The organism is uncultured Paracoccus sp., from assembly GCF_947496875.1.
Classification (GTDB): Bacteria; Pseudomonadota; Alphaproteobacteria; order Rhodobacterales; family Rhodobacteraceae; genus Paracoccus.
On sequence record NZ_CANMEH010000001.1, the window covers coordinates 171177 to 227249 of the forward strand.

General features: G+C 69.6%; 55 protein-coding genes and 1 pseudogene (2 of these 56 running past the window's edge). 40 read left to right on the forward strand and 16 right to left on the reverse strand.

Annotated features, from left to right (window positions below):
- The 14 genes from Q0938_RS00790 to cysE form a co-directional block, all read left to right on the forward strand.
- On the forward strand, positions 1-765 hold the 3' portion of the coding sequence (locus Q0938_RS00790) for a phage major capsid protein (RefSeq protein ID WP_299358692.1). Its footprint begins 366 nt before the window's first position; 765 of the gene's 1131 nt are visible here — the last part of the coding sequence; its start codon lies off the left edge, out of view; its stop codon occupies positions 763-765.
- Positions 766-914: 149 nt separating this feature from the next.
- Positions 915-1523 carry a head-tail connector protein gene (locus tag Q0938_RS00795; RefSeq protein WP_299358138.1) on the forward strand — a complete coding sequence of 203 codons (609 nt, stop codon included), beginning with the start codon at positions 915-917 and terminating at the stop codon, positions 1521-1523.
- Positions 1520-1822 carry a head-tail adaptor protein gene (locus tag Q0938_RS00800; RefSeq protein ID WP_299358140.1) on the forward strand — a complete coding sequence of 101 codons (303 nt, stop codon included), beginning with the start codon at positions 1520-1522 and terminating at the stop codon, positions 1820-1822. Before Q0938_RS00795 ends, Q0938_RS00800 begins: the two co-directional genes overlap by 4 nt.
- A 32-nt stretch (positions 1823-1854) precedes the next feature.
- On the forward strand, positions 1855-2286 hold the full coding sequence (locus Q0938_RS00805) for a DUF3168 domain-containing protein (RefSeq protein ID WP_299358142.1): 432 nt from the start codon (positions 1855-1857) through the stop codon (positions 2284-2286).
- A 10-nt stretch (positions 2287-2296) separates the two neighbouring features.
- Entirely contained in the window at positions 2297-2710 is a 414-nt protein-coding gene (locus Q0938_RS00810; RefSeq protein WP_299358144.1) for a phage major tail protein, TP901-1 family, read from the forward strand.
- Positions 2710-3024 (forward strand): gene transfer agent family protein, encoded by a 315-nt coding sequence (locus Q0938_RS00815; RefSeq protein WP_299358146.1) that lies wholly within the window; start codon positions 2710-2712, stop codon positions 3022-3024. Before Q0938_RS00810 ends, Q0938_RS00815 begins: the two co-directional genes overlap by 1 nt.
- Positions 3025-3091: 67 nt before the next feature.
- Positions 3092-3277, forward strand: coding sequence for a rcc01693 family protein (locus tag Q0938_RS00820; protein ID WP_299358694.1), 186 nt, complete (start codon positions 3092-3094; stop codon positions 3275-3277).
- 66 nt (positions 3278-3343) lie between these two features.
- Positions 3344-3985: a phage tail tape measure protein gene (locus Q0938_RS00825; protein WP_299358148.1), complete on the forward strand. Its 642-nt coding sequence runs from the start codon at positions 3344-3346 to the stop codon at positions 3983-3985.
- Complete coding sequence (locus tag Q0938_RS00830) at positions 3985-4617, forward strand: DUF2460 domain-containing protein (RefSeq protein ID WP_299358150.1); 633 nt, start codon at positions 3985-3987, stop codon at positions 4615-4617. Before Q0938_RS00825 ends, Q0938_RS00830 begins: the two co-directional genes overlap by 1 nt.
- On the forward strand, positions 4614-5477 hold the full coding sequence (locus Q0938_RS00835; protein WP_299358153.1) for a DUF2163 domain-containing protein: 864 nt from the start codon (positions 4614-4616) through the stop codon (positions 5475-5477). The genes Q0938_RS00830 and Q0938_RS00835 overlap by 4 nt, the downstream gene beginning before the upstream one ends.
- Positions 5474-5902, forward strand: a complete 429-nt coding sequence (locus tag Q0938_RS00840) for an NlpC/P60 family protein (RefSeq protein ID WP_299358156.1) — start codon at positions 5474-5476, stop codon at positions 5900-5902. The genes Q0938_RS00835 and Q0938_RS00840 overlap by 4 nt, the downstream gene beginning before the upstream one ends.
- Before the next feature lie 45 nt (positions 5903-5947).
- Complete coding sequence (locus Q0938_RS00845) at positions 5948-9802, forward strand: glycoside hydrolase/phage tail family protein (protein ID WP_299358158.1); 3855 nt, start codon at positions 5948-5950, stop codon at positions 9800-9802.
- Positions 9795-10508: a DUF2793 domain-containing protein gene (locus Q0938_RS00850; RefSeq protein ID WP_299358160.1), complete on the forward strand. Its 714-nt coding sequence runs from the start codon at positions 9795-9797 to the stop codon at positions 10506-10508. The genes Q0938_RS00845 and Q0938_RS00850 overlap by 8 nt, the downstream gene beginning before the upstream one ends.
- Positions 10509-10660: 152 nt before the next feature.
- On the forward strand, positions 10661-11443 hold the full coding sequence (gene cysE / locus Q0938_RS00855; protein ID WP_299358696.1) for a serine O-acetyltransferase: 783 nt from the start codon (positions 10661-10663) through the stop codon (positions 11441-11443).
- 29 nt (positions 11444-11472) lie between these two features.
- On the opposite strand, the gene Q0938_RS00860 is transcribed toward cysE, so the two are convergent.
- The 7 genes from Q0938_RS00860 to gatC all read right to left on the reverse strand — a co-directional run bounded on the left by Q0938_RS00860 (position 11473) and on the right by gatC (position 17371).
- Positions 11473-12543: a quinone-dependent dihydroorotate dehydrogenase gene (locus Q0938_RS00860; protein WP_299358162.1), complete on the reverse strand. Its 1071-nt coding sequence runs from the start codon at positions 12541-12543 to the stop codon at positions 11473-11475.
- On the reverse strand, positions 12540-12875 hold the full coding sequence (locus Q0938_RS00865) for a DUF952 domain-containing protein (protein WP_299358164.1): 336 nt from the start codon (positions 12873-12875) through the stop codon (positions 12540-12542). Before Q0938_RS00865 ends, Q0938_RS00860 begins: the two co-directional genes overlap by 4 nt.
- Before the next feature lie 188 nt (positions 12876-13063).
- Positions 13064-14215, reverse strand: a complete 1152-nt coding sequence (locus tag Q0938_RS00870; protein ID WP_299358166.1) for a Hint domain-containing protein — start codon at positions 14213-14215, stop codon at positions 13064-13066.
- Between the two features lie 70 nt (positions 14216-14285).
- Entirely contained in the window at positions 14286-14876 is a 591-nt protein-coding gene (locus Q0938_RS00875) for an N-acetylmuramoyl-L-alanine amidase (RefSeq protein ID WP_299358698.1), read from the reverse strand.
- Between the two features lie 74 nt (positions 14877-14950).
- Positions 14951-15577 (reverse strand): hypothetical protein, encoded by a 627-nt coding sequence (locus tag Q0938_RS00880; RefSeq protein WP_299358168.1) that lies wholly within the window; start codon positions 15575-15577, stop codon positions 14951-14953.
- Between the two features lie 31 nt (positions 15578-15608).
- The gene (gene gatA / locus Q0938_RS00885) at positions 15609-17087 is read right to left on the reverse strand and encodes an Asp-tRNA(Asn)/Glu-tRNA(Gln) amidotransferase subunit GatA (RefSeq protein WP_299358170.1); all 1479 of its coding nucleotides are present in this window, start codon (positions 17085-17087) and stop codon (positions 15609-15611) included.
- Positions 17084-17371, reverse strand: coding sequence for an Asp-tRNA(Asn)/Glu-tRNA(Gln) amidotransferase subunit GatC (gatC, locus tag Q0938_RS00890; RefSeq protein WP_299358172.1), 288 nt, complete (start codon positions 17369-17371; stop codon positions 17084-17086). Before gatC ends, gatA begins: the two co-directional genes overlap by 4 nt.
- A 98-nt stretch (positions 17372-17469) precedes the next feature.
- Between gatC and Q0938_RS00895 the strand changes: the two genes are divergently transcribed.
- Together Q0938_RS00895 and Q0938_RS00900 are read left to right on the forward strand one after the other, a co-directional pair.
- On the forward strand, positions 17470-18345 hold the full coding sequence (locus tag Q0938_RS00895) for an alpha/beta hydrolase (protein WP_299358174.1): 876 nt from the start codon (positions 17470-17472) through the stop codon (positions 18343-18345).
- A gap of 80 nt (positions 18346-18425) precedes the next feature.
- The gene (locus Q0938_RS00900; RefSeq protein ID WP_299358176.1) at positions 18426-19133 is read left to right on the forward strand and encodes a metal-dependent hydrolase; all 708 of its coding nucleotides are present in this window, start codon (positions 18426-18428) and stop codon (positions 19131-19133) included.
- A 48-nt stretch (positions 19134-19181) separates the two neighbouring features.
- Here Q0938_RS00900 and rlmJ read toward each other — a convergent pair whose 3' ends face one another.
- Complete coding sequence (gene rlmJ / locus Q0938_RS00905; RefSeq protein WP_299358178.1) at positions 19182-19964, reverse strand: 23S rRNA (adenine(2030)-N(6))-methyltransferase RlmJ; 783 nt, start codon at positions 19962-19964, stop codon at positions 19182-19184.
- 396 nt (positions 19965-20360) lie between these two features.
- On the reverse strand, positions 20361-20585 hold the full coding sequence (locus Q0938_RS00910; protein WP_299358180.1) for a DUF1127 domain-containing protein: 225 nt from the start codon (positions 20583-20585) through the stop codon (positions 20361-20363).
- A 320-nt stretch (positions 20586-20905) separates the two neighbouring features.
- On the opposite strand from Q0938_RS00910, the gene Q0938_RS00915 reads away from it, so the two are divergent.
- The 16 genes and pseudogenes from Q0938_RS00915 (at position 20906) to Q0938_RS00990 (ending at position 37981) form a co-directional block, all read left to right on the forward strand.
- Positions 20906-22006: an Mrp/NBP35 family ATP-binding protein gene (locus Q0938_RS00915; protein ID WP_299358182.1), complete on the forward strand. Its 1101-nt coding sequence runs from the start codon at positions 20906-20908 to the stop codon at positions 22004-22006.
- Between the two features lie 641 nt (positions 22007-22647).
- A complete protein-coding gene (mraZ, locus tag Q0938_RS00920) occupies positions 22648-23178 on the forward strand; it encodes a division/cell wall cluster transcriptional repressor MraZ (RefSeq protein WP_299358184.1) in 531 nt (176 codons plus the stop codon).
- The gene (gene rsmH, locus Q0938_RS00925; protein ID WP_299358186.1) at positions 23178-24146 is read left to right on the forward strand and encodes a 16S rRNA (cytosine(1402)-N(4))-methyltransferase RsmH; all 969 of its coding nucleotides are present in this window, start codon (positions 23178-23180) and stop codon (positions 24144-24146) included. Before mraZ ends, rsmH begins: the two co-directional genes overlap by 1 nt.
- Positions 24146-24400 (forward strand): annotated as a pseudogene (locus tag Q0938_RS00930) (cell division protein FtsL); the annotation flags it as partial. The gene rsmH and the pseudogene Q0938_RS00930, both read left to right, overlap by 1 nt.
- Positions 24401-24642: 242 nt before the next feature.
- On the forward strand, positions 24643-26448 hold the full coding sequence (locus Q0938_RS00935) for a penicillin-binding protein 2 (protein WP_299358188.1): 1806 nt from the start codon (positions 24643-24645) through the stop codon (positions 26446-26448).
- Positions 26449-26478: 30 nt separating this feature from the next.
- Complete coding sequence (locus Q0938_RS00940; RefSeq protein ID WP_299358700.1) at positions 26479-27975, forward strand: UDP-N-acetylmuramoyl-L-alanyl-D-glutamate--2,6-diaminopimelate ligase; 1497 nt, start codon at positions 26479-26481, stop codon at positions 27973-27975.
- The gene (murF, locus tag Q0938_RS00945) at positions 27972-29357 is read left to right on the forward strand and encodes a UDP-N-acetylmuramoyl-tripeptide--D-alanyl-D-alanine ligase (protein ID WP_299358190.1); all 1386 of its coding nucleotides are present in this window, start codon (positions 27972-27974) and stop codon (positions 29355-29357) included. The genes Q0938_RS00940 and murF overlap by 4 nt, the downstream gene beginning before the upstream one ends.
- A 5-nt stretch (positions 29358-29362) precedes the next feature.
- Positions 29363-30445 carry a phospho-N-acetylmuramoyl-pentapeptide-transferase gene (gene mraY, locus Q0938_RS00950; RefSeq protein ID WP_299358192.1) on the forward strand — a complete coding sequence of 361 codons (1083 nt, stop codon included), beginning with the start codon at positions 29363-29365 and terminating at the stop codon, positions 30443-30445.
- Between the two features lie 42 nt (positions 30446-30487).
- The gene (gene murD, locus Q0938_RS00955) at positions 30488-31891 is read left to right on the forward strand and encodes a UDP-N-acetylmuramoyl-L-alanine--D-glutamate ligase (RefSeq protein WP_299358194.1); all 1404 of its coding nucleotides are present in this window, start codon (positions 30488-30490) and stop codon (positions 31889-31891) included.
- A 118-nt stretch (positions 31892-32009) separates the two neighbouring features.
- Entirely contained in the window at positions 32010-33176 is a 1167-nt protein-coding gene (locus Q0938_RS00960) for a putative peptidoglycan glycosyltransferase FtsW (RefSeq protein WP_299358196.1), read from the forward strand.
- Entirely contained in the window at positions 33173-34276 is a 1104-nt protein-coding gene (locus tag Q0938_RS00965; RefSeq protein ID WP_299358198.1) for a UDP-N-acetylglucosamine--N-acetylmuramyl-(pentapeptide) pyrophosphoryl-undecaprenol N-acetylglucosamine transferase, read from the forward strand. Before Q0938_RS00960 ends, Q0938_RS00965 begins: the two co-directional genes overlap by 4 nt.
- The gene (gene murC / locus Q0938_RS00970) at positions 34273-35697 is read left to right on the forward strand and encodes a UDP-N-acetylmuramate--L-alanine ligase (protein ID WP_299358200.1); all 1425 of its coding nucleotides are present in this window, start codon (positions 34273-34275) and stop codon (positions 35695-35697) included. The genes Q0938_RS00965 and murC overlap by 4 nt, the downstream gene beginning before the upstream one ends.
- Positions 35697-36044, forward strand: a complete 348-nt coding sequence (locus Q0938_RS00975; RefSeq protein WP_299358202.1) for a DUF2484 family protein — start codon at positions 35697-35699, stop codon at positions 36042-36044. The genes murC and Q0938_RS00975 overlap by 1 nt, the downstream gene beginning before the upstream one ends.
- On the forward strand, positions 36041-36322 hold the full coding sequence (locus Q0938_RS00980; protein ID WP_299358204.1) for a hypothetical protein: 282 nt from the start codon (positions 36041-36043) through the stop codon (positions 36320-36322). Before Q0938_RS00975 ends, Q0938_RS00980 begins: the two co-directional genes overlap by 4 nt.
- Positions 36323-36417: 95 nt before the next feature.
- The gene (gene murB / locus Q0938_RS00985) at positions 36418-37338 is read left to right on the forward strand and encodes a UDP-N-acetylmuramate dehydrogenase (RefSeq protein WP_299358206.1); all 921 of its coding nucleotides are present in this window, start codon (positions 36418-36420) and stop codon (positions 37336-37338) included.
- A 304-nt stretch (positions 37339-37642) separates the two neighbouring features.
- Entirely contained in the window at positions 37643-37981 is a 339-nt protein-coding gene (locus Q0938_RS00990; protein ID WP_299358208.1) for a hypothetical protein, read from the forward strand.
- Positions 37982-38116: 135 nt separating this feature from the next.
- Here Q0938_RS00990 and trpS read toward each other — a convergent pair whose 3' ends face one another.
- Complete coding sequence (trpS, locus tag Q0938_RS00995) at positions 38117-39133, reverse strand: tryptophan--tRNA ligase (RefSeq protein WP_299358210.1); 1017 nt, start codon at positions 39131-39133, stop codon at positions 38117-38119.
- Positions 39134-39222: 89 nt separating this feature from the next.
- Between trpS and Q0938_RS01000 the strand changes: the two genes are divergently transcribed.
- Positions 39223-39930 carry a rhomboid family intramembrane serine protease gene (locus tag Q0938_RS01000; RefSeq protein WP_299358212.1) on the forward strand — a complete coding sequence of 236 codons (708 nt, stop codon included), beginning with the start codon at positions 39223-39225 and terminating at the stop codon, positions 39928-39930.
- Between the two features lie 7 nt (positions 39931-39937).
- Here the strand turns inward: Q0938_RS01000 and murJ are convergent, their stop codons facing one another.
- The 4 genes from murJ to Q0938_RS01020 all read right to left on the reverse strand — a co-directional run bounded on the left by murJ (position 39938) and on the right by Q0938_RS01020 (position 46680).
- Positions 39938-41482, reverse strand: coding sequence for a murein biosynthesis integral membrane protein MurJ (gene murJ / locus Q0938_RS01005; RefSeq protein ID WP_299358214.1), 1545 nt, complete (start codon positions 41480-41482; stop codon positions 39938-39940).
- 162 nt (positions 41483-41644) lie between these two features.
- Positions 41645-42604: an endonuclease/exonuclease/phosphatase family protein gene (locus tag Q0938_RS01010; protein WP_299358216.1), complete on the reverse strand. Its 960-nt coding sequence runs from the start codon at positions 42602-42604 to the stop codon at positions 41645-41647.
- A gap of 81 nt (positions 42605-42685) precedes the next feature.
- Positions 42686-45472 carry a [protein-PII] uridylyltransferase gene (locus Q0938_RS01015; RefSeq protein WP_299358218.1) on the reverse strand — a complete coding sequence of 929 codons (2787 nt, stop codon included), beginning with the start codon at positions 45470-45472 and terminating at the stop codon, positions 42686-42688.
- A gap of 2 nt (positions 45473-45474) precedes the next feature.
- Complete coding sequence (locus tag Q0938_RS01020; RefSeq protein WP_299358220.1) at positions 45475-46680, reverse strand: penicillin-binding protein activator; 1206 nt, start codon at positions 46678-46680, stop codon at positions 45475-45477.
- A 106-nt stretch (positions 46681-46786) separates the two neighbouring features.
- Between Q0938_RS01020 and rsmI the strand changes: the two genes are divergently transcribed.
- From rsmI to gshB, 3 genes are all read left to right on the forward strand, one after another.
- Positions 46787-47722: a 16S rRNA (cytidine(1402)-2'-O)-methyltransferase gene (rsmI, locus tag Q0938_RS01025; protein ID WP_299358222.1), complete on the forward strand. Its 936-nt coding sequence runs from the start codon at positions 46787-46789 to the stop codon at positions 47720-47722.
- Positions 47723-47757: 35 nt separating this feature from the next.
- Positions 47758-48162, forward strand: coding sequence for a YraN family protein (locus Q0938_RS01030; RefSeq protein WP_299358224.1), 405 nt, complete (start codon positions 47758-47760; stop codon positions 48160-48162).
- Between the two features lie 67 nt (positions 48163-48229).
- On the forward strand, positions 48230-49183 hold the full coding sequence (gene gshB / locus Q0938_RS01035; protein WP_299358226.1) for a glutathione synthase: 954 nt from the start codon (positions 48230-48232) through the stop codon (positions 49181-49183).
- Between the two features lie 67 nt (positions 49184-49250).
- Here gshB and tsf read toward each other — a convergent pair whose 3' ends face one another.
- On the reverse strand, positions 49251-50129 hold the full coding sequence (gene tsf, locus Q0938_RS01040; protein ID WP_299358228.1) for a translation elongation factor Ts: 879 nt from the start codon (positions 50127-50129) through the stop codon (positions 49251-49253).
- Between the two features lie 69 nt (positions 50130-50198).
- Complete coding sequence (gene rpsB, locus Q0938_RS01045; RefSeq protein WP_299358230.1) at positions 50199-50975, reverse strand: 30S ribosomal protein S2; 777 nt, start codon at positions 50973-50975, stop codon at positions 50199-50201.
- 399 nt (positions 50976-51374) lie between these two features.
- Between rpsB and alaS the strand changes: the two genes are divergently transcribed.
- The 4 genes from alaS to zwf form a co-directional block, all read left to right on the forward strand.
- Complete coding sequence (gene alaS / locus Q0938_RS01050) at positions 51375-54041, forward strand: alanine--tRNA ligase (protein WP_299358232.1); 2667 nt, start codon at positions 51375-51377, stop codon at positions 54039-54041.
- A 109-nt stretch (positions 54042-54150) separates the two neighbouring features.
- On the forward strand, positions 54151-55374 hold the full coding sequence (locus Q0938_RS01055; protein ID WP_299358234.1) for an RSP_2647 family RNA methyltransferase: 1224 nt from the start codon (positions 54151-54153) through the stop codon (positions 55372-55374).
- Complete coding sequence (locus Q0938_RS01060; RefSeq protein WP_299358236.1) at positions 55371-55919, forward strand: RSP_2648 family PIN domain-containing protein; 549 nt, start codon at positions 55371-55373, stop codon at positions 55917-55919. Before Q0938_RS01055 ends, Q0938_RS01060 begins: the two co-directional genes overlap by 4 nt.
- 60 nt (positions 55920-55979) lie before the next feature.
- Positions 55980-56073: the 5' portion of a glucose-6-phosphate dehydrogenase gene (gene zwf / locus Q0938_RS01065; protein ID WP_299358238.1), read on the forward strand. The gene runs 1358 nt beyond the window's last position; 94 of the gene's 1452 nt are visible here — the first part of the coding sequence; the start codon lies at positions 55980-55982; its stop codon lies off the right edge, out of view.

A 56073-nucleotide genomic window follows, 5' to 3' on the forward strand; every position in this document is an offset into this window, starting at 1 on the left:
GAGTCGTCGGCCTACGAGGTGCTGGTCGACAAGGGCGACATGACCACAGGCTGGGCGACCGAGACCTCGGTGGCCGAAACGGACGCGCCGCAGATTGAGCGGGTGACCATCCCGCTGCACGAACTGTCGGCGATGCCGAAGGCAAGCCAGCGTCTACTCGACGATGCCGCCTTCGACCTGGAGAACTGGCTGGCCAGCCGCATCGCGGAGCGTTTTGCCCGCGCCGAGGCCGCGGCCTTCATCAACGGTGACGGGATCGACAAGCCGCGCGGCATCCTGACCTATCCCACGGCGCCGAATGTCAGCGCTGGCGACAGCCTGATCGGCACCGTGCCCAGCGGGGCGCTGGCTGATTTCAGCGCCGAGCGGCCCGCAGACGGGCTGATCGACCTGGTCTATGCGTTGGGCGCCGAATACCGCGCCAATGCGAGTTTCGTCCTGAACTCGAAGACCGCCGGGGCGGTGCGCAAGATCCGTGACGCCGACGGGCGGTTCCTGTGGTCGGATTCGCTGGCGGCCGGCGAACCGGCACGCCTGCTTGGGTATCCGGTCGTCGTTTGCGAGGACATGCCCGATATCGACGCCGAAAGTGCGTCGATCATGTTTGGCGACTTTGCCGCCGCCTACACCATCGCCGAACGGCCCGACCTGCGCGTGTTGCGCGATCCGTTCTCGGCCAAGCCGCATGTGCTGTTCTATGCAACCAAGCGCGTCGGCGGCGGACTGACCGATGCGCGGGCGGTCAAGATCATGACCTTCGGCTGATCGCCAGCCGGAGCGGGGGGTGCGCGCAGGGGTGCCTGCTTCGGCGGCATCGCAGCTGTCCGCACGCGCTGTGGCAGGCGCGTCGGCGTGCCCCCCGACCTCCAGCAGTGACCGACGAACAATTGCGCAGGGAACGGGAGGTTGCGGGAATGATGCTGGTCGAGGAGGCGGCGCCCGATGCGGACGTCCTGCCCGTGGCGGCGTTGCGCGGATATCTGCGAATGGGTTCCGGCTTTGCGCTGGCCGAAGATGCCGCAGAGGACCTCGCGCTGGCCGGATTCCTGCGCGCGGCCATTGCCACGATCGAGGCGCGGACGGGAAAGGTGCTGTTGCGCCGCCTGTTCCGGATGCGGCTGGAAGAATGGCGCGATCGCTTGGCTCAGCCGCTTCCGCTGGCGCCGGTCAATTCGGTGGCGTCGATCGAGGTGACCGACGCGTCCGGACGGATCACCACCGTCGATCCCGGCCGCTGGCGGCTGTTGCCGGACATGCAGCGGCCGCTGATCCTGCCGGCGGGAACGCTGTTGCCGGCGGTACCTACCGGCGGGTTCATCACCATCCGCTTCTGTGCCGGGTTCGGGACGGCATGGAGCGAGGTACCTGCTGACCTGGCGCAGGCCGCGCTGATGCTGGCCGCGCGCTATTACGAGGACCGCAGCGATGATCAGGCCCGCGCGGCTTTGCCCTTTGCGGTCAGTTCGCTGCTGGACCGGTGGCGGCAGGTCCGCACCCTCGCCGGGCGGGGAAACCGAGCATGAGCGCGCCGCGTCCCAATGTGCCGCTGGTGCTGGAGACCGCCGCGCGTGAGGCGGATGGATCGGGCGGTTATGCGATCCGCTGGACGCCTGAGGGATCCCTGCATGCGGCGATGAAGGCGCGATCGGGGCGCACGGGGCTGGCCGAGGTCGGCCCGGAGAGCGTCGTCACGTGGGCGATCACCGTGCGGGGGGCGCCGGAGGGCGATCCGCGCCGGCCCCGGCCGGGGCAGCGGTTCCGCATGGGGACGCGCGTGTTCCAGATCGATTCGGCCGGCGAGACCGACTCCGCCGGGCGATAGCTGGTCTGTATGGCTAGAGAAGAGAGGCAGGCATGACTTATCCGGCATCGGCCGCGCTGCAGGGCGCGATCTATGAGGCGTTGCGCGCGGATCCCGTGCTGTGGGGAATGGTCGGCGACGCGATCTATGACGCGATGCCGGTAACGGCGCCAAGCGGAGTTTATGTGGCGCTGGGCCCCGAGGACGTTTCGGACGCGGGCGACATGACCGGATGTGCGACGCGGCATGACTTCGTCATCTCGGTCCTGTCCGGGGCAGAGGAGAGTGGAGGGTTCGCGGGTGTCAAGGCCGCGGCGGGTGCGGTGGCAGCTGCACTGGAAGGCGCGCCGCTGGCCCTGGATGCGGGGCAGGTCGCAGGGCTGTGGTTCCTGCGGTCGCGTGCCCGGCGCGTCGACGTGGGCAGGGGGCGGCGGGTGGACATGACGTTCCGCGCCACTGTCGACATGGGCTTGGAAGCGGTGTGAGGAGGCGAGAATGGCAGTGCAGAACGGACGCGATCTGCTGATCAAGATGGACATGGCCGGAGATGGCACGTTCCAGACCATTGCCGGCCTGCGCGCCTCGCGGCTGGGGTTCAACGCCCAGAGCATCGACGTGACGTCGCTCGAAAGTCAGGGCGGGTGGCGCGAACTGCTGGCCGGTGCAGGCGTCAGATCGGCGTCGATTTCCGGATCGGGCGTGTTCCGGGACGAGGCGACGGACGGGCGGGTGCGGCAGGTTTTCTTCGAGGGCGAACTGCCGCGGTTCCAGGTGGTGATTCCGGATTTCGGAATCGTCGAGGGCCCGTTCCAGATCACGGGCCTGGAATATGCCGGAAGCTACAATGGCGAGGCGACCTATGAGTTGACGATGGCGAGCGCCGGGGTGCTGCAGTTCGAGGCGCTGTGATGGCAAATCCTTATGCGGGTGAGGTCGCCGTCTGGATCGACGGGCGGCGCCATGTCGCCAAGCTGACCCTTGGCGCGCTAGCCGCCCTGGAGGCTGAGTTGCAGGCGGACAGCCTCGTGGGGCTGATCGAGCGGTTCGAGGCTGGCCGCTTTGCCACGCGTGACGTGATCGCGGTGCTGGTCGCCGGGCTGCGCGGCGGCGGGTGGAGGGGAGAGGCGGAGTCGCTGCTGAACGCCGATCTGCGCGGCGGTCCGGTCGAAGGTGCGCGGGCTGCCGCAGAATTGCTGGCGCGCGCGTTCCGGGCGGGTCCGTGACGGAGGATCGGCCTTGAGCGGTGCTGTGCATGAACATGGCGCCGCCGGTCCAGCGTGTCAGGATCGCGTGGAACCGGGCCTGGACTGGGCGGGGCTGATGCGCGCCGGCTTTTCGACGCTGCGCCTGACGCCCGCGCAGTTCTGGGCGCTGACTCCGGCCGAGCTGGCTTTGATGCTGGGCATCGAGCCGGACGGAAACGGCCGCATGACGCGGGACCGCCTGGCCGAACTGGCCGCCCGGTTCCCGGACTGAACCACATCACCGCGCAGTTCGACAGTGCGGCGCCAGCGGCGCGCGCATCGACAGGAGAGGGGCCGCATGACGGACAGGGACGGGTTCGACGAGCTGAGTGACGGATTTGATCAGGCCAGCGCGATGACGGCCGCATTCGCCCGCGAACTGGGTCGTCTGCAACAGACGATCGGTTCGACCGGGCGCGAGGTCGGGGCGCTGAGCGCAGGCTTTTCCGGCGGGCTGCGGCGCGCCTTTGACGGCGTGGTGTTCGACGGGATGCGGTTGCAGGACGCGCTGACCGGCATGGCTCGCGGCATGGCGGACACGGTGTTCGCAGTGGCGATGAAGCCGGTGCAGGGGGCCGTGTCGGGCGCACTGGCCCAGATGGTCGGCGGTGCAGTATCGGGTGCCGCGCCGTTTGCCGGCGGTGGTGCGGTGTCGCAGGGGCGGGTGGTTCCGTTCGCCCGTGGCGGGGTGGTGACCGATCCCACGTTCTTTCCGATGCGCGGTGCCACGGGGCTGATGGGCGAGGCGGGACCCGAGGCGATCATGCCGTTGCGCCGGGGGGCAGATGGGCGCTTGGGCGTGGCGGCGCCGGGGGGCGGCCGTCCGGTGAACGTCACTGTCAACGTGCAGACGCCCGACGTCGCGGGGTTTCAGCGCAGCCAGAGCCAGATCGCCGCGCAGATGGCCCGGGCGCTGGCTCGGGGCGAAAGGAACAGCTGATGGCGTTTCACGAGGTACGGTTTCCAACCAACATGTCGTTCGGCGCGGTGGGTGGGCCCGAGCGCCGCACCGAGATCGTGTCGCTGACCAACGGATTCGAGGAACGGAACACGCCATGGGCGCATTCGCGGCGCCGCTATGATGCGGGCGTGGGTCTGCGCAGCCTGGATGACGTCGCGGCGCTGATCGCGTTCTACGAGGCACGGGCAGGACAGCTGCACGGGTTCCGGTGGAAGGACTGGGCCGATTTCAGGAGCTGCGTGCCCAGCCGAAGGCCTGCGGCGGCAGACCAGACGATCGGCACCGGTGACGGGCAGACGCGCAGCTTTGTGCTGCAGAAGCTGTACCACTCGGGTCCGGGCGAATACGCCCGGCCGATCAGAAAGCCGGTCGCGGGCAGCGTGCTCGTGGCCGTCGCGGGGGAACCGCAGACCGAGGGGATGGATCACGTGACCGACCATGCAACCGGGGTGATCACCTTCGCGACGCCACCGGCACCTGGCGCCGAGGTGACCGCCGGTTTCGAGTTCGACGTGCCGGTGCGGTTCGACACTGACCGCATCGCCGTTTCGGTCGCGTCCTTTCAGGCCGGTGACCTGCCGCAGGTGCCGGTGCTCGAGGTGCGCCTGTGAGCGCCGGGGCGGGCGAGTGCCCGCATGAGGGGGGGATCACCACGACCGAGGCACGGGCGTGGGCCGTGACCCGGCGCGACGGGCTGACCCTGGGGTTCACCGACCATGACGCCGTGCTGCGGTTTGACGGGATCACGTACCGCCCGGAGGCGGGGCTAACCGCGCGTGCCGTGGTGCAGGGGCTTGGTCTCGCGGTGGACAACACCGAGGCGCAGGGGATGTTGTCGGATGATGCGATCACCGAGGCCGACCTGCGCGCCGGACGCTGGGACCGGGCCGAGGTGCGGCTGTGGCAGCTGAACTGGGCCGATCCATTGCGGCGGCAACTGCTGTTCCGCGGCGAACTGGGCGAAGTGTCCCGCGCGGACGGCGCGTTCCGCGCCGAGTTGCGCGGAATGTCCGAGGCGCTGAACGTTCCGCTTGGCCGCGTCTATCATCGCCGCTGCGCAGCCCGGCTGGGCGACCAGCAATGTCGCGCCGACCTGTCCCGCCCCGGGTGCCGGATCGACGCTGTCGTGCACGACGGTGGCGAAGGGCTGCGTTTGGACCTGTCCGCCGCGGCGGAGCAGGAGCCCGGCTGGTTCGAGGATGGCGTGCTGACGGTGCTGGACGGCGTGGCGCATGGGCTGCGGGGCGCCATCAAGCGTGACCGTCAGGTGGGCGTGCTGCGGCGCATCGAGCTGTGGGCCGATCTGGGGCTGGTGCCGGCAGCGGGCGACCGGGTGCGTCTGACCGCCGGTTGTGACAAGCGCCCGGAGACCTGCCGAACCAAGTTCGAGAACTACCTGAACTTTCGTGGCTTTCCGCACCTGCCCCCGGAGGATTGGCTGATCGCGCCGAAGCAGGTGGGTCGCCGATGAGCCGGCAGGTGGTTTCCGCCGCCCGTGCCTGGATCGGTACGCCCTATGTTCACCAGGCGTCGGTGCTGGGGGCGGGGGCCGATTGCCTCGGTCTGGTCCGCGGGGTCTGGCGCTGTCTCTATGGCTGCGAGCCGGAGGTCCTGCCGGCCTACACCGCCGACTGGGGCGAGACAGGCAGCAACGAGTTGCTGATGACCGCGGCGCTTCGTCACATGACCCCTGTTCAGGAGGGCCAGCTCGCCCCCGGCGATCTGTTGCTGTTCCGGATGCGGGACGGCGCGGTGGCCAAGCACCTGGGCATCCTGTCGGTCACCGGCGAGGCGCCCCGGTTCATCCACGCCTATGACCGGCACGGGGTCGTCGAGAGCCCGCTCTCCGAACCGTGGCGAGCCCGGATCGCAGCGGGCTTCCGCTTTCCGGCGTAAGCGCCGCAGGTCACCGGGCACGGCAGAACGGACGAAGGAAATCACATGGCGACCATTCTGCTGGCAGCGGCGGGTGCCTCGGTCGGGGCCGGGTTCGGCGGGACGATGCTGGGCCTGTCGAGCGCTGTTGTGGGCCGAGCCGTCGGGGCGACGCTTGGCCGGGCGGTCGACGCGCGCCTGCTGGGCGCCGGGACAAGGCCGGTCGAAACCGGTCGCCTCGACCGATTGCGCCTGCAGACAGCGGGCGAGGGCACCGCCATTCCGCGCGTCTGGGGGCAGATGCGGGTGCCAGGCCATGTGATCTGGGCCGGACCGGTCACCGAGGTCAGCAGCCGCACCGGTGGGGGCAAGGGCGCGACCCCGCGCGTGACCGAGATCAGCTATCGGCTGAGCTTTGCGCTGGCTTTGTGCGAGGGGCCGATCCTTGGCGTGGGGCGGGTCTGGGCAGACGGAGACGAGCTGGCACCGGGTGATCTGAACATGCGAATCTATCGGGGCGGGGAAGCGCAGGTGCCGGATCCCTGCATCGTGGCCCACGAAGGTGAGGCCGCACCCGCCTATCGCGGGGTCGCCTATGTCGTGCTGGAGGATCTGGCGCTGGAACGCTGGGGCAACCGCGTTCCGCAGTTGAGTTTCGAGGTGACGCGCGCGGCGGACGCCACCAGCGGATTGTCGCATGATGTGCAGGCTGTGGCGCTGATCCCCGGCACCGGCGAATACGCGCTGGCCACCACGCAGGTGAGCCACGATCTGGGGCTGGGCGAGTCGCGCGTCGTGAACCGCAACACGCCGATGGGCGGGACCGACCTGCAGGTCTCGCTGGACATCCTGCGGCGCGAACTGCCGCGGGTCGGGTCGGTGTCTCTGGTCGTGTCGTGGTTCGGCGACGACCTTCGCGCCGGTCATTGCAGCCTGCGCCCCAAGGTCGAGCAGGTTGCAAGCGACGGGGCCGAAATGCCGTGGCGCGCGGGTGGCATCGGACGGAACGAGGCACTGACTATCCCGCGGGTGGAGGATCGGCCGATCTACGGTGGCACCCCGTCCGATCAGGCGGTGATCGAGGCGCTGCGGGCGATAGCCGCCAGCGGGCGCAAGGCGGTGTTCTATCCATTTATCTTGATGGAACAGCTGAACGGAAACGGCCGTCCCGATCCGCGCACCGGAACGGGTGAGCAGCCGGTCATGCCTTGGCGCGGCCGCATTACCTGCGATTTTGGCCACGATCACACTGCCGCGGCGGCGGACGACGTCGGCATGTTCTTCGGCGCCGCCGCGCCCGGTGACTATGACGTGAGGGACGGACGCGTCGTCTATGCCGGACCGGACGAGTGGTCGTACCGGCGCTTCATCCTGCATTACGCGCATCTATGTAGGCTGGCCGGTGGGATCGACAGTTTCCTGGTCGGATCCGAGATGATCGGGCTGACCCAGATCCGCGACGCCGCTGGAAACTATCCGGCCGTGGCCGCGCTGCGCGCGCTCGTCCGGGATGTCAGGGCGATCCTGGGTCCCGCCGTCAAGCTGGGCTATGCGGCAGACTGGAGCGAGTATTTCGGCCACCATCCCGGCGACGGCGAGGTCCGCTTTCATCTGGATCCGTTGTGGGCGGATGATGATGTCAACTTTGTCGGGATCGACAACTACATGCCGCTGTCGGACTGGCGGGATGGCGATCAGCATCTGGATGCCGGCTGGGGCCGCATCGACAATCCCGCCCATCTGCGGGCAAATGTCTGCGGTGGAGAATACTTCGACTGGTACTATCTCGACGACCAGCATCGTGACCGGCAGCACCGCCTGCCGGTCGAGGACGGCTACGGGGAACCGTGGGTCTGGCGCTGCAAGGACATCCGCGGCTGGTGGGATAACGCCCATCACGAGCGGGTCGACGGCGTAAGACAGACCGCGCGGACGGCGTGGGTGCCCGGGTCGAAACCGGTGTGGTTCACCGAGTATGGCTGTGCCGCGCTGGACAAGGCCACGAACCAGCCCAACAAGTTTCTGGACGCCCTGAGCTCGGAGTCGATGCTGCCGTGGTATTCCCACGGTCGGCGGGACGACGCGTTGCAAGCAGCCTATGTGCGCGCCGTTACCGATTACTGGAGCGACCCCGCAAACAACCCGCCAATGGCTGGTGGGGGCCGGATGGTCGATTTGAGCCGCGCGCATGTCTGGTGCTGGGATGCGCGGCCCTTTCCCGCGTTCCCCGCCCGCAGTGATCTGTGGTCCGATGGCCACGCCTGGGAGCGCGGGCACTGGCTGAACGGACGCGCAGGCGCGGTGCCGCTGGCCGCGCTCGTTGCCGCTATCTGCCGCGAAGCTGGGGTGGCGGCCCATGACAGTTCGGGGCTGAACGGGGTGGTCCGTGGCTATGTGCTGCAGGGCGGGCAGACCGGCCGCGCGGCGCTGCAGCCGCTGATGCTGGCGCATGGGTTCGATGCGGTCGAACGGGACGGCGTGTTGCGGTTCGTCATGCGCGACGCCAGCGTGACCGCCGAGGTGGGGCCGGATGATCTGGCCCTGGCAGAGGAGCTTGCCGGGGTCGAGATCACCCGGGCGCCTTCCGCGGAACTGGCCGGACGTATTCGGGTCAGCCATGTCGAGGCGGGGGCGGATTATGGTTCATGCACGGCCGAGGCGCTGCTGCCGCATGAGGATCAGACCACCGCGTCCGACAGCGAACTGACGATGAGCATGACCAGGGACGAGGGACTGGCCGTTGCCGAGCGATGGCTGGCGGAAACCGGCGCCGCGCGCGATCGGCTGCGGCTCGCGCTGCCGCCTTCGCTTGCCGATCTGGGGCCGGGCGACGTGATCCGGCTTACAGACGGGCCCGGAAAGGGGCAGCGCTGGCGGATTGACCGGATGGAGCGGACCGGCGCGGCCATTGTCGATGCGGTACGGGTAGAGCCGGGCTTCTTCGCACCGCCGGCGCGTCGGGCCTCGATCCCGTTGACGCGGCGCCATGATCCCCCGGTGCCGGTCTGGCCGATGTTTCTGGACCTGCCCTTGCTGCGGGGCGACGAGGTGCCGCATGCGCCGTGGCTGGCCGCCACGGCGACCCCGTGGCCGGGGCCGGTAATGGCCTGGGGTTCGGGCGAGGCCGAGGGCGGATACGCGCCGAACGTCACGCTGCCCGTTGGTGCAATCATGGGCGTCACCGAAAGCCCGCTCGCGGCCGCCCGCGCAGGGGTCTGGGACCTTGGTCCGCCACTGCGGATACGGGTGAAGGGCGGAGCGCTGCAGTCCGTGTCGGATGCAAGGCTGCTGGCTGGCGCGAACCTGCTGGCCATCGGCGACGGCACACCCGCCGGCTGGGAGGTGCTGCAGTTCGCAGAGGCGGTTCCGGTGACGCCGGGCGTGTGGGAGATCAGCCGGCGGCTGCGGGGTCAGGCGGGATCCGATGCCCGCATGCCGGCCGTCTGGCCCATCGGTAGCATTGTCGTGGTGGTCGACGAGGCTTTGCGTCAGGTCGACCTGCCACCTTCCGCCCGCGGGCAGACACGGTGGTGGCGGATCGGGCCTGCAGGGCGTTCGCCCGAGGATCCGACCTATCGCGAGATCGCCCACGCATTCGCCGGCATGGGCCTGCGTCCGTTGTCGCCGTGCCACCTGAACGTCTCCGGCCCGGATCTGACGTGGATCAGGCGCAGCCGGATCGAGGCGGACGGGTGGGACGGAATGGACGTGCCGCTGGGCGAGTCGGCGGAGCGCTATCTGGTGCGGCTGGCCCGCGGCGGGACGGTGCTGTGGCAGTCGGTCGTGGAGCGGCCCGTCTGTTCGGTGCCCGTCGAGGTCTGGACGGGCGCGATGCAGGGCGGCCGCTTTGCGGTGGAGGTGGCCCAACTGTCCGAAATCGTCGGACCAGGGTCGTTTGCAAGGAGGATGGTCGATGTCTGATCAGAGCACGGCGCGCTGCGGGCTGCCGCTGCTGCAACCGGCCCAGGCGCAGAAGCACGTCACCGTCAACGATGCCCTGATGCGGCTGGACGGGTTGGTGAACCTGGTGCTGGAAAGCGTGACCCGCGCCGCACCGCCGGATGAGGTTGCCGACGGTCTGAGCTGGGGCATTCCCGCGTCGGCAACCGGCGCGTGGCAGGGGCGGGGTGGCCAGGTGGCCATTGCCGCGAACGGCGGCTGGGTCTTTGCCATACCGCGGGCCGGGCAGCGCGGCTTTGTCCGTGACGCGGGTCTGACCGCGGTGCATGACGGCGCCGGATGGGTCCGCGGCACGTTGACACTGGGGGCGTACGGCAGCGCTCTGTGCGCCGGGATGGCAGAAGCAGAGGTGGTGACCGAAGGCGGCACCATCGTGGACAGCGGTCTGATCATACCGGCTGCCGCCATGGTCATCGGGTGCACGGCCCGGGTGGTCGAGGCGATCGGCGGCACGCTGCAGTCCTGGGCCTTGGGAACCGCAGGCGCAACCGATCGATTCGGCAGCGGCCTGGGACTGGCGCAGGGAAGCTGGGCGCGAGGCATGTTGTCACAACCGATGACATACTGGGACCCGGCCAGCCTGATGCTGACGGCTGCAGGCGGCAGCTTCGGCGGCGGCCGGGTGCGTGTCGCGGCGCATTGGCTGGAGCTGCGGCTGCCGATCTGACGCAGGTCGGGGTGGGCATTTCGTCGGTCTTTCGATTGCACGGCAACTGCCCTAGACTGTGCCGCAGAAGTCTTCGAAAGGTCCCCGTGATGGATGGACAAGGGCTCGACGCCCCGCTGATCAAGACCCGGGACGACGATCGAGGCCGTCCGATGTCCCGCACCGCCCTATGGCGTCAGATCAGGGACGAGGCGGCGCGCGCCGTGCAGGACGAGCCGCTGCTGGGCGCGCTGATCCACGCAGGGCTGTTGCACCACCCCACGTTCCAGGCCGCGCTGGCTTATCGCTTTTCGCTGAAGCTGGCCTCGAACGAGATGAGCGAACAGCTCTTGCGCGAGATTGCCGATGACGCGCACCGGCGCGAGCCGGGGCTGGCGGACGCGGCGCAGGTCGATCTGCAGGCCGTGTTCCATCGCGATCCCGCCTGCCACCGGCTGATGCAGCCGATGCTGTTCTTCAAGGGTTACCAGGCGCTGCAGGCCTATCGGATCGCGCACTGGCTGTGGACCCACGCGCGGCGCGACATGGCGTATTTCGTGCAGATGCGCGTGTCCGAGGTCTTTGGCGTCGACATTCACCCGGCGGCGCGGATCGGTGTGGGGGTGATGTTTGACCACGCCCATTCGATCGTCATCGGCGAAACGGCGGTTGTCGGGAACGACGTGTCGATGCTGCACTCGGTCACGCTGGGCGGCACCGGCAAGGAAGACGGCGACCGCCATCCAAAGATTGCCGACGGCGTGCTGATCGGCGCGGGAGCGAAGGTGCTGGGCAACATCAAGGTCGGCCATCACAGCCGCATCGCCGCAGGGTCGGTGGTGCTGGCGGATGTGCCCTGCTGCAAGACGGTGGCCGGCGTTCCGGCGCGCGTCGTCGGTGATGCGGGCTGCGATGCGCCGTCAGACATGATGAACCAGTTGCTGGAAGCCGGCTGAACGGGGTGGAGGCGAAGCCTGCTGGCTGTTCAGGCCGACCAGCGATCCGCGTCGCGCCCGGTCAGGTCGGAAAGATGGCCCAGGCCGGCCTGTTGCGCCATCTCATCCAGTCCTGCGGCGATCCGGGGGACCAAGGACAGCCCCTCGTAGACCAGCGCCGAATAAACCTGCACCGCTGTGGCGCCGGCGGCGATCTTGTCCCATGCCTGCTGGGCCGATCCGATGCCGCCGACGCCGATGATCGGCAGGCGGCCCTGCGTCTGCCGGTAAAGGCGGGCCAGCACCCGCGTCGAGCGGTCGAACAGCGGCGCTCCGGACAACCCGCCGGCCTGGTCGGCCTGCTCATCCCGCAAGCCTGTCCGCGACAGGGTGGTGTTGGTGGCGATGATCCCGTCGACGCCGCTGTCGAGAATGGCTGCCGCCGTTTCGGTCAAGGCGCCGTCGTCCAGATCTGGTGCGATCTTGACGAAGATCGGCGGGCGGGCCGCACCGGAGTCTTCGCGGGCCTGCACGACACCGGCAAGCAGCTGAGACAGCGCCGCCGCACCCTGCAGGTCGCGCAACCGCTCGGTGTTGGGTGAGCTGACGTTGACCGTCAGGAAATCGACATGGGCTGCACAAAGCCCGGTCACGTCGGCAAAATCCGCGGCCCGGTCGGCGCTGTCCTTGTTGGCGCCGACGTTCAGGCCGACGGGGACGTCCGACGGCGCGCGCGCAGCCAGTCGGGCGCAGATCGCCGGGGCTCCTTCGTTGTTGAACCCGAAACGGTTGATCACCGCGTGATCCGCCGAAAGGCGGAACAGCCGGGGCCGCGGGTTACCCGGCTGCGCGCGGGGCGTGGCGGCCCCCACCTCGACAAAGCCGAACCCGGCCCGGGTCAGGGCACCCAGCGCCCTTGCGTTCTTGTCGTACCCGGCTGCCAGGCCGACCGGATTCGCGAGGTTCAGGCCGGCAAGGCGCGTCTGCAGGCGCGGCGAGGTCACCGGGGCGCCCGGCAGCGGGACCAGCCCGCGGGCCAGCAGCGTCAGCGACAGATCGTGCGCCGCCTCCGGCGGCAGCCGGTGCAGCGCAGCAAGTCCGGCCCGCTCGACCCAGCTCATGCCGGGAGGTCCGGTTCGAGGTCACTGCCATCTGCCGGCAGCGGTCGGTGCCAGACGACGTCGGTCCGGCGCAGCGCCCGATAGAGGTGCGGGAACAGGTCACCCCGCCGCGACGGTTCCCAGCGCAGATCCGCCCCCATCGCGTCGCTGTCACAGGCCAGCAGCTCCAGCCCGCTTTCGCCGGCAAAGTGGCGCCGCGCGGTTTCACGAAGTTGTGTGCCGGTCGAGAAATGGACGAAGCCGTCCCGGACATCCACGGGCGGCCCCGGGATCTCGCCCCGGTCACGCAGCGCCTCCCATTCGTCGGCGCGCAGGATCTTGTAGATCATCATGCGGCGGCTTCTGCGGTGCGGGCCCGGCGCGGTCAAGACCGTGCCGGGTTCACTTGCGCCGGCTAGCTCAAACCTTTCCGGCCACGACCGGATCAATGCGCCGGTTTCGACGTGCACCAACGTGGCCACCCGCAAGTCCGGATCTTCGTGTCCAGACCGGTCGGAAGCATCACCAGCAGACAGTCCGGTCAGCCATCGAGCAGGGCGCTGCCCTTTCTGGCGTGGTGGCGGGCGATCTTGCGCCCCTCGCGGCCGGTCAGCAGCCGGCGGGCCGGGGCGGGCGGATCGCCGGCTCCGCCGTCGCGCAGGTCGGGGAACAGCATCAGGATCTCGCGGCGTGCGGCGGCGGTCAGCGACTTTATCGCCTGCGGACCGGTATAGAGCGATTCGGTCCAGACGCCGTTCGACCGGACCAGCTCATGCGCGTCGAACAGCATGTGCCAGTAGGTCACGCCGGACGCCTTTCCCAAAACCTCGACCCCTGGAATGTCCGTCAGGTGCTTTGCGGCGACAAGAACCTGGCCGGTGCCGCAGATCCGTTCGGTGAGGTCGGACTGCACCAGGACCCGGTGCTGGGGCGACACGACCAGATCGGCCACCGGCAGTCCGCCACCCAGGGCCCCGGCCCGGATCCGGAGCGGGCGAAAGGCCGGGTTCACATCCAGATCGGCGGCGGTCAGTTGCCGGCTGCCGATCCAGCGGATCGGCAGCAGCCCCCGATCGCGGGTAGTGACCTGATCCCCCGCGACCAGTGTCTCGATCCGACGCGGGCCACCCGCGCAGTCGATCAGGGTGCCCGCCGCAAAGCAGATGGGCGCCCACCCGTAGGGCGTCGCGGAATTGGCGGAACTGGCCTGCACCGCCTTTGTAAACTCGTAGGTTGCATCGGGATCGAATCGGGGCATGACCGTTTCGCCCGTCGTCGCGTTGGTCGTGGGCATGGGAAAGACGAACATCGTCGATCCGTCGCCCAGCATCCGATAGCTGCTGTCCTGCGTGACCGGGAACATCATCAGGAAGAACTCGCCGGTCCCTTCGCCATTCTCGTCCAGGCGTTCCATCTGGCTGCCGGTCCAGTACCGGATGTCGGTTCCGGCCGGGATCAGTTCGTTGCCCAGGAGCGTGTCTTCCGCCAGCGACTGGGTTTCGTCCTTGTGAGGCTTCTGCATGGTGCCGAACTCGTCGTCCTCGTCGGCCATCGCGGTCTGGGTGACCCGTGCATCCGCGGCGGAAAAGGACGACCGGTACCAGGGCGACCAGCGATCCGTGAAGTTCGCGGATCCGGTCGGGATCGGCGCGTCGAAGGTGAGCGTCGTGATGTACTGGATGCCGATTTCCATGTTCGCCCCTGCTGGCCGGCCGCGGTGCAGCCGCTGCAACCAGTTCTAGGACAGGGCGATTAAGGATCGCTTAAGCCCGACAGGTCGTGGCGGCGTCGATCTGGCGCAGGACCGCGGCGGCGACGATCCGGTCGCGGTCCGACACCGGCCCCGCGGCGCCGGGGCGGAAGCGGGCGCGGAAGGCCGCGAGCCGCAGATCGACGGGGGCGGGCGGATAGCCGATCCGGGTCAGGATGGCGTCCAGCTCGGCCGGGCTGTCGGACGGCGCGTCCCCCGGCCAGATCGCCAGCCCTGCCCGCCCCAGCCGCCGCCAGTCCAGACGCGGACCGGGGTCCAACTTGCGGCCGGGGGCCATGTCGGAATGCCCGATCACCCCGGCGGGTCCGATGCCCCAGCGGGCCATGATGTCGCGCAGCAGCCGCTCCAACCCGGCCATCTGCGCCGCGGGAAACGGGCGATCGCCCGGGTTCACGATCTCGATCCCGATGGACCGGGAATTGACGTCCTCGCGGCCCTGCCATGATCCGGCGCCTGCATGCCAGGCGCGCCGGTCCTCGGCGACCAGCGGCTCGGCAGTGCCATCCTCATGCAGCAGCCAATGGGCCGACACCTCGGACGCCGGGTCGCACAGACGGTCGCGGGCCGCCGCGGCGTCGACCATGCCGGTGTAGTGCAGGACGATCAGGTCGGGGCGCAGGCTGGCGCGCCGGTCGCCGTGGTTCGGCGACGCGGAGGTCACGAGGGGCGATACGGCTCGGGCAGCCAGCCGCAGACATAGCCGTCGCCGTCGGGATCCAGCCCCAGCGGATCCCGGGTCGGCCCGCCGCGCAGGATGAATTCGGTCTGTGCCGCAGCCGGGTCGGCATAGCTGCGGCAGGCAGCGGGATTCGCCGGACCGGACCGCGGCCAGACGCGGGTGCCCGGCGCATGACGGTTGGCCGCGGCATAGCGCACCAGAAGCGTGGCGGCCGTGACAGGCGCCGCTGCAGATGCTGCGGGCGCGCTGGGCGAGACCTGGGGGAAATGCGTCGCCGGGGTCGGGTCCACCGCCGGCGCGCCGAGCGGACGCTGCACGACCTGCCGCTGCCCGGCGGCGCCGGTGGTCCGGGCAAGCCGCGTCGTCTCACGCTTGACGATCTGCACCGGCGATGGTCCGGCGATCTGGGCCGCCGTCGGCGCCTGGACCGGCCGCGCGACGGGGATCACCCTCGTCATCTCCCGCTCGCCGGTCAGGGCCGCCTCCCGCGTTCGCAGGTAATTCCCGTAATCGGTCGCGTGGGCGCGGTAATTGGGGTTCCAGCCGAGGTTTTCCCCCGAACATGCGGCCAGCGCCAGAAGCGGGATCAGGATCAGGGCACGCATCTCGGGTCTCCTCCGACCAATGGGCTTCAGCTTACCACCAGCGTTCGGGCTTGGCGACAAAGCCGGCAGCGCGCTCCAGGACCGCGCCGTGGTTCAGCAGGTTGCCTTCGTCCCAGGGCCGCCCGATCAGCTGCAGCCCCAGCGGCAGCCCCTGCGCATCCAGCCCGACCGGAACCGCCAGCCCCGGCAGCCCGGCCAGATTCACGGTCACCGTGAAGACGTCGTTGAGATACATCTCGACCGGGTCCGCATCCTTCATCGACCCCAGCGCGAACGCGGCCGACGGCGTGGCGGGGGTCAGGATCGTGTCGATCCCCTCGGCAAAGACACGGTCGAAATCCCGCTTGATCAGGGCCCGCACCTTGCGGGCGCGGTTGTAATAGGCGTCGTAGAACCCCGCCGACAGCACATAGGTGCCGATCATGACGCGGCGCTGCACCTCGGCGCCGAACCCCTCGGCCCGGGTCTTTTCATACATCTCGGTGATGCCGTCGCCGGCCGACAGCCGGGCGCGATGGCCGTAACGCACACCGTCATAGCGCGCGAGGTTCGACGACGCCTCGGCGGGTGCGATCACGTAATAGGCGGGCAGGGCGTATTTCGTGTGCGGCAGGCTGATGTCGACGATCTCGGCACCGGCGTCGCGCAGCATCTCGGCGCCCTTGCGCCACAGATCGTCGATCTCGGCCGGCATTCCGTCCATGCGGTATTCGCGAGGAATGCCGATCCGCTTGCCGCGGATGTCGCCGGTCAGCGCAGCCTCGTAATCCGGGACCGGACGGTCGGCGCTGGTCGAATCCTGCGGATCGACGGAGGCCATCGCGCCCAGCATGATGGCCGCATCGCGCACCGTCTTGGTCATCGGCCCCGCCTGGTCGAGCGACGAGGCAAAGGCGATCGTGCCCCAGCGCGAGACCCGGCCGTAGGTCGGCTTCATCCCCACCGTGCCGGTGAAGGCGGCGGGCTGTCGGATCGACCCGCCGGTGTCGGTTCCGGTCGCCGCCAGGCACAGATCGGCCGCCACCGCTGCCGCTGATCCGCCAGACGATCCGCCCGGGGTCAGCCGGCGGTCATCCACCTTCCAGGGGTTCACCGCATCGCCGTAGACGCTGGTCTCGTTGGACGAGCCCATCGCGAATTCGTCCATGTTCAGCTTGCCCAGCATCACCGCGCCCGCGTTGGACAGGTTCTGCGTGACAGTCGATTCGTAATCCGGCAGGAACCCCTGCAGGATTCGGCTGGCCGCCTGGCCGGGGACGCCGCGGGTGCAGAACAGGTCCTTGATGCCGATGGGGATCCCGCACATTGCGGGGGCGTCGCCCGCTGCAAGCCGCCGATCGGCGGCCTGCGCCCGGTCGCGCGCAATGTCGGGCGTGGGGTGGACAAAGGCGTTCAGCGCGCCGGCGGCGTCGATCGCCGACAGGCACGCTTCGGTCAGTTCCGCGGCGCTCAGGTCGCGGGCGCGCAGGCGGTCGCGCGCCTCGGCGATGGTCAGCTGGTTCGGGGTCATTCCACCACCTTGGGAACCGCGAAGAACCCTTCGCGCGCGTCGGGGGCGGTGCGCAGGATGCGGTCGGCCATGTTGCCGTCGGTCACCACGTCCGCGCGTCGCTTCAGCCGCATCGCCTCGACCCCGGTCATCGGCTCGACGCCGTCGACATCGACCTCGTTCAGCTGTTCCATGAAATGCAGGATGCCGTTCAGTTCGGCGGCCAGCGCCGGCAGCGCATCGTCGGCCACCGCGATCCGGGCCAGATGCGCGACCTTGCGGGCCTCGGCTTCCGTGATGGACATGGCGGGGGTTCCTTTCGCTTGGGCGGGGGTTTACCGCCCGTGGACGCACCCTGCAAGCGGCGCTAGGCTGACCCGGCCCAGGCAGGGAGGGACCGGCGATGTTCCAGGGGTTCGAGCGCGGCAGGATCGCCGTCGACGGGGTCGAGATCGCCTATGTCGCGGCGGGCGACGGGCCGCCCGTGCTGCTGCTGCACGGGTTTCCACAGACCAAGGCCCTGTGGGCGCAGGTGGCGCCGCGTCTGGCCGGGGGCCGCCGCGTGATCTGCGCCGATCTGCGCGGCTACGGCGACAGCGGCAAGCCGCAGGATGATGCCGATCACGAAGCCTATTCGTTCCGCCGGATGGGCGCGGACATGCACGGGCTGATGGCCGCGTTGGGGCATGATCGCTATGATCTGGTGGGGCATGACCGGGGCGGGCGCACCGCGCATCGGCTGGCGCTGGACCAGCCGCAGGCGGTCCGGTCGCTGACGGTGATGGACATCGTCCCGACCCTGACCGTGTTCGACACCGCCGACGCGCGGCTCGCCTCCGTCTACTGGCACTGGTTCTTCCTGTCGCAGCCCGCGCCCTTTCCCGAACGGCTGATCGGGGGTGATCCGGATTTCTTCTTCGAGACCTGTCTGGCCGGATGGGGGTCGATGGCGCTGCGCGACTTCGATCCGGCGCAGCTGGACGACTATCGGCGCTGCTGGCGGGAAGCAGGCACGATCCACGGCGCCTGCGCCGACTACCGGGCTGCCGCGACCATCGACCTGGACCACGACCGCGCCGACCTGGATCGCCGGGTCGACTGCCCGACGCTGGTGCTTTACGGCGCCGAGGGCGCGATGGCACGGCTGTACGACGTGCCGGCGACCTGGGCACCGCGCTGCCGCGACATGCGGGCGGACGCGGTGCCGGGCGGGCATTTCTTTGTCGATCTGCATCCTGATCGTGTCGCCGCGGCCCTGGACGCCTTTCTGCCGGCCTGATCCCCCGGCGACCTGACGGTCTGGCCGTTCCGCGCGTCCCGGTGCAGGCTGCCCCCGCAACGACATGTGCGGAGGACGCGATGAAGCTGACCTTTCTGGGCCATTCCGGTTTCCGGCTGGAAACCGCCGGGACGGTGATCCTGATCGACCCGTGGCTGACCGGGAACCCGATGTTCCCCGAGGCGCGGCGCGAGGAGGCGACCCGCGGCGCCACCCATCTTCTGGTGACCCACGGGCATGGCGACCACGCCAGCGACGCCCCCGGGATCGCGCGCGAACAGGGGCTGCCGGTCTACGGCATCTATGACCTGATGAGCTACTGGACGGCCCAGCACGGAGTGGACGGGCGCGGGTTCAACAAGGGCGGCACGGTGGAGATCGGTGACGCGCGGGTCACGATGGTGAACGCCTGCCATTCGTCATCGCTGGGCGGCACCGACGAGGCCCCGGTCTATGCGGGCGCCGAAGCCGGCTACATGATCGAGGCCGAGGGGCACACGATCTATCTGTCGGGCGACACCGACATCATGGCGGACATGGACTGGATGGGCGACCTGCACAAACCCGACATCGGCATCCTGTGCGCGGGCGGGCATTTCACCATGGACATGGCGCGCGCGGCTTATGCGGCGAAACGCTATTTCGATTTCACGACGGTCATCCCGTGCCACTATCGCACGTTCCCGCTGCTGGCGCAGGACGCAGGCGAACTGGCGGCGGCGCTGCCGGGCGTCCGGGTGATCGAACCCGAGGTGCTGGTTCCGATCGAGATCGAGGCAAGGTCGTGACCGGGGCCTGTCGGTAACTCACCTGGTGCCAGGGCGCGGGTTCGCGGCCTATCGGCCGAGCCGGTCGTAGATCGCGGCCAGCCGCGCGGCCTCCTCTGCCAGGCCGAAAGGCGGATTGATGACGAACATGCCCGATCCGGTCATGCCGTGTCCGGGGCGGGCCGGGGGAAAGCGCAGTTCCGACCGCAGCGCGCCGGGATGGGCGTGGTCCAGCGCCTGCGCCAGACCGCTTTGCCGGTCCTCGGCGAGGATCGGGTACCAGACGGCGATCACCCCCACGTTCCATTTCCGCGCCAGCCGGCTGACCAGTCCGGGGATGCGATCGTAATCGGCCTTGATCTCGTAGCTGGGGTCGATCAGCAGCAGGCCGCGCCGGGGGGTTGGCGGCAGCAGCGCATTGGCCAGCGCGAAACCGTCCTGCCGATGCAGATGCGCGAACCCGGCGACCCGGGCCAGGGCGGCATGTTCGCCGGGGTGCAGCTCGGCCAGATGCGCCACGTCGCCCGGGCGCAGGAAATGGGCCGCGATCAGCGGCGATCCCGGATAGGCGTCCGGCCCGTGGCGTTCACGCGTGGCGACCAAAGCCGCCAGCAGCGGATGATCCGCCGGCAGCCAGCCCGCCTTTAGCGCCCGGCCGATCCCGGCCGCGGCCTCGCCGGTGCGCAGGGCGGCGGGGTCGGTCAGGTGATAGAGCCCCCGGCCGGCATGGGTCTCGACATAGGTGAAGGGCTTGTCCTTGGCCGCCAGACGCGCCAGCGCAACGGCGAGCAGCGCGTGCTTGTGCAGGTCCGCCAGGTTCCCGGCGTGATAGGCGTGCTGATAGGACAACATCCGCCGCGCATAGCCCGGTCCGACCGCAAGGAAAAGCGTGGGGGGATGCGGCGGCGCCCTGGGAGGGAGGAGGGGGCGCCGCCGCGCTACGTCGGCCCGGGGAGGAGGACGGGCCGCGTAAGGGGTGCGGTGACGGCCTGGGAGGAGGAGGGGCCGTCACCGCGAACGATCGGCCCAGGGAGGAGGAGGGGCCGTCGTATTCTGTCCCGCCGCGAGGCGGGGAGGGCGGCGGCGACCCCTGGGAGGAGGAGGGGGGTCGCCGCCTGATGCGCGTCGATCCGGGGAGGAGGATCGGATCGTCGCGTAACTTTCGGCGGCATCCTCGGGGAGGGAGGAGGATGAGGATGCCGCCGGACCCGGACCCCGTCGGGAGGACAGGAGAGGCCGGGAATTCTGTCAGACCGTGGCGCAGGCCTCCCGTGCCACGTTGCGGATCGTGCCGCGGGTCAGGCCGATATCGGCAAGCTCCGCATCGCTCAGCGCCGCCAGTTCGGCGACCGTGCGGTGATACATCGCCCGGCGCGCAAGATCCTGGCGGACCCGGCTGGCCAGCCCGTGAAACTGTGCCACCAGCCCGTCATGGCGGGTCCCGGCATTGCTGAACAGGTCAAAGCTGGCCATGGTCGTCTCTGTTGATCTGCGCCGCTCGTCCTGGATGTCCGAGGCTGCGCGGTTTCGTTGGATGGAAGATGGGACGGTTTCTGCGCGTGCACAATGGACGAATTCGCTGTGCAGACATGCGTTTTTCGCATGGCTGGAGGGGCTGAATCTTGATGTTCTGCCCGCCGCGCAGGCAGTTTGTGGAAAATATGTCGCATCTCGATCAAAATAGACGCAGCAGCTATGCAAGTGACGCAACGTCGCCGGGAACCGCACTGGTGCTTTACGGGCACCGGGCGCCTTGCGATGCTGCACTGCAGTAACACACAAGGGGTAAGCCGATGAGCATCCGCGACAGCATCATGGACCTTCTGGCCGGGGTGGCGGTGCCTGGTGGTGGCAATCTGGTGTCCGCCGATCTCATCCGGGCGCTGCAGATATCCGACGACGGCGTGGTCCGCTTCGTTATCGAGGCATCTGATCCGCAGCTGGCAAAGGCACTGGAGCCCGCGCGGGCCGAGGCCGAGGCCCGGCTGCGCGACCTGCCGGGGATCACCAACGTGCAGATCGTGACCACCGCCCCCGCGGGCAAGGCGCCGACGGTGGCCGCGCGCAGCGGCGGGGGTGCCGCCGGGGCGCCGCCGAACCTGACCATCGGCCGGCACCCGACCCCCCAGGCCGGCCCGCAGCCGGTGCCCGGCGTCGCCCGGATCGTCGCGATCGGGTCGGGAAAGGGCGGGGTGGGCAAGTCCACGCTGACCACCAATCTCGCGGTGGCGCTGGCCCGTGCCGGACGGCGGGTCGGGGTGCTCGACGCGGACATCTATGGGCCCAGCCAGCCGCGCATGCTGGGGATCAGCGACCGGCCGACCAGCGAGGGCGACCGGATCCAACCGGTGCGGGCGCATGGGGTGGTGATGATGTCGCTGGGCCTGATGATGAAGGAAGGCGAGGCGGTGGTCTGGCGGGGTCCCATGCTGATGGGGGCGCTGCAGCAGATGCTGAATCAGGTCGACTGGGGTGAGCTGGACGTCCTGCTGGTCGATCTGCCGCCGGGGACCGGCGACGTGCAGCTGAGCCTCTGCCAGAAGGCGCAGGTCAGCGGCGCCATCATCGTGTCCACCCCGCAGGATGTCGCGCTGATCGATGCGCGCCGCGCGATCGACATGTTCGACAAGCTGAAGGCGCCGGTGCTGGGGCTGGTGGAGAACATGTCGACCTATGTCTGTCCGAACTGCGGCCACGAGGCGCATCTGTTCGGGCATGGCGGGGTCGCCGCAGAGGCCCGGGCGCGGGGTCTGCCGTTCCTGGGCGAGATCCCGCTGGACCTGTCGGTGCGGCTGTCGGGCGATGCCGGGCAGCCGGTTGCCGCATCAGACGGTCCCGTGGCGGACGCCTATGCCCGTCTGGCGGAACGGCTGATCGGCGACGGCATGGCCTGAGCGGCTGCGAGCGGGCGGCGCCTGCGCGCCGCCGCTCGCGCAGTTTACGGGGCAGGTTTGGGAAACTGCGGGAATACCCGGCGTCGGGCAGAATCACCGCGCCGTGAGTCGGCGTGAGGGGCCGCGAGTCGTCGCCTTGCGGGCGAGAGCAGGGCTCAGATCTATCTCATAACGCGAAAATTTTACGGTTTCGGGTCGCACTGGGACCTAAATGCCACAGCCCGAAACTCTACCACATCTTGTGTTTGCGTGTTGCAGACGTCCCACAGCTGCGAAATTTTCTGCGGGTGCGCGATGATGTTCCGCAGACGTTCCCAGCAGCGCGACGCCCGACGTGCCGACCAGGTGCGCCACAAACCCGTTGCTTCCCATGCTTTCCCATGCCATCCCTTTTCTCACGGAGGGCGGATCAACGGGGCACCAAGAACCCCACGCCAAGGCAGGCGTCATACAGGCACCCGTACTTCCGCAACATGACTCGGTCGCGTGCGAGCAGCACCTCCCCCTGGTGGCGCGATGAACCGGGCAGATCCCCGCAGCGACGGGGCCCAGAGATGGGACGAGGGCGGCGGATCGGGCAGTGGCAGCAGCCCGATCCGCCTTTCCCATTTCGGGAAGGCGGCAGTGAAAGGACGCGGGGCTTGGCGCGCAGGTTCAGAGGCTCGGAAGAGGTCAAGGTCGACGCCAAGGGGCGCGTCTCGATCCCGGCCAAGTTCCGGCGCGTCTTCGAATCCTGCGATCCCGACTGGGAAACCGGCAGACGCCCGCAACTGGTGATCGTCTATGGCCGCGAGGATTGGCGGCACCTGGAACTCTACACGCTCGAGGCGATCGAGGAGATCGACGCCCAGATCGACCTGATGCAGCGCGGCTCGGCCGAACGGCGGCTGCTGGAATCGATCATGCACGGCGCCGCCGAAGAGGCCGAGATCGACACCGACGGCCGGCTCGTCCTGCCGCAGAAACTGCGCGAGAAGATCGGCCTGGACGACAAGGTCTTCTTCATCGCCGCGGGCGACTATCTGAAGGTCTGGCGCCCGGAAACCTATGCCGAGGCCGAGGGCGAGGAGGTCGAGGCGCTGGTCGCCACCTTCGAGCCCGGCTTCGATCCCCGTGCGCTGCTGCCGCAACTGCCGCCAGCCGGGGCCCGGGCGCGGGCAGCCGAGGAGTGATGTCGGAGGGGGCCCCGCATCAGCCGGTCCTGCTGGGCCGGCTGCTGGCCGCCGTGGCGCCCGTCCGTGGCCTGTGGATCGATGGCACCTTCGGCGCGGGCGGATACGCGCGCGGCCTGCTGGAGGCGGGCGCCAATCGGGTGATCGGCATCGACCGCGATCCCAGCGTCTTCGATCTGGCCCGCGGCTGGTCCGGCGGGTTCGGCGACAGGCTGACCCTGGTCGAGGGGCGGTTTTCGGAACTGGACCGACTGGCCGGGCAACCGGTCGACGGCGTGGTGCTGGATCTGGGCGTCAGTTCGATGCAACTGGACCAGCCGGATCGCGGCTTTTCGTTCCTGCGTGACGGGCCGCTGGACATGCGGATGGGCGGCGACGGACCCAGTGCCGCCGACCTGCTGAACGCCGCGGACGAGGCACGGATCGCCGACGTGCTCTATCACTATGGCGAGGAACGCGCCGCCCGGCGCATCGCCCGCGCCATCGTCGCCGCCCGGCCGCTGGACCGCACCGCCCAACTGGCCGAGATCGTGCAGTCCTGCCTGCCCCGGGCCAAGCCGGGACAAAGCCATCCGGCGACCCGGACGTTCCAGGCGATCCGCATCTGGGTGAACGACGAATTCGGCGAACTGGTCGCAGGGCTGACCGCCGCCGAGCGGGCGCTGCGGCCGGGCGGGCGGCTGGCGGTGGTCAGCTTCCACTCGCTGGAGGACCGGATCGTCAAGCGCTTCATGCAGGCGCGGGCCAATGCGGCAGGGGGCGGCAGCCGTCACGCGCCGGTCGTGGCCCAGGACGCGCCCGCCTTTACCCTGCCGTTCCGTCGCGCCATCAGCGCCGATGCGGACGAGCTTGCCGCCAACCCCCGCGCTCGGTCGGCGTTCCTGCGCGTCGCCATCCGCACCGACGCGCCGGCGGGACAGGTGGATCGCCGGGCGCTGGCCATGCCCGAACTGCCGGGGGCAGGCTGATGCGGGCGCTGCTTTACGCCGCGACGGTGCTGATGGTGATGGGCCTGGCATTCTGGGCCTATCGCGAGAACTATCGCACCCAGGCCGCCATCGACGACATGAACCGGGTCCAGAACGAGATTGCGGGCCTGCGCGAACAGCTGGGCGTGCTGCGCGCCGAATGGGCCTTCCTGAACCGTCCCGAGCGGCTGCGCGAACTGGTCGACCTGAATTTCGACCGGCTCAGGCTGGTGCCGGTCCAGGCGGATCAGTTCGTCGACACGACGCATGTCGATTATCCTGCGCCGCGGGAACCGGATCCCCTGTCTGACGCTGACCCGATGGCCGACGTCGACGGACCGGCGGACGGGGCGGACATGGCCGCGGCGCCCGCCAGTGCTGGCGCTGCCATTCCCGACCGCGTCGCGCCGTCGCCGCAGGCGGCGGACGCTGCCGACCCGCAGGGGGCAAGCTCGCCCACCACCGCCCGCCGCCCCGTTCCCAAGGAGAGACAGCCGTGATCCGCACCCCCCTGCGTCCCTTGGCCCGCATCCTTCGCGCCCGCGAGACCGGCGAGGACCCCGACGCGATCGAGGCCGAGAACCGCGCCAGGCGCCATGCCGAAATCCAGGACAAGGCGCGTCGCCGGGCCCGCGGGCGACTGCTGGTGATGGCCGGCGCCTTCCTCGTGGCGTTCGGCACGGTCGGTGTGCGGATGGGGGCGCTGGCGTCCAGCGATCCCAGCGAGCCGCGCGCCCAGGCGACCGGGGCGCAGATCATCTCGCAGCGGGCCGACATCGTGGACCGGCGCGGGCGGGTGCTGGCGACCAACCTGTCGACGCACGCGCTTTATGCCCATCCGCAGCAGATGGTCGATCCGGAACGCGCCGCGCGCGAGCTGGCGAAGATCTTTCCCGATCTGGACCGCGAGCGGCTGACCCGCAACTTCACCGGCAAGCGCAGCTTCGTCTGGGTCAAGAAGAAGCTGTCGCCCGAGCAGATGCAGGCCGTCCACGACATCGGAGAGCCGGGCCTGCTGTTCGGCCCCCGCGAGATGCGGCTGTACCCGAACGGTCACCTCGCCAGTCACATCCTCGGCGGCTCGACCTTCGGGGCCGAGGGCGTCAGCAGCGCCGAGGTGCTGGGCATGGCAGGCGTCGAAAAGGCGTTCGACCGCTGGTTGCGCGACCCCGCCAACGCCGGCGCCCCGCTGACGCTGTCGATCGACCTGACCGCCCAGTCGGCGATGGAGGAGGTGCTGTCGAACGGGATGCGGGTGATGAACGCCAAGGGCGCCGCCGCGGTCCTGATGGAGGTCCGGACCGGCGAGATCCTGGCGATGGCAAGCCTGCCCGATTTCGATCCCAACGACCGGCCCCGGGCGCTGACCAAGGGCGATGCGTCCGACAGCCCGCTGTTCAACCGGGTCGTCCAGGGGCAGTACGAGCTGGGGTCGACCTTCAAGATCTTTCCGGTCGTCCAGGCGATGAACGAACGGCTGGTCAATCCCAACACGCTGATCAACGCCAGCTCGCCCATGAAGATCGGCAAGTACCTGATCCACGACTTCCACAATTACGGCCGCAGCCTGTCGGTTGCCGACATCATCGCGAAGTCGTCGAATGTCGGCACGGTCCGGATCGCCCAGATGCTGGGCGCCGAACGGCAGCGCGACTTTCTGCAGAAGCTGGGCTTCTTCGAGCCGACCCCGATCGAGATGGCCGAGGCGCCCACCGGCAAGCCGCTGGTACCGACGCGCTGGCCGGCAGTGACTGCCGCGACGGTGGCGTTCGGGCACGGCCTGGCCGCCAGCCCGCTGCATCTGGCCGCGGCCTACGCCACCATCGCCAATGACGGACGCAAGGTTCGCCCGACGCTGGTGCATCGCCGCGAGCATCCGCAGGGCGAGGTGGTGCTGTCCGAGGCGGCGGCCGCGGCCGGACGCAAGCTGCTGCGCCAGGTCGTCACCCGTGGTACCGCCAAGGCGGCCGAGGTCGAGGGCTATGACGTTGCCGGCAAGACCGGCACCGCCGACAAGCCGCGACGCGGCGGCGGCTATCACGACAACAAGGTCGTCTCGACCTTTGCCAGCATGTATCCGTCCGACCGCCCCGAATACGTGCTGGTGGTGACGCTGGACGAGCCGTCGGTGCGGACCGCCAGCGGGGTCGCCGCGCGCACCGCCGGGGCGACGGCGGCGCCCGTCGCGGCCGAACTGGTCCGCCGCCTGTCCCCGATCATGGGTCTGCGCCGGCAGGGGGACGAGGCGCTGCCGGTGATTGGAAACCGCCCCGCGGTTGATCTAAAGCTCGTCGCGAACTGACAGCGGAACGGATGGGCAGGACGGGTGACGGTGACGCAACAGGCTAGGCCATTGTCCGCGCTGGGGCTGCGGGCCCGGGGCGGGCACGACCCGCAGATTACCGGACTGTCGATCGATTCGCGCCAGGTGCGCGACGGGCATCTGTTTGCCGCATTGCCGGGATCGATGCCCTTATCGACGACCCATGGTGCAGAATTCGTGTCCTATGCGCTGCGCCAGGGCGCGGCCGCGATCCTGACCGACCGGCAGGGTGCCGAGATTGCCGCCGCCGATCTGGCCGGAGCGCAGGCCGCACTGGTGGTGGCCGAGGATGCGCGCGCGGCGCTGGCCGGGGTCGCGGCCCTGTGGTTCGGCGCCCAGCCGGACACCGTCGTGGCCGTGACCGGCACCTCGGGCAAGACCTCGGTGGTCAGCTTCACCCGGCAGATCTGGCAGGCGCTGGGCCACGGGGCGATCAGCCTGGGCACGATGGGCGTGCAGGGGGCCGTGCAGGCGCGTCTGGCCCACACCACGCCCGATCCCCTGACCCTGCACCGCATCCTGGCCGAGGCAGCGGGTGCCGGCGTGACCCATGCGGCGATGGAGGCGTCGTCGCACGGGCTGGACCAGCGGCGGCTGGACGGGGTGCGGGTCCGGGCCGGGGCGTTCACCAATTTCAGCCAGGACCATCTGGATTATCACCACGATTTCGACAGCTATTTTGCCGCCAAGGCGCTGCTGTTCACCCATATCCTGCAACCTGACGACGCTGCGGTGGTCAACGTCGACGGCGAGCGGGGCCGTCAGATCGCCGATCTCGCCCGCGCCCGGGACCTGATCCTGACCACGATCGGGAGCGGGGCCGACTGCGACCTGCGCATCCTGGGCCAGCGTTACGACTCGACCGGGCAGGACCTTCGCTTTTCGCTGCAGGGTGAAACCCATCTGATCCGGCTGAACCTGATCGGGGGGTTCCAGGCCGAAAACGTGCTGGCCGCTGCAGGGCTGTGCATCGCGACCGGCGATCCGGCCGACCGCGTTCTGGCGGCGCTGCCGGGGCTGACGACCGTCCGCGGGCGGATGGAACTGGCCGCGGTGCGCGACAACGGTGCGACGGTCTTCGTCGACTACGCGCACAAGCCGGGCGCGGTGATCGCGGCGCTGCAGTCGCTGCGCCCGCACGTGCTGGGCCGGATCATCGTCGTCCTGGGGGCGGGCGGCGATCGCGACCGCGGCAAGCGCCCGCTGATGGGCCAGGCGGCGCGCGAGCATGCGGATGTGGTGTACATCACCGACGACAATCCCCGCACCGAGGACCCTGCGGCGATCCGGGCCGAGGTAATGGCGGGCGCCGGGCCCGAGGCGACCGAGGTGCCCGACCGCGCCGAGGCGATCCTGCGCGGAGTCGATGCGCTGGAACCCGGCGACGCGCTGCTGATCGCCGGAAAGGGACACGAGACCGGGCAGATCGTCGGCACCGACGTGTTTCCGTTCGACGACGCGGAACAGGCCTCCGTCGCGGTGGCCGCGCTGGATGGCCGGATATGAGCCTGTGGACATCGGATGACGCCGCCGCGGCGACCGGCGGGCGGACCACCGCCAGCTGGACCGCATCGGGGCTGTCGATCGACACCCGCACGATCCGCCCCGGCGACCTGTTCGTGGCGCTGAAGGACGTGCGCGACGGGCATGATTTCGTGGCCCAGGCGCTGGACCGTGGCGCGGCCGCGGCGCTGGTCAGCCACGTTCCCGCCGGTGTGCCGGCCGACGCGCCGCTGCTGGTCGTGCCCGATGTGGTTGCGGCGCTCGAATCCCTTGGGCGCGCCGCCCGGGCCCGGACGCGGGCGCGTGTGCTGGCGATCACCGGCAGTGTCGGCAAGACCTCGACCAAGGACATGGCGGCGGCGGCGCTGGCCGGGCAGGGCCGGGTTCATGCCGCCGAGGCCAGCCTGAACAATCATTGGGGCGTGCCCCTGACGCTGGCCCGGATGCCGGCCGATACCGACTGGGCGATCCTGGAGCTGGGCATGAACCACCCGGGCGAGATCGCGCCCCTGTCCCGTATGGCCCGGCCGCATGTGGCGATGATCACCACGGTCGGTGCCGCGCATATGGAAGCGTTCGGCAGCCTGGACGGGATCGCCCGCGAAAAGGCCGCCATCTTCGACGGGCTGGAGCCCGCCGGCCACGCGATCCTGCCCGAGGACCTGCCGGTCACCCCGATCCTGCGCGACGCAGCCGACAGGGCCGGTGCGATCGTGGTGGGGTTCGGTGCCGCCGGCATGGCGCGGCCCTTGTCGGCAAAGGTGGACGATCAGGGGCAGACGCATGTGCGCGCGCGGATCCTGGGGCAGGATGTCGGCTTCATGCTGGCCAGTGCTGGCGCGCATTTCGTGATGAACGCGGTGGGGGTCCTGGCCGCGCTGGCGGCGATGGGTGCCGATCTGGACCGGGCCGCCGCGGATCTGGCTGGCTGGCGTCCCTACAAGGGGCGCGGCGGGGTCGAACGGATCGGCGGGATCACCCTGCTGGACGACAGCTACAACGCCAATCCCACCAGCCTGGCGGCCGGGCTGGCGACGTTGAACCGGCTGCCCGGCAGCCGCCGGGTCGCGATCCTGGGGGACATGCTGGAACTTGGCGTCGACGAGGCGCGGCTGCACGCCGCTGTGGCCGACGACCCGGCCATGCGGGAGATCGGCCTGGTCCATGCCTGCGGGCCCAGGATGCGTCACCTGTACGAAGCCCTGCCGCCAGCACGACGCGGAATCTGGACCGAAACCGCGGACGAGCTGTGCGCCCGCGCCGCCGAGCTGGTCGCCGATGGCGACGTGGTCTTCGTGAAGGGCTCCAAGGGATCGCGGGTCGCTGCCGTGGTTGACGCGATCCGGAAAAGCCGGCAGACGCCGCCGCCAGACACAAAAGGCTGAACTGCATGCTCTACTGGCTCGCGACTCTGTCCCCGGACGGCGGCGGCATCTTCAACCTGTTCCGCTACATCACCTTTCGGGCCGGAGCCGGGTTCTTCACCGCGCTGCTGTTCGGCTTCATCTTCGGGCGGCCGCTGATCAACTGGCTGCGGGTCAAGCAGAAACGCGGCCAGCCGCTGCGCGACATCGGACCGGACCACGTCCACAAGGGCGGCACCCCGACCATGGGCGGGCTGCTGATCCTGTCGTCGCTGGTCGTGTCCACCCTGCTGTGGGCGCGGCTGGACAATGCCTATGTGTGGATCGTCCTGCTGGTGACCGTGGCGTTCGCCCTGATCGGGTTCGCCGACGATTATGCCAAGGTCAAGAAATACAGCCATGCGGGGGTGTCGGGGCGGGTGCGGATGGGCATCGGCCTGGTCGTGGCGGCGCTGGCCGGACTTGCCGTCGCCGGCTTCAACCCGGGCGACCTGTCCGGGCAGCTGGCGTTGCCATTCTTCAAGAATGCGCTGCTCGACCTCGGGCTGTTCTTCATTCCCTTCGCCATGTTCGTGATCGTGGGCGCGGCGAACGCGGTCAACCTGACCGACGGGCTGGACGGGCTGGCGATCGGGCCGGTGATGATCGCCGCCGCGACCTTCGGGGTGATCAGCTATTTGGTCGGCAACAAGATCTTTGCCGATTACCTGGGCGTGCATTTCGTCCCCGGCACGGGCGAACTGGTGGTGTTCACCGCGGCGCTGATCGGCGGCGGGCTGGGGTTCCTGTGGTATAACGCCCCGCCCGCGGCGGTGTTCATGGGCGACACCGGGTCGCTGGCGCTGGGCGGCGCCCTGGGCGCCATCGCGGTCTGCATCAAGCACGAGATCGTGCTTGCCATCGTCGGCGGCCTGTTCGTGGTCGAGGCGCTGAGCGTCATGATCCAGGTCTTCTATTTCAAGCGGACCGGCAAGCGCGTGTTCCTGATGGCTCCGATCCACCATCACTTCGAGAAGAAGGGCTGGGCCGAGCCGCAGATCGTCATCCGCTTCTGGATCATCGCCGTCGTGCTGGCGCTGATCGGGCTGAGCACGCTGAAGCTTCGGTAAGACCCGGCCGGGTCTTGACTGGCAAGAAGAGAGGTTCTGTCCATGATCCCCGTTCAGGGCGTTGAGAACCAGACCATCGCCGTGCTCGGACTCGGCCGGTCCGGGCGCGCGACGGCGGCGGCACTGGCGGCTGGTGGGGCGCATGTGATCGCCTGGGACGACAGCGCCGAGACCCGAGCGGGCGCCGAGGCGGACGGGATGACGCTGGTCGATCTGACCCGCGAGGCGGGCTGGGACCGCCAGATCGACGCGCTGATCACCTCCCCCGGGATCCCGCATCTTTATCCGCAGCCCCACCCCGCCATTGCGCTGGCCTGCGCCCGCGGGGTGCCGGTCGACAACGATGTCGGCCTGTTCTTCCGCAGCTTTGCCACTGCCGGGTGGGACGACTTCGCCACGCCGCCCCGGGTGATCTGCGTCACCGGATCGAACGGCAAGTCGACCACTACGGCGCTGATCCACCACATCCTGCAGGAGGCCGGGCGCCCGACCCAGATGGGCGGCAACATCGGTACCGGGGTGCTGGCGCTGGAGGCGCCCGAGGATGGCGAGATCGTGGTGCTGGAACTCAGCAGCTACCAGACCGAACTGGCCCGGGCGCTGACCCCGGACGTGGCGGTCTTCACCAACCTGTCGCCCGACCATCTGGACCGGCATGGCGGGCCCGGGGGCTATTTCGCGGCCAAGCGGCGCCTGTTCGCCGAAGGCGGACCCGATCGCTGCATCATCGGCGTGGACGAGGTCGAGGGTCGGTTCATGGCCGGCCAGCTGGCGCAGTCGCCGCAGGACGATCGGGTCATCCGGATTTCCGTGAATGCGCGGCTGGAACGGTTCGGCTGGTCGGTCTTTGCCCGCAAGGGCTTCCTGTCGGAATACCGCAAGGGACGACAGGTCGCGTCGCTCGACCTGCGCGGCATCACCGGCCTGCCCGGCGCGCACAACCACCAGAACGCTTGCGCCGCCTATGCCGCCTGCCGCGCGGTGGGGCTGGCGCCCCGCAGCATCGAGGCCGCGTTCCACAGCTTTGCCGGGCTGCCGCATCGCAGCCAGACCGTGGCCGAGATCGACGGCGTCCGGTGGGTCAACGACAGCAAGGCCACCAATGTCGACGCCGCGGAAAAGGCGCTACTGGCCTTCGACCGGATCCGCTGGATCGCCGGCGGCCTGGGCAAGGACGGCGGCATCGCCGCGCTGGCGCCGCACCTGGATCGCGTGGTCAAGGCCTATCTGATCGGCCATTCGGCGCGCAGCTTTGCCCTGCAGATCGGCCAGACCCCGCACGAGGTGGTCGACACCATGGACGAGGCGGTGGCGCGCGCCGCCGCCGAGGCACAGCCCGGCGAAACCGTGCTGCTGGCCCCGGCCGCCGCGAGCTTCGACCAGTACCCGAACTTCGAACGCCGCGGCGAGCATTTCACGGCGCTGGTCCAGGCGCTGCAGGGCTGATCGTCAGCGGCAATCCGCTGTAGCGCCAGCGCGTGAATGAGGCTATTGTTGCCCGCAGACCCGGCAAACGGGCGACCCGGCGACGGGGCAAGGCAGAGGCAGTGACGACGGTGTTTCCATGACCGAAATGGTCTTTGGCGCGACGCGTGTGCGTTCGGGCGATCCGATTCTTCCGCGCTGGTGGCGTACACTGGACAAATGGACGCTGGCCTGCGTGGTCGGCCTGTTCGCCATCGGCATCCTGCTGGGGCTGGCGGCCTCGGTTCCGCTGGCCGAAAAGAACGGGCTGCCGCGGTTCCACTATGTCATTCGCCAAGGGGTGTTCGGCGGGGTGGCCCTGATGGTGCTGCTGGTGATGTCGATGCTGCCGCCGGTGCAGGTGCGTCGGCTGGGGGTGCTGCTGTTCAGCGCGTCATTCCTTCTGGTGCTGGCCCTGCCGGTGATCGGCACCGACTTCGGCAAGGGCGCGACGCGCTGGCTGAGCCTGGGGTTCACCTCGGTGCAGCCATCCGAATTTCTCAAGCCCGGGCTGGTCGCGCTGGTCGGCTGGTTCATGGCCTCCAGCCAGCAGGTGGGCGGCCCGCCGGGCAAGACCTATGCGGCCGGGGTCACGCTGATCGTGGTCGTGCTGCTGGCGCTGCAGCCGGATTTCGGGCAGGCGTCGCTGGTGCTGTTTTCCTGGGGGGTGATGTATTTCATCGCCGGGGCGTCGATGATCTATCTGGTCGGGGCGGTCGGCCTGACTGTCCTGGGGGGCATGTTCGCCTATGCCAATTCCGAACATTTCGCGCGGCGCATCAACGGCTTCCTGTCGCCCGAGATCGATCCGCGGACCCAGATCGGCTATGCGACCAATGCCATCCAGGAGGGCGGGTTCTTCGGCGTGGGGGTGGGCGAAGGCACGGTGAAATGGTCGCTGCCCGACGCGCATACGGACTTCATCATCGCGGTGGCGGCCGAGGAATACGGCTTCGTCATGGTGCTGGCCATCATCCTGCTCTACGCGACCGTCGTGTCGCGGTCACTGCTGCGGCTGATGGGCGAACGCGACCCGTTCGCGCGCATCGCCGGCACCGGGCTCGCCTGCGCCTTCGGCGTGCAGGCGCTAATCAACATGGGCGTCGCGGTGCGACTGCTGCCGGCCAAGGGGATGACGCTGCCCTTCGTCAGCTATGGCGGATCCTCGCTGGTGGCATCGGGGATCGCCATGGGGATGCTGCTCGCCCTGACCCGGACGCGGCCGCAGGGCGATATCGGCGACCTGCTGGGGCGCGCCGGGCGATGAGCGCCGCCGCCGTACCAGCCCCCCCGCTTGCCCTGATCGCCGCCGGCGGCACCGGCGGGCACATGTTCCCGGCCCAGGCGTTGGCGGAACGGCTGCTGGCCGGCGGCTGGCGGGTCACGCTGTCGACGGATGACCGCGGCGCGCGGTATGCGGGGGGCTTTCCGGATGCGGTGACACGCCAGATCGTCCGGTCGGGGACCACCGCGCGGGGTGGCCTGGCCGGCAAGCTGGCGGCGCCGTTCAGGATTGCCGCGGGGATCGGCCGGGCGCTGTCCGACCTGCGTCGTGACCGGCCCGCCGCCGTCGTGGGCTTTGGCGGCTACCCGACCATTCCGGCGATGGTCGCGGCGCTGGCATTGCGCATCCCGCGGATGATCCACGAACAGAATGGCGTCATGGGGCGGGTCAACCGCCTGTTCGCGGGCCGGGTTCAGCGGGTGGCCTGCGGGACCTGGCCGACCGACCTGCCGCACGGGGTGCAGGGCGTCCATGTCGGCAACCCGGTGCGGGATGCGGTGCTGCAGCGCGCCGCCAGCCCCTATGTCGCTCCGGACGACAGTGCTCTTACCCTGCTTGTCATCGGTGGCAGCCAGGGCGCGCGGGTGCTGTCCGACACCGTGCCCGCCGCAGTCGCGGCGCTGCCCGACGAGTTGCGCGCGCGCCTGCGGGTCAGCCATCAGGCACGGACCGAGGATGCCGACAGGGTACAGCGGGCCTATCAGGCCGCCGGCGTCAGCGCCGACGTGCAGCCGTTCTTTGCCGACCTGCCCGACCGGCTCGCCGCATGCCAGCTGGTCGTCAGCCGCGCCGGGGCGTCGTCGATCGCCGACATCACCGTGATCGGGCGGCCCGCCATCCTGATCCCCTACGCCGCGGCCACGGGCGATCACCAATCCGCCAACGCCCGCGCCCTAGCGGATGCCGGGGCGGCGGTCGTGCTGCCGGAATCGGTGCTTGACGCGGCCAGCCTGGCAAGGGATCTGAACGCCATTCTGGCGGACCCCGATCGCGCCCGGCGCATGGCCGCGGCCTCGCTTTCCCTCGGTCGCCCCGATGCGGCCGCCCGCCTTTTCGATCTTGTGACGGAATTTTCAGCATGAACGCAGCGACCAAGCTTCCCGGTGAACTCGGCCCCATCCATTTCGTGGGCATCGGCGGGATCGGCATGTCCGGGATCGCCGAGGTGCTGATGACGCTGGGCTATGACGTGCAGGGATCGGACGCGAAGACGTCGAAGATCACCGACCGGCTGGTCCGGCTGGGCGCCCGCGTGTTCGAGGGCCAGCGCGCCGAGAATATCGGCGAGGCCGGCGTGGTGGTCATCTCGACCGCCATCCGGAAGGACAACCCCGAACTGCAGGAGGCGCGGCGCCGCGGGCTGCCGGTCGTGCGCCGGGCCGAGATGCTGGCCGAACTGATGCGGCTGAAATCCAACGTTGCCATCGCGGGGACCCACGGCAAGACCACGACCACGACGATGGTAGCGACGCTGCTGGACGCCGGCGGGTTCGACCCCACGGTCATCAACGGCGGGGTGATCCACGCCTACGGGTCGAACGCCCGCGCCGGGGCCGGCGAATGGATGGTGGTCGAGGCCGACGAAAGCGACGGCAGCTTCAACCGCCTGCCGGCGACCATCGCCGTCATCACCAACATCGACCCTGAACACATGGATCACTGGGGCAGCTTCGACCGGCTGCGCCAGGGCTTTCTGGATTTCGCCTCCAACATCCCGTTCTACGGCCTGGCGGTCTGCTGCACCGACGATCCCGAGGTGCAGGCGCTGGTCGGCAAGCTGACCGACCGCCGGGTCGTGACCTTCGGCTTCAATGCCCAGGCGGACGTGCGGGCGGTCAACCTGCGGTATGAGAACGGCGTCGCGCTGTTCGACGTGGCGCTGCAGGGCGAGCGCGACGACGACGGTGCCTTCCCGGTGATCGAGGGCTGCACCCTGCCCATGCCGGGCGACCACAACGTGTCGAATGCCCTGTCCGCCGTCGCCGTGGCGCGGCACCTGGGAATGCGGCAGGCCGAGATCCGCACCGCCCTGGCCCGGTTCGGCGGGGTCAGCCGGCGCTTTACCAAGGTCGGCGAAATCGACGGCGTGACCATCATCGACGATTACGGCCACCACCCGGTCGAGATCGCCGCGGTCCTGAAGGCCGCCCGCCAATCCACTGCCGGGCGGGTGATCGCGGTGCACCAGCCGCACCGCTATTCGCGGCTGTCGAGCCTGTTCGAGGATTTCTGCACCTGCTTCAACGAAGCCGACGTGGTCGCCATCGCCGACGTCTATGCCGCAGGCGAGGAACCGATCGCCGGCGCCAGCCGGGACGATCTGGTGCAGGGTCTGATCGCCCACGGGCATCGCCATGCCCGCGCCGTGATCGACGAATCCGATCTGGTCCGGCTGGTGCGCGAACAGGCGCGTCCGGGCGACATGGTGGTCTGTCTGGGCGCCGGCACGATCTCGGCCTGGGCGAATGCGCTGCCCGAGCGGCTGCAGGCGCGGGCCGCGTGATGGGCGCGGCAGCCCTTGTCGCCGTGGTTGCGGCCGGGCTGTGGCTGGGCGCCGCGGCAGTGTCCGCCCATTTGCCGCCTCGGCCTCGAGGCTGGGCCGCGTGGGCGCTGGTGCTGACCGGGGTGCCGCTGCTGGGATGTCTGACGCTCTATTGGGGACCCACGGCGGGGCTGGCCCTGTTCGGTGCCGGGATCCTGCTGCTGATCCGGCTGTCGCCCCGGGCGCGGCCGGTCCGGAGGCAGCAAGCGGGACGCATGGCGGCCCCACGCTCGTCGGCACCGCTGACCTCGCCGCTGTCCGGACCCTTCGCGGCCGCAGGTGACCCCGGCAACGGGCAGATGCCGTGATCGCCTCCTGGGCCTTGCCCGCGGCACTGGCCGGGACGCTGCCAGGATTGCTCGCCTGGCTGCTTGCGCGGCGCTACGGGTTGCGCGGCCTGCTGGGCGCGCTGGCGCTCTGCGCCGTGCTCGGCATCGTCGGCTGGAACCTGACCCGCGAGGTTCTGGCCGAGGCGGCCATGACCCGCCAGGCGGGCGCCATCTTCTATGTCGTGGTCCCCGGGGTCGTCTCGCTGATCCTGGGTGCGGTGGCCGGGTTCTGGGCGGCGCTCGATCGGCGGCCCTGACCGGATCGCTGCTGGCGTATCCCACGCAATCCCCGGGCCACGTTGCGGGCCGTGGACGGTTGGCCTAAGGCGTGTCCCGCGCAAAGGAGCCCGCGATGACCGACCTGCCGAACCCGCGGGGGGTGCTGACCCCCAACCGCGCCCTGGCCGATCTGACGTGGCTGCGGGTGGGGGGGCCAGCCGACTGGCTGTTCCAGCCGGCCGATCGCGACGACCTGGCTGCGTTCCTGCGCGACCTGGACCCGTCCATTCCGGTCTTTCCGATGGGGGTCGGGTCGAATCTGATCGTCCGCGACGGTGGTATCCGGGGGGTGGTGATCCGGCTGGGCCGGGGGTTCAACGAGATCCGCGTCGAGGGGGACCGGGTGATCGCCGGCGCCGCCGCGCTGGACGCGCATGTCGCGCGCAAGGCGGCCGCGGCCGGGGTCGACCTGGCGTTCCTGCGCACCATTCCCGGCAGCATCGGCGGGGCGATCCGGATGAACGCCGGCTGTTACGGCACCTATGTCGCCGACCGCCTGACCGGGGCCGAGGTGGTGACGCGCGACGGCAGGGTGCTGACCCTGACCCCGGGCGATCTGGACCTGACCTATCGCCACAGTGCGCTGCCGGCAGACTGGGTGCTGACCGCGGCGACGTTCCGGGGACCGGCCGGTGATCCGGCCACGCTGTCGGCCCGGATGGACGAGCAACTGGCCCGCCGCGACGCCACGCAGCCCACGCGCGAACGAAGCGCCGGATCGACGTTCCGCAATCCCGCAGGATTCAGTTCCACCGGGCGGGCGGAGGATTCGCACGAGTTGAAGGCGTGGAAGCTGATCGAGGACGCGGGCCTGCGCGGGCATCGGCTGGGCGGCGCGCAAATGAGCGAGAAACATCCCAACTTCCTGATCAACACCGGGACCGCCACTGCGGCCGAGCTGGAGGATCTGGGCGAACTGGTGCGCGCGCGGGTCCACGCAGCGACAGGGCACGGGCTGACCTGGGAGGTCATTCGGGTAGGCGACCGGGCCTGATCGACACCACGCCGATCACGGGCGGGACGGGCAAGCTCTGGTGTCGTCACGCCGCGCGGGAGCGCGGCGGATTGCGGCACCGGCGGGCGGGTGGCGCCACGGCCGCTGGGGCTGAACGGGACGGCGCTGCCGGTTACGCCCGATGATATCTTCCATTTTGCGACTATGGTAGGCTGAACACCGCGCCGTGTGATGCTGTTGGCTGCGTCCGCTTGCGGATTGTGGTCATTGCCACTCCACATGCCGAAGCGCATGAAGCTAAAATGGACCGGCATCGACGCCGAAGTTGGGCCATACACCGCGCATGAGTCGATCAAGGCCGGACAAGACCCCGCCAGAGTCGCCCGTCAATGCATGGGTGCGGGCGGCGATCGACTCGTGCGGCAAGAGCTATCAGGCGGTCGGCGACGAATTGACCCGCCGCGGCCTCGGTGTCTACGACCGGTCCAAGGTCCAGAAGATGACGGTGTCGCGCGGCGTTTCGGCAGAGGAAGCCGCGGCGCTCGTGCAGATCACCGAGGTTCCGCTTCCCTTCGCGCCCCCGACCTCCGCCTTTGTCGACCGCTACCAGCAGCTGTCCCCCGAGGACCGCGAGATGATCGATGCCATGGTGGTCCGCCTGCTGGCAGCAAAGCGCGGATAACTGCCAGGTTGCCCTGATCCGCGCTGCCGAGATCGCGCGGGACGCTCAGCACTGGTCTCGGCGCGCGCCGCGACTTGGCTGATGCTGCCGCGTGAACCGCCCGGCGCGCAACGCGGCGAGCGGTGCGGCCCCCGTTCAGCGGCGCGGGATCATCCCCATGATCCGCCGGGTCTCGTCCACGATCGGCCGTGCGATGGCGTCGGCCTGATCGGCGCCGGCCTGCAGGAGGCGGTCCAGCTCGGCGGGATCGGCCATCAGCTCGGTCATCCGCCGGGTGATCGGCTCCAGCTGCGCGACGGCGACATCGGCCAGCGCCGGCTTGAAGACGCCGAAGCCCTGCCCCTCGAAGCGGGCGCAGACCGCGTCGGGCGGCTCGCCACTCAAGGCGGCGTAGATGTTGACCAGGTTGCGGGCCTCGGGGCGGTCCTTCAGCCCCTCGGCGCTGCCGGGCAGGGGGGCTGCGTCGGTCCGCGCCTTGCGGATCTTCTGGGCGATGCTGTCGGCATCGTCGGTCAGGTTGATGCGGCTGGCATCGGACGGGTCGGACTTGGACATCTTCTTGGTGCCGTCGCGCAGGCTCATTACCCGGGTCGCCGCCCCCTCGATTACCGGTTGCGGCAGCGGGAAGAAGTCGACGCCGTAGTCGTGGTTGAACTTGGCGGCGATGTCGCGGGTCAGTTCGACATGCTGCTTCTGATCCTCGCCCACCGGCACCTGGGTCGCGTGGTAGGCAAGGATGTCGGCGGCCATCAGCGCCGGATAGGCGTAGAGCCCGAGGCTGGCCTTTTCGGCGTTCTTGCCCGCCTTGTCCTTGAACTGCGTCATCCGGTTCATCCAGCCCAGCCGGGCCACGCACATCAGCAGCCAGCCCAGTTCCGCATGGGCGGAGACATGGGATTGCACGAACAGGACGGACCGCGCAGGGTCCACGCCGGCGGCGATGAATCCCGCCGCCAGTTCGCGGGTCTGCCGGCGCAATGCCTCGGGCTCCTGCCACACCGTCACGGCATGCAGGTCGACCAGGCAGTAGATCGTCTCGACCTTGCCCTGCTGTTCGGCGAACCGCTTCAACGCGCCCAGATAGTTGCCCAGCGTCAGCCCGCCCGAAGGCTGGATGCCGGAAAAGACGCGAGCCTGGGGTTGCGGGGTCATGCCGTTGCCTGCTTGGAAAACTGGTGGGGGCGGATTACCCCTTGGCCGTACCGGGCGCAACTGCCCCTGTCCCCAGGAAGGATCAGCCCATGCGCGCCGGCTATGACGAACACCCGCTGAACCCGGTGCCGCCGGTGGTCTGGCTGCTGGCGCTGCCGCTGATCGCATCCGAGGCGGTGTTCGCGCTGGGCCAGATGGGGTTCATCGGTGGCGGGCAGGGCGCGGGAGCGGTCCTTCGCCAGCTGTGGGTCGAGCGCACCGCGTTCGCGCCCGAGTTCCTGGCCCGGATCTGGACCCGGGGCACCGTGGACGGTCAGATCCACCGCCTGATCACCTATCCCTTCGTCCATTACTCGGTCACGCACGCGCTGTTCGTGGGGGTGTTCCTGCTCGCACTGGGGAACATGGTGGCCCGCGCCATCCGGCCGGTCGGCGTGGCGGTGATCTTCTTCGGCGCCAGCGTCGCCGGGGCACTGGTCTATACGATTCTGGCCGGTCTGCTGCCTACGGTCCGCTTTGGCCCGCTGGTCGGCGGCTATCCGGGGGTATACGGCCTGCTGGGCGGCTTTACCTTTCTGCTGTGGACGCGGCTGGGGCAGGAACAGGCCAATCGCCTGCGGGCGTTTGCCCTGATCGGGATGCTGCTGGTGTTCCAGTTGGTCTTCGGGCTTCTGTTCGGCAATGCCGGCTATGCGTGGGTGGCCGAGATCACCGGCTTTGCGGCCGGGTTCGGCCTGTCCTTCCTGCTGGTGCCGGGCGGCTGGCGCCGGGTCCGGGCGCAGATCCGCCACCGCTGAGCCGCGGTCAGCGGCGCCGTCGCAGCTGGGCCCGCAGGTCCGCGGGGTCGACCGCCCCGAGCGCCAGCGCCGCGGCCGCATAGACGGCCATGCCGGCCGCGACGAGGATGGCGAGCGCGCCGTAGCGCGTGCCGGCTGTCTCAAGCGCCGGTCCCAGCAGCTGCGTCAGCCCCCAGACCACGGCACCCATGATCGCCGAGGCAGCGACGATGCGCGGCAGCCGGTGTCGGAAGCGGCTGTCGAACCGCCCGGCGGGCCCGAACGCGCGACTGCCCCACCAGAGCTGCGCGGCCATGGTCCAGCCGGCGATGGTGGTCCCCAGGGCTGCGGCCGCGAACCCGATGAAGGGTGCCAGACCGAATGCCACGGCCGCGTTCACGACCATGGCCCAGACCGCGTAACGGAACGGGGTGCGCGTATCCTCGCGCGCGAAGAACAGCGGCTGCTGCACCTTCTGCAGGGTAAAGGCCGGCAGCCCTGCGCCATAGATCGCCAGGACCAGCGCCGTCGGCCCGATGTCCGAGGCGTCGAACGCGCCGCGCCCGAACAGCACCGAGATCAGCGGCCGGGCGGCCACGATCAGGGCGATGGCGGAGGGAATGGTCAGCAGCAGCGCGAACTCGGCGGCCCTGTTATAGGCATGCCTGCCGCCATCCGTGTCCCCGGCCTTGAGCCGGCGCGAGATGTCGGGCAGCAGCACCACCCCGATCGCGATCGCCACGACCCCCAGCGGCAGCTGGTACAGGCGGTCGGCATAGGTCAGCCAGCCGATCGCCCCTTCGTAGAACGAGCCGACCTGCCGGCCGACCAGCAGGTTGACCTGCACCACCCCCCCGGCCAGCACCGCCGGTGCCGCGATCATCAGCAGGCGGCGCAGGTCCGGCGTCATCCGCGGCCGGCGCAGGCGCAGGGGAAAGCCCATCCGGCGGGCCGCAAGCCAGACGGTCGTGAGCTGCGCGATACCGGCAACCGGCGTGGACCAGGCCATCGTCAGCCCCATGTCCCAGCCGAACCGATCCGCCAGCAGCATCGCCGCGATCAGCACCACGTTCATCAGCACCGGCGCCGCCGCGGCCGCCACGAACCGGCCGCCCGCGTTCAGCAGCCCGGACAGCAGCGCCGTCAGCGACATGAACAGGATGTAGGGAAAGCAGATCCGCCCGTACTGCACGGCCAGCGGAAAGCGTTCGTCGCCGACGAAACCCGCGGCCATCGCCATGACCAGCCACGGCATCGCCAGGGTGGCGATGACCGACACGATCAGCACCACGGTGAACAGTCCGGCAAGCGCATCCTCGGCAAAGCGGCGGGGATCGTTGCCGGCCTCCAGCTTCTTGGCAAAGATCGGGACGAAGGCGGTGTTGAAGGCGCCTTCGGCAAAGAACCGGCGGAACATGTTGGGCAGGGTGAAGGCCACCAGATACGCCTCGGCCACCGGGCCGGTGCCCAGGAAGGCGGCGATCATCATGTCGCGCATGAAGCCGACCACCCGGCTGGCCAGCGTCCAGCTGCCCACGGTCAGAAAGCCACGGATCAGGCGGATCGGTTTCATCGTTCACGGGACCTTCGGACAGCGTGCCGTGTCGTGCAGGCGGACCGGCAGGATTGCAAGTGCAGCGGCCCGGACGGGGAACGGCGCCACACCGCGTGGCCTGCATCCCACAGCTGCGCCGCAGCGGTGTTCGCGGCCGCGCGGCTCAGGCTGCGGTTCCGGTCAACCCTCGCGGCACAGTTCGGCCAGGATCGGCAGGTGGTCGCTGCCGAACGCGGGCAGGCGATCGAAACGGCCGACCGTCCAGTCCGGCGACGGTAGAACGTAGTCCAGCGGCCAGCGGCGCCACCAGCTGCGGGCCGAATAGGTGGCGGTATAGCCGAACGCCCGGCGCGGATCGCGCCAGCCCGCCACGTCGGCGGCCGCGCGGATCGTGGTTTCCCAGGGCGTCGCGTTCAGGTCGCCGGCCAGCACGTAGGAGGGCGCGGCAGCCAGCGCCGTTGCCGTGGCAAGGATCTGGGCGTCGCGTGACCGGGCGCTTTGACCGGGGTGCGGGGGGCGGGGGTGCAGCCCCTGGAAGACGACGGTCCTGCCGGAGGGGAGCGGGATCTGCGCGTGGATCGATGGCGTCGTGACATCCGCCGGATAGATCACCTGCGCGTCCACCAGCGGCAGGCGCGACATCAGCATGATTCCATAATAGTCGCCGTCCGGCTCGGCGATCACGTGGGGCAGGCGGGTTTGCAGCGGCTCCAGCGCCCTCGACCAGTCGTCGTTGGTTTCCAGCGCCAGGAACAGGTCGGGATCGGCCGCCGTGACGATGTCGACCAGCCGCCGGTCCGGATCGTTCGTCATGCGGACATTCGCCACGAGGACGCTGAGCCGGTCGGATCCGGCGGGGCAACTGGCGGCCTCCCTGCTGCCGGTGATCCAGGGCCACAGGGTCACGCCGTGGGACAGGCCGGCCAATGCCACCGCAACGGCGCCCCAGCGCAGCCACCCTCCGTTGCGGCCCAGCAGCGCCGCGGCAAGGGCGACGGGGATCGACAGGATCAGGAACTGAAGCCGGGGAAAATCGGCCATGCGGACGAACCATCGGTCGGTCGGCACGAGCGGCAGGAGGGCGACCAGCACGAGCCCGGCCACGAGCAGCCAGAGGAATGTCCGCGCCAGTCTCGTCATGCAATCTGTCCTGCTGGGTCCGGGACGGCCGCGATGCCGGATCGGGCATGGTTGGGGTCGGTCCGGGGAACAAGCGGCCGCTCAGTCCGCTTCGCTGGCCCGCTCGGCGCCCTCGCGGATCGCCGCGCGCAGCTTCCGTTCCAGCGCTTCGCGGCGGGACCGCTGGTGCAGCTTCAGCCCGAAGCTGTCCTTGACATAGAAGCTGTCGACGACCTGCGCCCCGAAGGTGGCAATCACCGCGCTGGCGATGCGGATGTGGTTGGCGGCCAGGGTCCGGGTCAGGTCGTGCAGCAGCCCGGGCCGGTCGCGGGTATCCACCTCAATGATCGTGTAGATGTCCGAGCCCTCGTTGTCGAAGATGATGTGGGTGGGAAAGCGGAAGGCGCGGTTGCGCTTCTTCATCCTGTCGCGGTCGACCAGCGCCTCGCGCGGGACGACCTCTCCCTTGAGCGTGCGGTCGATCATCCTGCGAAGCCGGGGCAGCCGTTCGTCCGCGTAGGGGTGGCCCTGCTCGTCCTGCACCCAGAACACCGCCGTCGCAAAGCCGTCCCGGGTGGTATAGGTGCGCGCGTCCACGATGTTGGCGCCGACCAGCGCCAGTGCCCCGGCGAGCCGCGAGAACAGGCCGGGATGGTCGGCCATCACGAAGGCGGCGCGGGTTGCATCGCGGGCCGCATCGGGGTGCAGGTCCATGCGGATCTCGTCAGGACCGATATCCAGCAGCAGGCGGCCGAACACCTCCTGCGTGGCCGTGGGAAGGCCCTGCCAGTAGGTGTCGTAATGCCGCCCCAGTTCGTTGCGGATCGCCTTCGGCTCCCACCCGTGGGCGCTGAGCAGGTGGCGCAGCGCGCGGCGGGCTTCGTGCACCTGCTTGTCACGGTTGACCTCTTCCAGCCCGTTCTCGAGCGCGTCGGCGGCCGCCCGGTGCAGGTTGCGCAGCAGATCCGCCTTCCAGTTGTTCCAGGTTCCGGGACCCACCCCGCGGATGTCGCAGGCCGTCAGCACCAGCAGCATGTCCAGGCGGCGGCGGGTCTTCACCGCCTTGGCGAAGTCGCGCAGCGTGCGGGGATCGGTGATGTCGCGTTTCTGCGCCACGTCCGACATCAGCAGATGGTTGCGGACCAGCCACTCGATGGTCTCGATCTCGTCGGCCGGCAGGCCCAGCCGCCCGCAGATGCGGCGGGCCATCTGCGCGCCGATGATGGAATGATCCTCGGGCAGGCCCTTGCCGATATCGTGCAGCAGCACCGCCAGGTACAGCACCCGCCGGTTGATGCGGCCCCGCATGATCTCGCCGACCAGCGGCAGGGTCGGATCCTCGTCCACCCGTTCGATGGCGGCCAGCGCGGCCACGCACTGGATCAGATGCTCGTCGACCGTGTAGTGGTGATAGACGTTGAACTGCATCATCGCGACGACGCGTTCGAATTCGGGGATGAAGGCGCCCAGGACGTCCAGTTCGTTCATCCGGCGCAGGGCGCGTTCGGGCGCCCCGTGGCACAGCAGCATGTCGAGGAAGATCCGCACCGCTTCCGGGTTGGACCGCATCCGGTCGTCGATCAGGTGAAGGTTGGCGGTGACCAGCCGCATCGCTTCGGGATGGATCAGGATCCCGGTGCGCATCCCCTCTTCGAACAGGCGCAGGATGTTCAGCGGATCGCGGGCGAAAAGGTCGGGGTCGGACACCGTCAGCCGGCCGTTCAGTTCGCGGAACCCGTCGTGCAGGCGGCGCCTGCGACGCAGGAACCGTGACAGCGGCGCTCGGTACAGGTGCCGCGTTTCCAGCGCCGTCAGGAACACCCGGGTCAGGTCGCCGACCCGGGTGGCGTGGCGGAAGTAGTCCTGCATGAAGATCTCGACCGCGCGCCGGCCTCCCGCGTCGTGATAGCGCATGCGCCGGGCCACCTCGACCTGCATGTCGAAGGTCAGCGCATCCACGGACCGGCCGGCGATCAGGTGCAGGTGGCAGCGGACTGCCCACAGGAAATCCTCGGCGCTCCAGAAGGTGGCGTGTTCGTCGCGGGTAAAGAACCCCAGATCGACCAGTTCGACGGCCCGGTCGACGCGGTGGATGTACTTGGCGATCCAGTACAGCGTCTGCAGATCCCGCAGCCCGCCCTTGCCTTCCTTGACGTTGGGTTCCAGCACGTAGCGCTGGCCGCCCTGGCGCTCGTGGCGGGCGTCGCGCTCGGCGAGCTTGGCCTCGATGAACTCGGGGACGGAGCGGTCGAACAGTTCGGGCCACAGGCGGGCACGCAGGTCGCCGGCGGTCACCGGGTCGCCGCAGACCAGCCGGTGTTCCAGCAGCGAGGTGCGGATCGTCATGTCGGCCTGGCTCAGGCGCAGGCAGTCGTCCACCGAACGGGTGGCGTGGCCCAGCTTCAGCTTCAGGTCCCACAGCATGTACAGGATCGATTCGACGACGCTTTCGGCCCAGCCGGTGGATTTCCACGGCGTCAGGAACAGCAGGTCGACGTCGGAATGCGGGGCCATCTCGGCCCGCCCGTAGCCGCCCACCGCGATGACGGACAGCCGTTCGGTGGCGGTCGGGCTGAGCTGCGGGTGCAGCCTGGTGACCGCGACGTGATGGACCGCGCTGACCACCCCATCGGTCAGCGCGGCGATCGCCCGCACGGTTTCGCGGGCGGCGCGCGGATGGGCGTCGAAGCCGTCCAGCACGTCCTGCAGCGCCTCGGCCCGGGCCGGGCCCAGCATCGCCACCGTCGCGGCACGGATCTCGCGCGGATCGGTCAGCCCGTCCAGCGCCGCATCCAGCATCGGGATGAAGCTGTCGGCGTCGAAAAGTGGATGCGCCCCGGGCAGTGCCGGGGCGCTCTGCTTGGACGAGCTTGCAGGATCGCGACCCAAGATCAGGAGCCGAAACCGCCGAAGCTGCGCGGCGCGGGATCGATGATGACCAGCCGGTTGTCGCGGATCGTGGCCACGGCCAGACCGCGCTGGTTGGTTCCGTCGGGCCGCAGCCGGAACACGCCCCCGATGCCCTGAAAGCCGTTCCCGGAGGTCAAGCCCGCCGTTGTCAGCGCGTCCCTGCGCCCGGCGCGCGCGAGCGAGGCGATGGCCGACACCGCGTCATAGCCGAGCGCACCCAGTTCATGCGGCATCTCGCCATAGGCCTGCTGGTAGCGCTGCGAGAAGGCGGCGATGCGGGGCAGGTCCGGCACGGCGAACCACCCGCCCTGGACACCCGGCAGCTGCAGCCGCGTCGCCGGAACGTCCCAGCGCGTCAGCCCCATGAACTGTGCGACGCTGGAGTTCACGCCCTGCCGCAACAGCGAATCGGTCAGATAGGGCAGGACCGAGGGCTCGTTGGCGGTCATGAAGATCGCGTCGGCCTGGCGCTGCCGGGCGATCGCCGCGACCTGCGGGACGATGCCGTCGATGCCCTGTTCGGACACGGGGTGGGTTGCCTTTGCGGCCAGCGTGGCCCGGTTGCGCGCGATGGCGCTTTCGATGGCGGCGGCGCCGACCTGGCCGGACACGTCATCCTCGGCCACGACCAGCACCCGGCGCTTGCCCTGCCGGACCCCGTAGCCGATCAGCCGGTCGGCGGTGTTGAAGAAGGTGTTGCCCAGCACATAGACATTGCCGCCCGCGATGTCGGCGTTGTTGGAAAAGGCCAGCACGTTCACCCGGCCCTTCATCGCCTGACCGACCGCGTTCGCCGCTTCGCCATGCAGCGGACCGACGATGATCCTGGCGCCTTCGGCCACGGCCTCGTTCGCGCGGGCCACAGCTTCGCCGGCCTCCGCGCCAGAGTTGTAGACGCGCAGGTCGATCTGCGCGCCCTGCGCATCGGCCGCGGCCATCTTGGCCGAGTTCACGATCGACCGGGCGATCCGGTCGAGTTCCGGGTTGCCCGTCCCGCCGGGGACCAGCAGCGCCACCGGTACCGGCTGGGCGGGATCGATCATCGGCCCGGTCTGCGGCCCGCGGGCGGTTCCGATGCTGTCGCCCGGTTCGCAGGCGGCGAGGAACGCCGCAGAGACGAGCGCGACCACGCGCATCAGCGGGCGTGACAACGCGGGAAGGCCGCGGCGGGTGGCAAAAGCGGTCATGGCGTATCCTGAAGATCAATGGGGCAAAATGCCCCTGCAGGGTAGCCACAGTTGCGCTTTGCTGGCAACCTGCGCCGCCGGCGCGAGGATTGCGAAGAGGATGGGCGTGCAGATGCAGGACGATCCCCGAGATGGCGCGCCGGGCAAGGACGATGCCGCACCACCGGACCGGTCGGCGCAGGGCGACGCGCCCCGGCCGCTCGCGCCCGGGCTGTATCTCGTGGCGACGCCGATCGGCAACGCCCGCGACATCACCCTGCGGGCGCTGGACGTTCTGGGATCGGCGGAGGTGCTGGCCGCCGAGGACACCCGGACCCTACGCCACCTGATGTCGATCCACGGGGTCCCGATGCGCGGACGCCGGATCATCGCCCATCACGATCACAATGCCCGGCAGAGCGGCGGCGTGATCCTGCAGCATCTCCGGGACGGGCGCTCGGTCGCCTTTGCGTCCGACGCCGGCACCCCGCTGGTCGCGGATCCGGGCTATTCCGTGCTGCGCGACGCCGCGGCGCAAGGGCTGCCGGTTCACGCGATCCCCGGCGCGTCGGCGCTGCTGGCGGCACTAGGGGTGGCGGGGTTGCCCACCGACCGGTTCCTGTTCGCGGGCTTCGTTCCCGCGGCCCAGGGGGCGCGTCGCAGGTGGCTGGCCGAGATCACCGCGGTCGCTGCGACGGTGGTGATGTTCGACAGCCCGCGGCGGGTCGGCCAGACCCTCGAGGCGCTGGCGGAGATCGACCCGGCGCGTCCGGCGGTCATCTGCCGCGAACTGACCAAGAAGTTCGAGGAGGTGCTGCGCGGCACCGTGGCCGAGCTGCGCGAGCAGGTCCCGGCAGAAGGGCTGCGGGGCGAGGTCGTGATCGTGCTGGCCCCACCGCAGATCCAGGCCGTGGACGACGAAGTTCTGCGGTCCGCGCTGGGTGGCCTGCTGGACCGGCTGTCGGTGCGGGACGCGGCCGCCGAGGTGGCCGAGCATTACGGGGTCCCGCGCAAGCAGGTCTATGCGCTGGCAATCGAGATGGGGCGCGCGGATCGCGGCTGATGCCGCAGTATTCGCGAGAACGGGAGGGGCGGCAGATGGGGCGCAGAGTGCCGTCGGCGGGGCAGGGGACGCGCGTCGCGCGGATTGCCCGGGGCGTCTCGGCGCACGCGTCCGGCGCGGCCGCCGAGGAACGGGTAGCTGACCATTATCTGGGCCGTGGATGCGCGATCCTGGCCCGGCGCTGGCGAAGCCCGGCCGGCGAGATCGATCTGGTCGTGGCAGATGGCGACGAGGTGGTGTTCGTCGAGGTCAAGAAATCCGCGACCCTCGCCCAGGCCGCGGAACGTCTGGCCCGGGCGCAGATGGACCGCATCTGCATGGCGGCGCTCGCCTACTGCGAGAGGCTGCCGACCGGATCGCTGACCGCGATGCGGTTCGACGCGGCGCTTGTCGATGACGAGGGTCGGGTCGAGGTGATCCCGAACGCCTTCGGCGGCTGACCGCCCCCCTCCCTTGCATCGGCCCGGGCCGCACGCGACAAGGCGGTAGCCACCGAAGGAGAGACAGATGAGCCTGCACGTCGCCTTGCAGATGGACCCGATCGAGCATGTGTCGATCACCGGCGACAGCACCTTCCGCATCGGGCTGGAAGCCCAGTCGCGGGGGCACCGGCTGTTCCAGTACACCGTCGACCGGCTGATCTACGACGAGGGCCGGGTCAGCGCCGTCGGCCGCCCTGTCACGTTGCGGCCCGAGCAGGGCAACCATGTCGATTTCGGCGACTGGGCCGAGATCCCGCTTGCGGAATTCGACGTGGTCTGGCTGCGCCAGGACCCGCCCTTCGACATGGGCTACGTGACCTCAACCCATCTGCTGGACCGGGTGGCCGGCGACACGCTGGTCGTCAACGATCCGTTCTGGGTCCGCAACTGCCCCGAAAAGCTGATGGTCCTGGACTTTCCGGACCTGACCCCGCCGACGATGATCGCCCGCGATCCTGCCGCGATCCGCCGCTTTCGCGACCGCCACGGCGACATCATCCTGAAACCGCTCTACGGCAATGGCGGGGCCGGCGTCTTCCACCTGCACCCCGAGGACCGCAACCTGTCCTCGCTGCTCGAGATGTTCGCGGGGATCAACCGGGAACCGATGATCGCGCAGAAATACCTGGCGGCGGTGGTCGAGGGGGACAAGCGGATCATCCTCGTCGATGGCGAGCCGGTCGGGGCGATCAACCGCGTGCCGCAGCAGGGCGAGGCCCGGTCGAACATGCATGTCGGCGGCCGTGCGGAACGGATCGGCCTGACCGACCGCGAACGCGAGATCTGCACGCGGATCGGACCGGTGCTGCGCGAAAAGGGGCTGATCTTCACGGGGATCGACGTGATCGACGGCTGGCTGACCGAGATCAACGTGACCTCGCCCACTGGCATCCAGGAACTGGAGCGGTTCGACGGCATCAACGCCGCCGCCGCGATCTGGGACGCGATCGAACGCCGCTTGGCGGGCCGCACCGGCTGACCGGAACGACAAACGCCGGCCCGCAGGGACCGGCGTTTGCTGCAGCGTGATGGGGCTGATTGGCGGATCAGTTCCCGCCCCGCGTCTTGGCGACCTCGGCCGCGAAGTCTTCCTGTTTCTTCTCGATCCCCTCGCCAACCGCAACGCGGGCAAAGCCGGTGACGTCCACCCCGGCTTCCTTAGCGGCCTGGGCCACCGTCAGATCGGGATTGACCACGAACTTCTGCCCCAGCAGCGTGACTTCCTCGAAGAACTTGGCCATCCGGCCGACGATCATCTTCTCGATCACCGCGTCGGGCTTGCCCGATTCGCGCGCCTGTTCGGTCAGCACCGACTTCTCGCGGTCGATCAGCTGCGCGTCCAGATCCGCCTCCGACAGCGAGGCGGGATTGGTCGCCGCGACATGCATCGCGATCTGGCGGCCGATCTCGGGGTTGTCACCGCTCAGCGCGACCAGGACGCCGATCTTGCCCATCCCTTCAGCGGCGGCGTTGTGCACATAGCTCACCACCTTGTCGCCGGTCACCGTCACCATGCGGCGCAGCGTCATGTTCTCGCCGATCTTGGCGATCGCGTCGGTCAGAACCTCGGACACCGGCTTGCCGTTCAGGGGCGCGTTGTTCAACTCGTCGAGGCTGTCGACCTCCAGCGCGGCCTGGGCAATCGCCCGCACCATGTTCTGGAATTCCTCGTTCTTGGCGACGAAGTCGGTCTCCGAGTTGACCTCGACCGCCACGCCCCGGCCGTCCCTGACGGCGACCGCGACCAGACCCTCGGCGGCCACGCGTCCGGATTTCTTGGCGGCCTTGGCCAGGCCCTTGGTCCGCAGCCAGTCGACCGCGGCCTCCATGTCGCCATCCGTCTCGGTCAACGCCTTCTTGGCGTCCATCATGCCCGCGCCGGTCGTCTCGCGCAGGTCCTTCACCATCGCGGCTGTAATCGCCATCGATCTCTCCTATCGTCGAATGGGAAGGGCGGGGTTGTCCCCCGCCCTGTAAACATCTGTCGCGGCGGATCAGGCCTCGGCGGCTGTCGCCGGTTCCTCGTCCAGGTCTTCGGTGGGCGCGTCGGTCAGCGCGCCCAGGTCGACCCCGGCCGCCCCCATCTGCGCCGACATCCCCTCCAGCGCCGCCCGTGCGGCCAGATCGCAGTACAGCGCGATCGCCCGGGCGGCGTCGTCGTTGCCCGGGATGACGTGGGTCACGCCCTTGGGCGAGCAGTTGGTGTCGACCACGGCCACGACCGGGATGCCCAGCTTGTTGGCTTCGAGCACCGCGAGGTCTTCCTTGTTGACGTCGATGACGAACAGCAGGTCCGGCAGGCCGCCCATGTGGCGGATGCCGCCGAGGCTCGCCTGCAGCTTGGCCTGCTCGCGCTCCATCCCCAGGCGTTCTTTCTTGGTCAGGCCCTCGGCGCCCTGGTCCATCGCCTCGTCGATCTGCTTGAGCCGCTGGATCGACTGCGACACGGTCTTCCAGTTGGTCAGCGTGCCGCCCAGCCAGCGATGGTTCATGTAGAACTGCGCGGATTTCTCGGCGGCCTCGGCGATCGGCCGCTGGGCCTGGCGCTTGGTTCCGACGAACAGCACCCGCCCGCCGCGGGCGACCGTGTCGCGCACGATCTGCAGCGCCTGGTCCAGCATGGGGACCGTCTGCGTCAGGTCGATGATGTGGATGCCGTTGCGGTCACCATAGATGTACTCGCCCATGCGCGGGTTCCAGCGCTGGGTCTGGTGGCCGTAGTGAACGCCAGCTTCAAGCAGCTGACGCATCGAGAATTCGGGAAGCGCCATGTCCATGTCCTTTCCGGTTTGCGCCTGAGCAGGGGTTTCAGGACGCCGGATCGACGCCCCAACCGGTGGACGACGCGACCGGATGAATTCCGCCCGCGGGCCCGCCCCTGCCTGTGAAGTGCGCGCCCCTTACCCCGTGCAGAGCCGGATCGCAAGCGCCGTCGGATGCGCCGTCCGGTCGGGGTGTGCCGCGCAGTGCCGCGGCAGACCGGGACGATGACGATTCTTCTAGCTGAGACGTGATCCAACGTGTGGGCAGACCAGACGCTGCCGCACCCGCTTGGGGTAGCCGCCGCCGCCAAGTCCCCATGCAGATTGGGCGACTGCTTGCCGCTTTACCGCGGGCGGGCAGGGCGGTAAGTGCTGGGGCTGCCTCTCGCCCAGCCCGAAAGTGATCCGATGCCCAGCCTGAACGACGTCCGCTCGACCTTTCTCGACTTCTTCGAACGGAACGGCCACGCGCGTGTCGACAGCTCGCCTCTGGTGCCGCGCAACGACCCGACGCTGATGTTCACCAACAGCGGCATGGTCCAGTTCAAGAACCTGTTCACCGGCGTCGAGACCCGCGACTATTCCCGCGCGACCACCGCGCAGAAATGCGTCCGCGCCGGCGGCAAGCACAACGACCTGGACAATGTGGGCTACACCGCCCGGCATCACACCTTCTTCGAGATGCTGGGGAATTTCAGCTTCGGCGACTATTTCAAGGAACAGGCGATCCCCTATGCGTGGGAATTGCTGACCCGCGATTTCGACATCCCGGCCGACAAGCTGCTGGTGACCGTCTATCACACCGACGACGAGGCGGCCGCGCTGTGGAAGAAGGTGGCGGGGCTGTCGGACGACCGGATCATCCGGATCCCGACTGACGACAATTTCTGGCGCATGGGACCGACCGGCCCCTGCGGTCCCTGCACCGAGATCTTCTTCGACCACGGCCCGTCGATCCCCGGCGGCCCGCCCGGCAGCCCGGACGAGGATGGCGACCGGTTCATCGAGATCTGGAACCTGGTCTTCATGCAGTTCGAGCAGTTCGAGGATGGCAGCATGAAGCCGCTGCCCAATCCGTCGATCGACACCGGCATGGGGCTGGAACGGATCGGTGCCCTGCTGCAGGGCAAGCACGACAATTATGACACCGACCTGATGCGGGCCCTGATCGAGGCGTCGGCCCACGCGACCAGCAGCGACCCGGACGGGCCTGGCAAGGTGCATCACCGGGTCATCGCCGACCACCTGCGCTCGACCTCGTTCCTGATCGCGGACGGGGTGATGCCGTCGAACGAAGGTCGCGGCTATGTGCTGCGCCGGATCATGCGGCGAGCGATGCGTCACGCGCACATGCTGGGCGCGCAGGATCCCGTGATGTGGAAGCTCGTGCCGGCGCTGGTCCGCCAGATGGGCGGCGCCTATCCCGAACTGCTGCGCGCTCAGCCGATGATCGAGGAAACCCTGAGGGGAGAGGAGTCCCGGTTCCGCCAGACCCTGGACCGCGGGCTGCGGCTGCTGGGGGACGAGGTCGCCCGCCTGCCGGAGGGGGGCGATCTGCCCGGCGAGACGGCGTTCAAGCTGTACGACACCTATGGCTTTCCGCTGGACCTGACCCAGGACGCGCTGCGCGAGCAGGGCCGCGGAGTCGAGATCGCGGGCTTCGACGCGGCGATGGCGGAACAGAAGGCCAAGGCGCGGGCGGCCTGGACCGGGTCGGGGGAAAGCCGCGACGCGGCGATCTGGTTCGAACTGGCCGACCGGCACGGGGCCACCGAATTCCTGGGCTATGACGCAGACGAGGCCGAAGGCGCGATCCTGGCGCTGGTGATCGACGGCGCCGAGGTCGAGGCGGCGCGGGAAGGCGACGCGGTGCAGATCGTGGTGAACCAGACGCCGTTCTATGCAGAAAGCGGCGGGCAGATCGGCGACACCGGTCTGATCCGCACCGAGACCGGAACGGCGCGCGTCATCGACACCCGGAGATTCGGCAGCCTGTCGGTTCACATCGGCGAGGTGACGCAAGGCGAACTGGGCCGCGGCCAGGGGGCCACCCTGGCGGTCGATGCGGCCCGCCGCGGCGCGATCCGGGCCAACCATTCGGCCACCCATCTGCTGAACGAGGCGCTGCGCGCCGCGCTGGGGCCGCATGTGGCCCAGAAGGGCTCGCTGAACGCCGACGATCGCCTGCGGTTCGACTTCAGCCACGGCCAGGCCCTGACCCCCGACGAGCTGGCCCGGATCGAGACCGAGGTCAACGAGATCATCCGCCAGAACACGCCGGTGGAAACCCGCATCATGGCCCCGGACGATGCCCGGGCGATGGGCGCGCAGGCGCTGTTCGGCGAGAAATACGGCGACGAGGTGCGGGTCGTGTCGATGGGCCGCAGGCCCGGTGCCGGCAAGGGCGCGAACAACGACGTCTATTCGATCGAGCTGTGCGGCGGCACCCATGTCGGGCGGACCGGCGACATCGGCGCCTTTGTCCTGCTGGGCGACAGCGCGTCCGCGGCGGGCGTGCGGCGGGTCGAGGCGCTGACCGGCCAGGCGGCGCTGGCACATCTGCGTGGCGCCGAGCGGCAGCTGGGCGAGATCGCCGGTCTGCTGAAGGCGCAGTCGGGCGACGTGGTCGACCGGGTGCGGGCGCTGGCCAGCGAACGCAAGGCACTCGCCAACGAGGTCGCGCAGCTGCGCCGGGAACTGGCGATGGGCGCGGGCGGCGGTGCCGACGCGACCGAACGGCAGATCGGCGCGGTCCGGCTGCTGTGCCGCCGGCTCAGCGGCGTGTCGGGCAAGGAGCTAGGCACCCTGGCCGACCAGATGCGGGCGCAGCTGTCGGGACCGGGCGCCGTGCTGGTCATGGCCGAGGACGGCGGCAAGGCGACGGTCGCCGCCACCGTGACCCCGGACCTGTCGGACCGGCTCAGCGCGGTGGACATCGTGCGGACGGCGGTCGAGGCGCTGGGCGGCAAGGGCGGCGGCGGCCGGCCGGACCGCGCGCAGGGCGGGGCGCCGTCGCTGGACGCGGCAGACGACGCGAACGCTGCCGTCGAGGCGTTGATCGGCCGCGCCATCTGATCGGCGCCGACCGGCCGGACGCCGTGACACGGGCGGCCAGACGCTTCGGCTGCGGCCGGCTTGTCCCGCATCCCGGCCCGTGGCAGATCGGCGCCGAAGGGGACCATGCATGACCGATCAGCCCGACCTGCCCGGCACCGACGCCGGGCTGCCCACCGTGCGCCTGCGGCCGAAAGCCAATGCCCGTGCCATTCGCCACGGCTTTCCGTGGGTGTTCGCGGACGAACTGGTCACGGACCGTCGCACCCGCGCGCTGTCGCCCGGCAGCTTTGCGCTGCTGGAGGATGGCGACCGGCGCCCGCTCGGGGTGGTCACCGTCAACCCGGCCTCCAAGATCATCGCGCGCCTGATGGACGCCGATCCGGACGCCAGCATCGATGCCACCTGGCTTGCGAACCGCCTGCACCGCGCGCTCGCCCTGCGCGAACGCCTGTTCGAGACCCCGTTCTATCGCCTGATTCACGCCGAGGCCGATGGCCTGCCGGGCACGATCATCGACCGGTTCGGCGATGCCGCCGTGATCCAGCCCAACGCGGCCTGGGCCGAGGCGATGATCGGCGACCTCGCCAACGCGCTGGTGGCGGTGACGGGTGTCACGACGGTGATCCTGAACGGCAGCGGCCGCGCCCGCGGGGCCGAGGGACTCGACGACCGGACCGAGATCCTGCGCGGTGACCTGGCCGCGCCGATCGAGGTGCCGATGAACGGCGCGATCTACTTGGCCGATCTGCTGAGCGGGCAGAAGACCGGGCTGTTCTATGACCAGCGCCCCAACCACGCCTTTGCCCGGCGTCTTGCCCGCGGCGCCCGGGTGCTGGACGTGTTTTCGCATGTGGGCGGCTTCGGCCTGGCCGCGCTGGCCGGTGGTGCCGAGCATGCCACGCTGGTCGACGGATCGGCCGCGGCGCTGGGGCTGGCGCAGGGCGGCGCCCAGTCGATGGGTCTCTCGGATCGGGTGACGACCCGCCAGGGCGATGCCTTCCGGCAGCTGGAGGACCTGGGGGCCGAGAGCGCGCAATTCGATCTGGTCATCTGCGACCCGCCGGCCTTCGCCCCGGCGAAATCCGCGCTCGAGGCGGGGCTGCGCGCCTATGAGCGGATCGCCCGCCTGTCCGCCCCCCTGGTGGCGCCGGGCGGGTATCTTGTCCTGTGTTCCTGCAGCCATGCGGCAGACCTGGCGGCGTTCCGCAATGCCAGCGCCCGGGGCATCGGCCGAGCCGGCCGGCGGATGCAGCTCATCCATACCGGCTTTGCCGGACCGGACCACCCGACGCTGCCCCAGCTGGCTGAAAGTGGCTATCTGAAGGCGCTGTTCTTCCGGCTGGACGGATGAGGGCGGTCCTTGATGCCTGCGTCCTTTACCCCACGGTGCTGCGCGAGATCCTGATCTCGGTCGCCGACGCGGGTCTCTACCAGCCCGTGTGGTCCGACCGGATCCTTGCCGAATGGCGGCACGCCGCCGCGCGGCTGGGTCCGGATCAGGACGCGGTCGCCGGGGCGGAGATCGCGCTGCTGCGGGCCCGGTTTCCGGCGGCCGCGGTCGCAGATGACGGCAGCGCCGCGGCGGGGGTCGACTGGCCCGATGCGGCCGATCGCCACGTCGTCGAGGCCGCGCTGGCTGCGGGGGCGACCGGCATCGTCACGGCCAACCTGCGCGACTTTCCGCGGCGGGCGACGGCGGCGCTGGAACTGGACGCGATCCACCCCGACGCGTTCCTGACCCGGCTGTTCCACCAGGCCCCCGACCCGGTGCGCGCCGCCGTCACCGCCGCGCATGACAAGGCTCAGGCACTGGGCGGCGCAATGGCCCTGCGCGACATGATGGCGCGCGCCCGCCTGCCGCGGCTGGCCAAGGCGATGGTCCGCGCGCCGAACTGAAGCGCGCTTGCTGCCCTGCGCCGCAGGGTCTAACCCGATGCGAGCAGGATGAGGACGGGCATGGTATCGCGGGTCATTCCGGTGGAGGCGTTCGATCTGGTCATCTTCGGGGCGACCGGCGATCTGGCCCAGCGCAAGATCCTGCCGGGCCTGT

Coding starts and splice junctions, on each gene's coding strand:
- tsf (WP_299358228.1), bottom strand. CDS start 50,129: ATGGCGATTACAGCCGCGATGGTGAAGGACCTGCGCGAGACGACCGGC.
- alaS (WP_299358232.1), top strand. CDS start 51,375: ATGCCCAGCCTGAACGACGTCCGCTCGACCTTTCTCGACTTCTTCGAA.
- Q0938_RS00965 (WP_299358198.1), top strand. CDS start 33,173: ATGAGCGCCGCCGCCGTACCAGCCCCCCCGCTTGCCCTGATCGCCGCC.
- gshB (WP_299358226.1), top strand. CDS start 48,230: ATGAGCCTGCACGTCGCCTTGCAGATGGACCCGATCGAGCATGTGTCG.
- Q0938_RS00975 (WP_299358202.1), top strand. CDS start 35,697: ATGGGCGCGGCAGCCCTTGTCGCCGTGGTTGCGGCCGGGCTGTGGCTG.
- Q0938_RS01010 (WP_299358216.1), bottom strand. CDS start 42,604: ATGACGAGACTGGCGCGGACATTCCTCTGGCTGCTCGTGGCCGGGCTC.
- Q0938_RS01000 (WP_299358212.1), top strand. CDS start 39,223: ATGCGCGCCGGCTATGACGAACACCCGCTGAACCCGGTGCCGCCGGTG.
- Q0938_RS01020 (WP_299358220.1), bottom strand. CDS start 46,680: ATGACCGCTTTTGCCACCCGCCGCGGCCTTCCCGCGTTGTCACGCCCG.
- rpsB (WP_299358230.1), bottom strand. CDS start 50,975: ATGGCGCTTCCCGAATTCTCGATGCGTCAGCTGCTTGAAGCTGGCGTT.
- Q0938_RS00900 (WP_299358176.1), top strand. CDS start 18,426: ATGAAGCTGACCTTTCTGGGCCATTCCGGTTTCCGGCTGGAAACCGCC.
- Q0938_RS00895 (WP_299358174.1), top strand. CDS start 17,470: ATGTTCCAGGGGTTCGAGCGCGGCAGGATCGCCGTCGACGGGGTCGAG.
- Q0938_RS00845 (WP_299358158.1), top strand. CDS start 5,948: ATGGCGACCATTCTGCTGGCAGCGGCGGGTGCCTCGGTCGGGGCCGGG.
- Q0938_RS00990 (WP_299358208.1), top strand. CDS start 37,643: ATGAGTCGATCAAGGCCGGACAAGACCCCGCCAGAGTCGCCCGTCAAT.
- Q0938_RS00815 (WP_299358146.1), top strand. CDS start 2,710: ATGGCAAATCCTTATGCGGGTGAGGTCGCCGTCTGGATCGACGGGCGG.
- Q0938_RS01055 (WP_299358234.1), top strand. CDS start 54,151: ATGACCGATCAGCCCGACCTGCCCGGCACCGACGCCGGGCTGCCCACC.
- trpS (WP_299358210.1), bottom strand. CDS start 39,133: ATGACCCCGCAACCCCAGGCTCGCGTCTTTTCCGGCATCCAGCCTTCG.
- Q0938_RS00800 (WP_299358140.1), top strand. CDS start 1,520: ATGAGCGCGCCGCGTCCCAATGTGCCGCTGGTGCTGGAGACCGCCGCG.
- Q0938_RS00810 (WP_299358144.1), top strand. CDS start 2,297: ATGGCAGTGCAGAACGGACGCGATCTGCTGATCAAGATGGACATGGCC.
- Q0938_RS00880 (WP_299358168.1), bottom strand. CDS start 15,577: ATGCGTGCCCTGATCCTGATCCCGCTTCTGGCGCTGGCCGCATGTTCG.
- Q0938_RS00825 (WP_299358148.1), top strand. CDS start 3,344: ATGACGGACAGGGACGGGTTCGACGAGCTGAGTGACGGATTTGATCAG.
- Q0938_RS00875 (WP_299358698.1), bottom strand. CDS start 14,876: ATGGTCGACGCCGCGGCGGCCCGCGACCGTCTGTGCGACCCGGCGTCC.
- Q0938_RS00805 (WP_299358142.1), top strand. CDS start 1,855: ATGACTTATCCGGCATCGGCCGCGCTGCAGGGCGCGATCTATGAGGCG.
- Q0938_RS00960 (WP_299358196.1), top strand. CDS start 32,010: ATGACCGAAATGGTCTTTGGCGCGACGCGTGTGCGTTCGGGCGATCCG.
- rsmH (WP_299358186.1), top strand. CDS start 23,178: ATGTCGGAGGGGGCCCCGCATCAGCCGGTCCTGCTGGGCCGGCTGCTG.
- Q0938_RS00865 (WP_299358164.1), bottom strand. CDS start 12,875: ATGATGATCTACAAGATCCTGCGCGCCGACGAATGGGAGGCGCTGCGT.
- gatA (WP_299358170.1), bottom strand. CDS start 17,087: ATGACCCCGAACCAGCTGACCATCGCCGAGGCGCGCGACCGCCTGCGC.
- Q0938_RS00830 (WP_299358150.1), top strand. CDS start 3,985: ATGGCGTTTCACGAGGTACGGTTTCCAACCAACATGTCGTTCGGCGCG.
- Q0938_RS01060 (WP_299358236.1), top strand. CDS start 55,371: ATGAGGGCGGTCCTTGATGCCTGCGTCCTTTACCCCACGGTGCTGCGC.
- Q0938_RS00850 (WP_299358160.1), top strand. CDS start 9,795: ATGTCTGATCAGAGCACGGCGCGCTGCGGGCTGCCGCTGCTGCAACCG.
- murB (WP_299358206.1), top strand. CDS start 36,418: ATGACCGACCTGCCGAACCCGCGGGGGGTGCTGACCCCCAACCGCGCC.
- Q0938_RS00795 (WP_299358138.1), top strand. CDS start 915: ATGATGCTGGTCGAGGAGGCGGCGCCCGATGCGGACGTCCTGCCCGTG.
- Q0938_RS01030 (WP_299358224.1), top strand. CDS start 47,758: ATGGGGCGCAGAGTGCCGTCGGCGGGGCAGGGGACGCGCGTCGCGCGG.
- Q0938_RS00860 (WP_299358162.1), bottom strand. CDS start 12,543: ATGAGCTGGGTCGAGCGGGCCGGACTTGCTGCGCTGCACCGGCTGCCG.
- Q0938_RS00910 (WP_299358180.1), bottom strand. CDS start 20,585: ATGGCCAGCTTTGACCTGTTCAGCAATGCCGGGACCCGCCATGACGGG.
- Q0938_RS00870 (WP_299358166.1), bottom strand. CDS start 14,215: ATGGAAATCGGCATCCAGTACATCACGACGCTCACCTTCGACGCGCCG.
- murC (WP_299358200.1), top strand. CDS start 34,273: ATGAACGCAGCGACCAAGCTTCCCGGTGAACTCGGCCCCATCCATTTC.
- Q0938_RS00915 (WP_299358182.1), top strand. CDS start 20,906: ATGAGCATCCGCGACAGCATCATGGACCTTCTGGCCGGGGTGGCGGTG.
- gatC (WP_299358172.1), bottom strand. CDS start 17,371: ATGTCCATCACGGAAGCCGAGGCCCGCAAGGTCGCGCATCTGGCCCGG.
- murD (WP_299358194.1), top strand. CDS start 30,488: ATGATCCCCGTTCAGGGCGTTGAGAACCAGACCATCGCCGTGCTCGGA.
- Q0938_RS00840 (WP_299358156.1), top strand. CDS start 5,474: ATGAGCCGGCAGGTGGTTTCCGCCGCCCGTGCCTGGATCGGTACGCCC.
- mraY (WP_299358192.1), top strand. CDS start 29,363: ATGCTCTACTGGCTCGCGACTCTGTCCCCGGACGGCGGCGGCATCTTC.
- murF (WP_299358190.1), top strand. CDS start 27,972: ATGAGCCTGTGGACATCGGATGACGCCGCCGCGGCGACCGGCGGGCGG.
- cysE (WP_299358696.1), top strand. CDS start 10,661: ATGTCCCGCACCGCCCTATGGCGTCAGATCAGGGACGAGGCGGCGCGC.
- murJ (WP_299358214.1), bottom strand. CDS start 41,482: ATGAAACCGATCCGCCTGATCCGTGGCTTTCTGACCGTGGGCAGCTGG.
- rlmJ (WP_299358178.1), bottom strand. CDS start 19,964: ATGTTGTCCTATCAGCACGCCTATCACGCCGGGAACCTGGCGGACCTG.